General features: G+C 57.5%; 51 protein-coding genes, 1 tRNA gene and 4 pseudogenes (1 of these 56 running past the window's edge). 30 read left to right on the forward strand and 26 right to left on the reverse strand.

Going from position 1 to position 57671, the window contains the following annotated elements:
- Window positions 1–156: 156 nt before the first annotated feature.
- The gene (gene pvdP / locus AACY11_RS21750) at window positions 157–1776 is read right to left on the reverse strand and encodes a pyoverdine maturation tyrosinase PvdP (RefSeq protein WP_339495703.1); all 1620 of its coding nucleotides are present in this window, start codon (window positions 1774–1776) and stop codon (window positions 157–159) included.
- A 186-nt stretch (window positions 1777–1962) separates the two neighbouring features.
- Between pvdP and pvdM the strand changes: the two genes are divergently transcribed.
- The 5 genes from pvdM (at window position 1963) to AACY11_RS21775 (ending at window position 9935) form a co-directional block, all read left to right on the forward strand.
- Window positions 1963–3333, forward strand: coding sequence for a pyoverdine-tailoring dipeptidase-like protein PvdM (gene pvdM, locus AACY11_RS21755; protein ID WP_339495704.1), 1371 nt, complete (start codon window positions 1963–1965; stop codon window positions 3331–3333).
- On the forward strand, window positions 3330–4610 hold the full coding sequence (gene pvdN / locus AACY11_RS21760) for a pyoverdine-tailoring periplasmic protein PvdN (protein ID WP_339495705.1): 1281 nt from the start codon (window positions 3330–3332) through the stop codon (window positions 4608–4610). Before pvdM ends, pvdN begins: the two co-directional genes overlap by 4 nt.
- Before the next feature lie 39 nt (window positions 4611–4649).
- Window positions 4650–5558: a dihydropyoverdine dehydrogenase gene (pvdO, locus tag AACY11_RS21765; RefSeq protein ID WP_339495706.1), complete on the forward strand. Its 909-nt coding sequence runs from the start codon at window positions 4650–4652 to the stop codon at window positions 5556–5558.
- Window positions 5559–5705: 147 nt separating this feature from the next.
- Window positions 5706–7355, forward strand: a complete 1650-nt coding sequence (locus AACY11_RS21770) for a cyclic peptide export ABC transporter (protein ID WP_339433460.1) — start codon at window positions 5706–5708, stop codon at window positions 7353–7355.
- Window positions 7356–7472: 117 nt separating this feature from the next.
- Window positions 7473–9935: a TonB-dependent siderophore receptor gene (locus AACY11_RS21775; protein WP_339433461.1), complete on the forward strand. Its 2463-nt coding sequence runs from the start codon at window positions 7473–7475 to the stop codon at window positions 9933–9935.
- Between the two features lie 568 nt (window positions 9936–10503).
- Here AACY11_RS21775 and AACY11_RS21780 read toward each other — a convergent pair.
- Entirely contained in the window at window positions 10504–11169 is a 666-nt protein-coding gene (locus AACY11_RS21780; RefSeq protein ID WP_339495707.1) for a ribonuclease T2, read from the reverse strand.
- Window positions 11170–11334: 165 nt separating this feature from the next.
- On the opposite strand from AACY11_RS21780, the gene AACY11_RS21785 reads away from it, so the two are divergent.
- Together AACY11_RS21785 and AACY11_RS21790 are read left to right on the forward strand one after the other, a co-directional pair.
- On the forward strand, window positions 11335–11817 hold the full coding sequence (locus AACY11_RS21785) for a hypothetical protein (protein ID WP_339433463.1): 483 nt from the start codon (window positions 11335–11337) through the stop codon (window positions 11815–11817).
- A gap of 76 nt (window positions 11818–11893) precedes the next feature.
- The gene (locus AACY11_RS21790; RefSeq protein ID WP_339433464.1) at window positions 11894–12685 is read left to right on the forward strand and encodes a transporter substrate-binding domain-containing protein; all 792 of its coding nucleotides are present in this window, start codon (window positions 11894–11896) and stop codon (window positions 12683–12685) included.
- 3 nt (window positions 12686–12688) lie between these two features.
- On the opposite strand, the gene AACY11_RS21795 is transcribed toward AACY11_RS21790, so the two are convergent.
- Entirely contained in the window at window positions 12689–12898 is a 210-nt protein-coding gene (locus AACY11_RS21795) for a hypothetical protein (RefSeq protein WP_221733855.1), read from the reverse strand.
- Between the two features lie 133 nt (window positions 12899–13031).
- Between AACY11_RS21795 and pseH the strand changes: the two genes are divergently transcribed.
- A complete protein-coding gene (gene pseH / locus AACY11_RS21800) occupies window positions 13032–13583 on the forward strand; it encodes a UDP-4-amino-4,6-dideoxy-N-acetyl-beta-L-altrosamine N-acetyltransferase (protein WP_339433466.1) in 552 nt (183 codons plus the stop codon).
- 6 nt (window positions 13584–13589) lie between these two features.
- On the opposite strand, the gene rimA is transcribed toward pseH, so the two are convergent.
- The 3 genes and pseudogenes from rimA to AACY11_RS28495 all read right to left on the reverse strand — a co-directional run.
- On the reverse strand, window positions 13590–14369 hold the full coding sequence (gene rimA, locus AACY11_RS21805) for a S6 modification regulatory phosphodiesterase RimA (RefSeq protein WP_339433467.1): 780 nt from the start codon (window positions 14367–14369) through the stop codon (window positions 13590–13592).
- A gap of 145 nt (window positions 14370–14514) precedes the next feature.
- Window positions 14515–15387, reverse strand: coding sequence for a methyl-accepting chemotaxis protein (locus tag AACY11_RS28490; protein ID WP_409339157.1), 873 nt, complete (start codon window positions 15385–15387; stop codon window positions 14515–14517).
- Window positions 15373–16449: pseudogene (locus AACY11_RS28495) on the reverse strand (methyl-accepting chemotaxis protein); the annotation flags it as partial. The gene AACY11_RS28490 and the pseudogene AACY11_RS28495, both read right to left, overlap by 15 nt.
- Window positions 16450–17047: 598 nt before the next feature.
- Between AACY11_RS28495 and AACY11_RS21815 the strand changes: the two are divergent.
- Together AACY11_RS21815 and AACY11_RS21820 are read left to right on the forward strand one after the other, a co-directional pair.
- Window positions 17048–17449: pseudogene (locus tag AACY11_RS21815) on the forward strand (phage tail protein).
- Window positions 17446–17745 carry a hypothetical protein gene (locus AACY11_RS21820; RefSeq protein ID WP_445261962.1) on the forward strand — a complete coding sequence of 100 codons (300 nt, stop codon included), beginning with the start codon at window positions 17446–17448 and terminating at the stop codon, window positions 17743–17745. The pseudogene AACY11_RS21815 and the gene AACY11_RS21820 overlap by 4 nt, the downstream one beginning before the upstream one ends.
- Here AACY11_RS21820 and AACY11_RS21825 read toward each other — a convergent pair.
- Both AACY11_RS21825 and AACY11_RS21830 read right to left on the reverse strand, forming a co-directional pair.
- Window positions 17732–18007, reverse strand: coding sequence for a hypothetical protein (locus tag AACY11_RS21825; RefSeq protein WP_339495709.1), 276 nt, complete (start codon window positions 18005–18007; stop codon window positions 17732–17734). The genes AACY11_RS21820 and AACY11_RS21825 overlap by 14 nt on opposite strands.
- 467 nt (window positions 18008–18474) lie before the next feature.
- A tRNA-Ser gene (locus AACY11_RS21830) sits at window positions 18475–18564 on the reverse strand.
- A gap of 308 nt (window positions 18565–18872) precedes the next feature.
- Here AACY11_RS21830 and AACY11_RS21835 point away from each other — a divergent pair.
- From AACY11_RS21835 to AACY11_RS21845, 3 genes are all read left to right on the forward strand, one after another.
- Entirely contained in the window at window positions 18873–19562 is a 690-nt protein-coding gene (locus AACY11_RS21835) for a crotonase/enoyl-CoA hydratase family protein (protein WP_221733898.1), read from the forward strand.
- A gap of 217 nt (window positions 19563–19779) precedes the next feature.
- Complete coding sequence (locus AACY11_RS21840; RefSeq protein WP_339495710.1) at window positions 19780–20502, forward strand: 1-acylglycerol-3-phosphate O-acyltransferase; 723 nt, start codon at window positions 19780–19782, stop codon at window positions 20500–20502.
- A 135-nt stretch (window positions 20503–20637) separates the two neighbouring features.
- Window positions 20638–21609 (forward strand): magnesium and cobalt transport protein CorA, encoded by a 972-nt coding sequence (locus tag AACY11_RS21845; RefSeq protein WP_339465578.1) that lies wholly within the window; start codon window positions 20638–20640, stop codon window positions 21607–21609.
- 47 nt (window positions 21610–21656) lie between these two features.
- Here AACY11_RS21845 and AACY11_RS21850 read toward each other — a convergent pair whose 3' ends face one another.
- From AACY11_RS21850 to AACY11_RS21860, 3 genes are all read right to left on the reverse strand, one after another.
- The gene (locus AACY11_RS21850; protein ID WP_339495711.1) at window positions 21657–22385 is read right to left on the reverse strand and encodes an amidotransferase; all 729 of its coding nucleotides are present in this window, start codon (window positions 22383–22385) and stop codon (window positions 21657–21659) included.
- A gap of 94 nt (window positions 22386–22479) precedes the next feature.
- The gene (locus tag AACY11_RS21855; protein ID WP_339495712.1) at window positions 22480–24624 is read right to left on the reverse strand and encodes a 3-hydroxyacyl-CoA dehydrogenase NAD-binding domain-containing protein; all 2145 of its coding nucleotides are present in this window, start codon (window positions 24622–24624) and stop codon (window positions 22480–22482) included.
- Window positions 24625–24647: 23 nt separating this feature from the next.
- Window positions 24648–25853 (reverse strand): acetyl-CoA C-acetyltransferase, encoded by a 1206-nt coding sequence (locus tag AACY11_RS21860; protein ID WP_339433875.1) that lies wholly within the window; start codon window positions 25851–25853, stop codon window positions 24648–24650.
- A 640-nt stretch (window positions 25854–26493) separates the two neighbouring features.
- Here AACY11_RS21860 and AACY11_RS21865 point away from each other — a divergent pair.
- Window positions 26494–27261, forward strand: a complete 768-nt coding sequence (locus AACY11_RS21865) for a c-type cytochrome (protein ID WP_339433882.1) — start codon at window positions 26494–26496, stop codon at window positions 27259–27261.
- 122 nt (window positions 27262–27383) lie between these two features.
- On the opposite strand, the gene AACY11_RS21870 is transcribed toward AACY11_RS21865, so the two are convergent.
- The 9 genes from AACY11_RS21870 to AACY11_RS21910 form a co-directional block, all read right to left on the reverse strand.
- Entirely contained in the window at window positions 27384–28193 is an 810-nt protein-coding gene (locus AACY11_RS21870; protein ID WP_339495713.1) for a transglutaminase family protein, read from the reverse strand.
- Entirely contained in the window at window positions 28190–29140 is a 951-nt protein-coding gene (locus AACY11_RS21875) for an alpha-E domain-containing protein (RefSeq protein ID WP_007914063.1), read from the reverse strand. The genes AACY11_RS21870 and AACY11_RS21875 overlap by 4 nt, the downstream gene beginning before the upstream one ends.
- A gap of 12 nt (window positions 29141–29152) precedes the next feature.
- The gene (locus tag AACY11_RS21880; RefSeq protein ID WP_339433874.1) at window positions 29153–30562 is read right to left on the reverse strand and encodes a circularly permuted type 2 ATP-grasp protein; all 1410 of its coding nucleotides are present in this window, start codon (window positions 30560–30562) and stop codon (window positions 29153–29155) included.
- A 465-nt stretch (window positions 30563–31027) separates the two neighbouring features.
- Window positions 31028–31375 (reverse strand): ribonuclease E inhibitor RraB, encoded by a 348-nt coding sequence (locus AACY11_RS21885; protein ID WP_003223226.1) that lies wholly within the window; start codon window positions 31373–31375, stop codon window positions 31028–31030.
- Window positions 31376–31582: 207 nt separating this feature from the next.
- Window positions 31583–31816, reverse strand: coding sequence for a hypothetical protein (locus AACY11_RS21890; protein ID WP_221733906.1), 234 nt, complete (start codon window positions 31814–31816; stop codon window positions 31583–31585).
- Window positions 31817–32093: 277 nt separating this feature from the next.
- Window positions 32094–32285 carry a PLDc N-terminal domain-containing protein gene (locus tag AACY11_RS21895; protein ID WP_221733907.1) on the reverse strand — a complete coding sequence of 64 codons (192 nt, stop codon included), beginning with the start codon at window positions 32283–32285 and terminating at the stop codon, window positions 32094–32096.
- A gap of 71 nt (window positions 32286–32356) precedes the next feature.
- Entirely contained in the window at window positions 32357–32887 is a 531-nt protein-coding gene (locus AACY11_RS21900; protein WP_221733908.1) for a hypothetical protein, read from the reverse strand.
- A gap of 86 nt (window positions 32888–32973) precedes the next feature.
- Window positions 32974–33492 carry an ankyrin repeat domain-containing protein gene (locus AACY11_RS21905; protein ID WP_339465584.1) on the reverse strand — a complete coding sequence of 173 codons (519 nt, stop codon included), beginning with the start codon at window positions 33490–33492 and terminating at the stop codon, window positions 32974–32976.
- A 97-nt stretch (window positions 33493–33589) separates the two neighbouring features.
- Window positions 33590–35428 (reverse strand): long-chain-acyl-CoA synthetase, encoded by a 1839-nt coding sequence (locus AACY11_RS21910; protein ID WP_339495714.1) that lies wholly within the window; start codon window positions 35426–35428, stop codon window positions 33590–33592.
- A 389-nt stretch (window positions 35429–35817) separates the two neighbouring features.
- Here AACY11_RS21910 and AACY11_RS21915 point away from each other — a divergent pair, with 389 nt between their 5' ends.
- Entirely contained in the window at window positions 35818–36096 is a 279-nt protein-coding gene (locus tag AACY11_RS21915; RefSeq protein ID WP_339433871.1) for a DUF3509 domain-containing protein, read from the forward strand.
- Window positions 36097–36182: 86 nt separating this feature from the next.
- On the opposite strand, the gene AACY11_RS21920 is transcribed toward AACY11_RS21915, so the two are convergent.
- The 4 genes and pseudogenes from AACY11_RS21920 to aroC form a co-directional block, all read right to left on the reverse strand.
- Window positions 36183–36728, reverse strand: coding sequence for a 1,2-dihydroxy-3-keto-5-methylthiopentene dioxygenase (locus AACY11_RS21920; protein WP_339433870.1), 546 nt, complete (start codon window positions 36726–36728; stop codon window positions 36183–36185).
- Between the two features lie 163 nt (window positions 36729–36891).
- Window positions 36892–36966: pseudogene (locus AACY11_RS21925) on the reverse strand (methylthioribulose 1-phosphate dehydratase); the annotation flags it as partial.
- Window positions 36963–38108, reverse strand: coding sequence for an MFS transporter (locus AACY11_RS21930; protein WP_339495715.1), 1146 nt, complete (start codon window positions 38106–38108; stop codon window positions 36963–36965). The pseudogene AACY11_RS21925 and the gene AACY11_RS21930, both read right to left, overlap by 4 nt.
- Before the next feature lie 31 nt (window positions 38109–38139).
- Window positions 38140–39231, reverse strand: coding sequence for a chorismate synthase (aroC, locus tag AACY11_RS21935; RefSeq protein WP_339433868.1), 1092 nt, complete (start codon window positions 39229–39231; stop codon window positions 38140–38142).
- Window positions 39232–39361: 130 nt separating this feature from the next.
- On the opposite strand from aroC, the gene AACY11_RS21940 reads away from it, so the two are divergent.
- The gene (locus AACY11_RS21940; RefSeq protein WP_339433867.1) at window positions 39362–40315 is read left to right on the forward strand and encodes an alpha/beta hydrolase; all 954 of its coding nucleotides are present in this window, start codon (window positions 39362–39364) and stop codon (window positions 40313–40315) included.
- A gap of 99 nt (window positions 40316–40414) precedes the next feature.
- Window positions 40415–41206 (forward strand): hypothetical protein, encoded by a 792-nt coding sequence (locus AACY11_RS21945; protein ID WP_339495716.1) that lies wholly within the window; start codon window positions 40415–40417, stop codon window positions 41204–41206.
- A 100-nt stretch (window positions 41207–41306) separates the two neighbouring features.
- Here AACY11_RS21945 and prmB read toward each other — a convergent pair whose 3' ends face one another.
- A complete protein-coding gene (prmB, locus tag AACY11_RS21950) occupies window positions 41307–42215 on the reverse strand; it encodes a 50S ribosomal protein L3 N(5)-glutamine methyltransferase (RefSeq protein ID WP_339433865.1) in 909 nt (302 codons plus the stop codon).
- A gap of 239 nt (window positions 42216–42454) precedes the next feature.
- Here prmB and AACY11_RS21955 point away from each other — a divergent pair, with 239 nt between their 5' ends.
- The 7 genes and pseudogenes from AACY11_RS21955 (at window position 42455) to AACY11_RS21985 (ending at window position 46995) form a co-directional block, all read left to right on the forward strand.
- Window positions 42455–43045: a cysteine hydrolase family protein gene (locus AACY11_RS21955; protein WP_339495717.1), complete on the forward strand. Its 591-nt coding sequence runs from the start codon at window positions 42455–42457 to the stop codon at window positions 43043–43045.
- Window positions 43046–43176: 131 nt separating this feature from the next.
- Complete coding sequence (locus AACY11_RS21960; protein WP_007914024.1) at window positions 43177–43497, forward strand: hypothetical protein; 321 nt, start codon at window positions 43177–43179, stop codon at window positions 43495–43497.
- Window positions 43498–43571: 74 nt separating this feature from the next.
- Window positions 43572–44129 (forward strand): Smr/MutS family protein, encoded by a 558-nt coding sequence (locus AACY11_RS21965; protein ID WP_221733919.1) that lies wholly within the window; start codon window positions 43572–43574, stop codon window positions 44127–44129.
- 264 nt (window positions 44130–44393) lie between these two features.
- Window positions 44394–45587 carry a hypothetical protein gene (locus tag AACY11_RS21970; RefSeq protein ID WP_339495718.1) on the forward strand — a complete coding sequence of 398 codons (1194 nt, stop codon included), beginning with the start codon at window positions 44394–44396 and terminating at the stop codon, window positions 45585–45587.
- Window positions 45588–45719: 132 nt separating this feature from the next.
- Window positions 45720–45887, forward strand: a pseudogene (locus AACY11_RS21975) (site-specific integrase); the annotation flags it as partial.
- Between the two features lie 88 nt (window positions 45888–45975).
- On the forward strand, window positions 45976–46521 hold the full coding sequence (folE, locus tag AACY11_RS21980; protein ID WP_010456659.1) for a GTP cyclohydrolase I FolE: 546 nt from the start codon (window positions 45976–45978) through the stop codon (window positions 46519–46521).
- 102 nt (window positions 46522–46623) lie between these two features.
- Window positions 46624–46995, forward strand: coding sequence for a glutathione S-transferase N-terminal domain-containing protein (locus tag AACY11_RS21985; RefSeq protein WP_339433862.1), 372 nt, complete (start codon window positions 46624–46626; stop codon window positions 46993–46995).
- A gap of 130 nt (window positions 46996–47125) precedes the next feature.
- Here AACY11_RS21985 and AACY11_RS21990 read toward each other — a convergent pair whose 3' ends face one another.
- Window positions 47126–48292, reverse strand: coding sequence for an aminotransferase-like domain-containing protein (locus AACY11_RS21990; protein WP_339466494.1), 1167 nt, complete (start codon window positions 48290–48292; stop codon window positions 47126–47128).
- A gap of 82 nt (window positions 48293–48374) precedes the next feature.
- On the opposite strand from AACY11_RS21990, the gene AACY11_RS21995 reads away from it, so the two are divergent.
- From AACY11_RS21995 to AACY11_RS22020, 6 genes are all read left to right on the forward strand, one after another.
- Window positions 48375–48821, forward strand: a complete 447-nt coding sequence (locus tag AACY11_RS21995; RefSeq protein ID WP_339433860.1) for a MarR family winged helix-turn-helix transcriptional regulator — start codon at window positions 48375–48377, stop codon at window positions 48819–48821.
- A 233-nt stretch (window positions 48822–49054) separates the two neighbouring features.
- Window positions 49055–50404 (forward strand): NCS2 family permease, encoded by a 1350-nt coding sequence (locus AACY11_RS22000; RefSeq protein ID WP_339495719.1) that lies wholly within the window; start codon window positions 49055–49057, stop codon window positions 50402–50404.
- Window positions 50405–50493: 89 nt separating this feature from the next.
- The gene (locus AACY11_RS22005; protein ID WP_339433858.1) at window positions 50494–51123 is read left to right on the forward strand and encodes a LysE family translocator; all 630 of its coding nucleotides are present in this window, start codon (window positions 50494–50496) and stop codon (window positions 51121–51123) included.
- A gap of 136 nt (window positions 51124–51259) precedes the next feature.
- Window positions 51260–54760: a calcium-binding protein gene (locus tag AACY11_RS22010; RefSeq protein WP_339433857.1), complete on the forward strand. Its 3501-nt coding sequence runs from the start codon at window positions 51260–51262 to the stop codon at window positions 54758–54760.
- 413 nt (window positions 54761–55173) lie between these two features.
- A complete protein-coding gene (locus AACY11_RS22015) occupies window positions 55174–56841 on the forward strand; it encodes a hypothetical protein (protein ID WP_339433856.1) in 1668 nt (555 codons plus the stop codon).
- A 235-nt stretch (window positions 56842–57076) separates the two neighbouring features.
- Window positions 57077–57671, forward strand: the start of a protein-coding gene (locus AACY11_RS22020; RefSeq protein WP_339495720.1) for a hypothetical protein. 851 nt of this gene lie beyond the right edge of the window; only the first 595 of its 1446 coding nucleotides appear in the window; it begins with the start codon at window positions 57077–57079; its stop codon lies off the right edge, out of view.

Genomic DNA, 57671 nt, shown 5'->3' on the forward strand with positions numbered 1-57671 from the left:
GATGCATTCTTTATCGGCGCTTGGGTGAAAGGAGGAGGGTGAAATCTCCCACGGTCTGTACTGCGCTAACAGTCAGAATCGAGCCTTGTCCCTCCTCCTCCCTTCAAGTCCTACCATACAAGCGAGCCTGCTCGCGAATTAACCATGACGCAGCCCTCAAGCCGGGCTGGTTTTAGGCTTCAGATTGCGCGCATACCACGGTCGTTGCGGCACGCGACGGAACAGGCCGGCGAGCTTGTCCTCGTCGGTGATGAAGGTGATGCGCAGCGCCAGTTTCATGGTTTCCGGGTCCATCTCGACGGTTTTACCCCTCTGCAATCCCGGCGTGGTGCTGCAACCATGGGTGATCGGCCCCAGCCACGGATCATCGACCTCGACCCAGCGCCCCGGTGCGAACCAGTGCACGCCGTTGACTTGCAGGCGCGTGACTTCACCCGGATGGAAACGCTCGTGGGCGCGGAACCAGTCTTCGATCCGGTCATCGATCCAGCCATGAAAATGCCAAAACACCGGATTGACGTGGGACGAGAACGGATCGCCAAGAAAGTCGTTTTCGGCGTTGTACCAGCGTGCGGCGAAGTCCGCAGGATCGCGGGCAAACGGCACCGGTTGACCATTGGACGGATCGCGCGGCACCGAAGCCCAACGCATGTGCAGCCAGTCATGCAGGCCCAACTCGACTTCCGAGCCAAACTGCCCCAGCGTGAGTGTTGCCAGATACGCCGGATCACGGTACTGCGACTCCCAGACCTGGAAATTGCTTTCGTAAGTTTCGGCGGTCTTGATGTCGCTAACCCATTGACTGAACTCGTCATCGCCTGTGGCCGTCCACGTCGGTGGCAAAGCCGTGCCGTCATGATTATCGAAGTAACGGGCAAAACCGATGCGGTCGCGGATCAACTCCGGCTGCGGCAGCGGGAAGTATTCCCAGGAGGGCAGATCCTGCATCGATCGCGCCGTCCCGAGCATGTGCCGGTGCATGAAGAAAAAGTCCACGCCCGAACCGTTGCGATCCTTGCGCGGGCCACGGGCATCACGCTCCTTGTCACGCGGGCCGGGTTGCCAGCCAATGCCGCGCAACGCCTCGCGCTTGTCTTCGGGAAGCTTGTGCCACTTGTCCCGGGTTGCATGCCACAACTGGTGGAACAGGCGATGTTCAGGAGAGATCAGCCAGGCCAGCAACGTCGCGTTCAACGGTGTGCGCTCGCGCGATTCGGGAAACAGGCGCTTGACCGCCACGAAGCGGTTGTCCTGCGCTGGCAGGCTCAACGCCCGATCAAGTCGCAGCGCTTTGCCGCTGAGGGTGCCACTGCCGGCATTGCCGAAGTCGGCCCAGACTTCATCGAGGATCATTTCCAGCTCATAGCTGATCTGGCCATCAGCGCCGATCAGCCGCCAACTCAACTTCGCGGCATCGGCCCCGGCGAGATCGCCAAGAATTCGGTAACAAGGCCTGTCGCCAGAGCGCAAGCGTTCGGGCGCATCGAGAAAGCCGCACACGCCTCGGCCCTTCTGGCCAATGTCCAGAAACACTTGCAGCCCCTTCAGCGGCAAGCCTTCAAGACCTGCGTCACAGCCTTCGAAACGGATGTCCCAAACCCCGCGCAACGCATTCGCCAAGCGTTGCCCGGCCCTGTCGGCGACGTCGAATGATGCTTCGCCAGGCGTGATCGTCGGGTCCGGCTTCGTCCATTCACGATGCCCAAAATAAACCGCCGGCACGGCAGCGCCCGTCAGCGCCAGGCCCGCCATGAACCATCGTCGAGAAATCTTCATTGCCCTACCTGTGTCAGCCATGAAGCAGGCTTTATCCAAGCTAGAACGTTTGTTGCTGCGGCAAATTTAAGGCGCCGCTTTTGCCAGAGGTTCACGCGCCTAAATTTCCCTGCCGACTACTCGTTCTTCCCAGATAGCAAAGGCCCCCGCGCCTGCACCTCGATGGCGAACCTGACTGAGATGGCAATGACAAAACCACGTTCGAAAAAGGCTCTATTGATCGGCCTGCCACTGGCCCTGGCAATCAGCGCCGGCGCAGGCTTTGCCGTTTGGCAACTCGGGTTCAAGGACGACCTCGGCTACCCGGTCAAAGTCATGAAACAGGCCGATGAGCTGCACGAACGCATGCTCTCCTTCGACAGCCATGTCAGCCTGACGCAAAATTTCGGCACCGACGGCCACGAAGCCGACAAGGACGGTGACGGCCAGTTCGATCTGGCCAAGGCCAACCGTGGACGTCTGTCGGGCGCTGCGCTGACCATCTTCGGCTGGCCGGAAATGTGGAACGGTCCGAATGCGCCTCACAAACCGACGCCCGGCTTCGTCGAAGAGGCGCGCAACCAGCAGGAGATCCGCTTCAAGATCATTTCCGGCATGGTCCGTGACTATCCCAATCAGGTCGCCATCGCCTACACCCCGGACGATTTCCGGCGCCTGCACGGCGAAGGCAAGTTCGTGATTTTCATCAGCATGCTCAACGCCTATCCACTGGGCCACGACCTGGGCCTGCTGGACATGTGGACGGCACGCGGCATGCGCATGTTCGGCTTCAGCTACATCGGCAACAACGACTGGGCCGATTCGTCGCGTCCGCTGCCGTTCCTCAATGACTCGCCGGACGCCCTCGATGGCCTCTCGGATCTGGGCAGGCAAGCGGTCAAGCGCCTGAACGATCTGGGTGTGATCATCGACGTATCGCAGATGTCGACCAAGGCCCTTGAGCAAGTCGCGCAACTGAGCCGCACGCCACTGGTGGCTTCGCATTCGGCGCCGCGAGCGATGGTCGATATTCCGCGCAACCTCAGCGACAAGGAAATGCAGTTGATCAAGAACAGCGGCGGCGTCGTCCAGATCGTCGCGTTCTCGCAGTACCTGCGTCCGCTGACTCTGGAAACCCAGAACAAACTCAACGAAATGCGCAAGGCGTTCGACCTGCCGCCATTGCCGAATCTGGCCATGGCGCTGATGCCCGGCGATCCGATCATTGCCGCGTGGTCCGAGCAGAAGTTCGGCCAGTACGCCGGCCGCCTCTACGGGATCCTCGAACAAGAGCCGAAAGCCAGCCTCAAGGATCTGGGGGACGCCATTGATTACGCGGTGCGCAAGATTGGCATCGATCACGTCGGCATCAGCTCCGACTTCAATGAAGGCGGCGGCGTCAAAGGTTTCGAGAACGTGGCAGAGATCCGCAACGTCACCGCCGAGCTGATCTCGCGCGGTTATTCCGAAGCCGACATCGCCAAGCTCTGGGGAGGCAATTTCCTGCGGGTCTGGGATCAGGTCGAAAAAGCCGCGAAACCTTCGCTGGCCACCGCGCAGGAAACCGCCAAGCCATGAGCAATCGCCGTGACTTTCTGAAGCAGGCGGGAATTCTCGCCGCGGCGTTGCCACTGGGGGCGAGCCTGCCGAGTGTCGCCAGCGCCTCAGCAGCCGCGCCGTTGCCACGCAACAAGTGGGCGCAGTTGCAGCAACTGTTCGATCAGGATCCGGATTACCTGCACTTCTCCAATTTTTTGGTCACCTCGCACCCCAAACCCGTGCGCGACGCCATCGAAATGCACCGCTCCGCCCTCGACAAGAACCCTGGCCTGGCGATGGACTGGGATCTGGGTGTGATCGAACAGCGCGAAGAAAACGTGCGGATCTGGGCGGGTCTTTACCTGCAAGTCAACGCGAAGCAGATCGCGCTGACCGGCAGCACCACCGAAGGCTTGGCGACGATTTACGGCGGCGTACATGTGCGCGCCGATCAGGAAATCCTCACCACCGTCCACGAGCATTACGCGACTCACACCATCCTCGCTTTGCGCACCGAACGCGACGGCACGCGGGTGCGCAAAATCCCTCTGTTCAAAGATGTGCACCGCACCAGCAAAGCTGAAATCCTGGCCGCCATCGACAGCGCCATTCGCCCCGAAACCCGCGTGCTGGGGATGTGCTGGGTGCATTCGGGCAGCGGCCTGAAACTGCCGATCGGCGAGATCGGCGCCCTCGTCGACAAACACAACCGTGGGCGCAGTGACGCTAACCGAATCATTTATGTGGTGGATGGCGTTCACGGTTTTGGCGTGGACGACCTGAGTTTCACGCAGATGAACTGCGATTTTTTTATCGCCGGCACCCACAAATGGATGTTCGGCCCGCGCGGCACCGGCCTCATTTGCAGCCGCTTCGAAGAGGTCAGGTACATCACACCGATCATTCCAACGTTCTCCGAAGCGACAACGTTTTCCACCACCATGACCCCCGGTGGCTATCACGCGTTCGAACACCGTTGGGCGCTGGACGAAGCGTTCAAGTTGCACCTGCAATTGGGCAAGGCAGAGGTCGAGGCGCGCATTCACGCGCTTAACAGCTACCTGAAAAAACGCCTGCAACAACGCCCGTCAATTGAACTCGTCACGCCCTTGAGCCCTGAGCTGTCCGCCGGCTTCACGTTCTTCCGGGTCAAGGACGAGGACAGCGACAAGATCGCTGCGCACCTGATGAGCAATCGTGTGGTGGCCGATGCCGTCAACCGCGATGTCGGCCCGGTCATCCGCACCGCTCCGGGGCTGCTCAACGACGAAGCCCAGATCGACCGACTGCTGGCCGTGCTCGACCAAGCCCTTTGATCCCGCGCGATCCCTTTTTCCTTTTAGCGAGACCCCGCAATGAACAGTGAACTGCGTCGTTTTTCCTTGAAGGCCGTGCCGGCGCTGATGCTCACCGCCCTCGCCATCAGCCTGCTGCCAGGCGCCGCCCAGGCCGCCACGCCACCTGCGCCGGGCAAGGTGTTCAAGGACTGCAAGGACTGCCCGGAAATGGTCGTACTGCCCACCGGCACGTTCACCATGGGCACTCCGGATGACGAAGTCGGCCGCGAACCTGACGAAGGCCCGATGCACCCGGTGACGTTTGCCAACCCGCTGGCGATCAGCCGCTTTCAGATTTTGAAGAGCCAGTGGGACGCCTACCTCACCGACACCAGTTACAACATGCCCGACGGTGACACCCGCCCCGGTCGCGCCTGCAAGGCTGGCGTTCCCGACTATCAGGGCAGCGACCCGAAAAAGCAGTACACCGACAAGCATCCGGCGGTGTGCATGGACTTCCCTGAAGTCGAGGCGTACGTGGCGTGGCTGTCGAAGAAAACCGGCAAGCCATATCGACTGGTCAGCGAATCCCTGCGTGAATACGCCGCCCGCTCCGGCAGCAGCGGCCCCTTCCCCTTCCCGTTCGATGAAGGCAAGGAATACAGCATCGCCAAACACGCCAACACCTACGGCGCCGCCGATGGCTACAACTTCACTGCGCCGGCCGGCAGCTTCCCGGCCAACGCCTTCGGCGTCTACGACATGCACGGCAACATCTATGAATGGACAGCCGATTGCTACAACGAAAACTACGTCGGTGCGCCCAGCGATGGCAGTGCCTGGTCGAGCGGCAAATGCGAAGTGCGCCGCATACGCGGCAACGACTGGGGTGAGGCGCCAGTGTTCTCGCGCTCCGGCAATCGCAACGCGACCTACACCGACACGCGCGGCGACTGGATCGGCTTTCGCGTCGCCCGCGATCTGTAGCGCTATCGCCCGGCTAAATTAGCCGTCCTGCCAGTCGTTTTACAGGTGGGCGCCAACCGACACGGCGCGCCACCGCCCTCTACGTCATCCAGGCGAAGCCCGCGAGTCAATGCCGGCCTTCGCCGCTCTCTCAAGCAGGGAACCTCCATGAGCAATCCAACACGCGGGGTGATCAATGAATTGTTCGCCCTGCTCAAACCCTTTCGGCTGATCGTCACCGGCGCGATCCTGCTCGGCATGGTCGGTGGTCTGAGCGTCACCGCGTTACTGGCAACCATCAACAGCGTGCTGCACAGCGAAGGCGACCTGAGCAACACCATGGTCGCGGTCTTCGCCGGCCTGTGTCTGCTAGCCCTGACCACCTCGATTTTTTCCGACATTGGCACCAACTATGTCGGCCAACACATCATCGCCAAACTGCGCAAGGAACTGGGCGAGAAAGTCCTCTCGGCGCCGATCGAGCAGATCGAGCGCTACCGCAGCCATCGCCTGATTCCGGTGTTGACCCACGACGTCGACACCATCAGCGACTTCGCGTTCGCATTCGCCCCGCTGGCGATTTCGATGACCGTGACCCTCGGGTGCATGGGTTATCTGGCGATGCTGTCGTGGCCGATGTTTCTGCTGACGGTGGTCGCCATTCTGATCGGCACGGTCGTTCAGTACATTGCTCGCGGGCGTGGCATGCAGGGTTTCATGAAGGCCCGCGACTACGAAGACGAACTGCAGAAGCACTACCACGCGCTCGCCGAGGGCGCCAAGGAACTGCGCATCCACCGTCCGCGCCGGCACCGCATGTTTGTCTCGGGCATTGAAGGCACGGCGGACAAGATCTGCGACATTCAGGTGCGATCGGTGAACATATTCGTGATCGCCAAGACGCTCGGTTCGATGCTGTTCTTCGTCGTGATCGGTCTTGCGCTGGGCCTGCAATCGCTGTGGCCGAGCGCCGACAAAGCGGTCATGAGCGGCTTTGTACTGGTGCTGCTGTATATGAAAGGCCCGCTCGAACACATCATTGCCGCGCTGCCGATTGTCAGTCGCGCGCAGATCGCGTTCCGCCGTATCGCCGAGTTGTCCGAGCAGTTTTCCTCACCCGAACCGCACCTGCTGCTCAACGATCAAGGCCATAAAAAGACAACGGTGCAGAGCCTGGAGCTGACCGACGTCTCGTACAGTTTTCCGACCGTACAAGGCACGATCCCATTCCGTCTCGGGCCGGTGAACCTGAAGATCGAACAGGGTGACATCCTCTTCATCGTGGGCGAGAACGGCTGCGGCAAAACCACCCTGATCAAACTGCTGCTGGGCCTGTACGCACCGCAGCAAGGTGAAATCCGCCTCAACGAGCAGATCATCGACGCCACCACCCGTGACGATTACCGTCAACTGTTCACCACGATTTTCGCCGACTACTACCTGTTCGACGACGTGGTGCAGGGCGACACGCACATTCCGCAAGATGCCAACAAATATCTGGAGCGTCTGGAAATCGCGCACAAGGTCAGCGTGCGCGACGGTTCGTTCACGACCACCGACCTCTCGACCGGCCAACGCAAGCGTCTGGCCCTGATCAACGCGTGGCTGGAAGAACGGCCGGTACTGGTGTTCGACGAGTGGGCCGCCGACCAGGACCCGACCTTCCGCCGCATCTTCTATACCGAACTGCTGCCTGACCTCAAGCGTCTGGGCAAAACCATCATCGTCATTTCCCACGACGATCGTTACTTCGATGTCGCCGATCAACTGGTGCGCATGAACGCCGGCAAAGTGGTCACCGAGCTTCAACCCGCCTGATTGTGAAAAATTTGTAAAAAAAGTGCGTTGAGTCTTTCCGGTTTTCGGAAGGCTCAACGTCTTACTTACAGTTAATAGAAATAGTTCTCAGTCAACACTTTGAAGAGTAGAAGAACAATGCCCGCACCGCACGGACTCCACCCGCTCGCCAAGGCTCTGCTGATCCGCCGCTCCTTAGGTTCCACGTTGCCAGCGCTGTGCGCCATGGCTCTGACCCTGCCATTGGCAGGCCAGGCCCAGGCCGCCGCCGTGGCGATCAATATTCCTGCTCAGTCGCTGGGGAGCGCTTTGCAGGAATTCGGCCGCCAGACCAACCTCCAGGTGCTGTACAGCCCGGATGAAGTGAGTGGCCTGCGCAGCACCGCCGTCAACGGCAACCTGGAACCAACGGCCGCGATCGCCCAGTTGCTCAATGGCACCGACATCGCCTACAGCGTGCAGGGCAACAACGTCGCATTGCGCGCCCGCAACGCCAACGGCGCCAGCCTGGATCTGGCACCGACCAACATTTCCGCCTCCGCGGAATCAGCCTGGGGTCCGGTTGCCGGGATCGTCGCCAAGCGCAGCGCCTCGGGTTCGAAAACCGATACGGCGATCAAGGAAATTCCGCAGACCATCAACGTCGTGACTCAAGACGAAATCAAGATGCGCGGTTCGAAGTCGGTGACCGAAGCCCTGCTCTACACACCAGGCATGACCGGCGGCGGTTTTGCAGACCGGGTGAAGATTTTCGACGAGCCAACCTCCCGTGGCTTTTCCCCTACCCCGCTGTACCTCGATGGCCTGCACATGCCTTATGGCGGCGGCAGCACCGGCGGTTCGCTGCAGATCGACCCGTACACCCTGGAGCGCGTCGAAGTGCTCAAGGGCCCTGCGTCGGTGCTTTACGGCCAGAACCAGCCTGGCGGTATCGTCAACATGGTCAGCAAGCGTCCGACCGCCACTGCGCTGCACGAAGTGAAGATCGGTGGCGGCAGCTATGACCGTAAATACGGTGCCTTCGACTTCGGCGGCCCGATTGACGATCAGGGCGAGTTCCTCTATCGCCTGACCGGCGTGTTCAACGACAGCAACTCGGCCATCGACTATGCCAGCCAGAACCGCATGTTGCTGGCGCCAAGCCTGACCTGGCTACCGAACGACCGCACCACCATCACTGTCTTCGGCCAGTACCAGAAAGACCACGACGTACCGGAAGCCCAGGGTTTACCTGCGTTCGGCACGGTCAAGAGCACCTCGAACGGGCGTATCAGCCGCAGCCGGTTCATTGGCGAGCCGGACGTGAACAAGTACCACCGCGAGCAGTTCGTCCTCGGTTACGAAATCGCCCACGAACTCAACGACGTCTGGACCCTGAAACAGAACGCTCGTTACGCCGACGTCAACGACCAGTACGTGGCGCCGCTGCACGGTTATTCGTTCCCGACCAACCCGGTCACCGGCCTTAACGACAATAGCTACCAGAACCGTTACGCGGTGGACTGGTCGCAGCACAACAAGGTTTACGGCATCGATAACATCGCCCAGGCCAAGTTCAAGACTGCCGATATCGACCACACCGTGCTGTTGGGCGTGGACTACTACCACTTCAACTCGCAGTTCCTTGGCCTCTATGACCGCACCGCCCCGGGTATCGACCTGTACAACCCGGTATATGGCAGCCAGATCAATTTCCGCCAGCCGTACAAATGGGACAACACCATCACGCAGACCGGCCTGTACGCTCAGGATCAACTGCGCTGGAACCAGTGGTTCCTGACACTCGGCGGTCGTTATGACTTCGCTGAAACGGATAACAAGCAACCACTGACTCGCGGCCACACCAACCAGAAGGACGAGAAGTTCACCGGTCGTGCCGGCCTTGGTTATGAGTTTGAGAACGGCATCACGCCATACGTGAGCTACGCCGAATCGTTCCTGCCGCAAACCGGTACTGACATGGGCGGCGGCGCATTCGAACCCACCACCGGCAAGCAGTACGAAGTCGGTATCAAGTACGAGCCGACGTCCATCGATGGCTTCATCCAGGTTTCGGCCTACCAGATCGACCAGGACAACATGCTCACCTCGGACCTCAACAATCCGGGTTTCAGCACCCAGAGCGGGACCGTGCGCTCGCGTGGTGTCGAGTTGGAAGGCAAGGTCAATGTCACCCGCAACCTGCGCGTAATGGCTGCGGTGTCACGTAACCAGACCAAGTGGGAGAAAGACAACGACGGTCGTGAAGGTCGCACCCTGGCGATGCGTCCACCACTGACCGCGTCCGCTTGGGTCAACTACGACTTCGACAACTCCACTGCCCTGGCCGGTTTCGGTATGGGTCTGGGTGCACGCTACGTGCGCAGCAGCTACGGTTCGGACTACGAGTCGGACTCGTTCCAGATCCCGTCCTACACCGTGTATGACGCCATGGTCTCCTATGACCTGGAAAAATCGCCGCTGCACATCAAAGGCGTGAAGCTGCAAGCCAACCTGCAGAACCTCACCGACGAGAAGTACGTTGCCGCGTGCAACAGCACCCTCGACTGCTACTACGGCGAAGGCCGTACCATGACCGCCGACGTGACCTACAACTGGTAATACGTTCAGCACTCACTAAAGCGCCGACATCTGTCGGCGTTTTTCTTGCTTGATTGAGCGAGGCGGCCGTTGGGCCGACCATGCTCTTGTAGCCTTTGTGAATATCCGTTTTTTGGGTGTTGCGGCTGGCGGTTCCGCTCTTACAGCGGGTCACTTTTTCCGGACGTACTTCATCTCGCCAAGACTCAGTGTTCCCTCGCTACGGTGGGCTCCAAGTCAAAGGCCAACGCAGATCAAAAGATCGCACCCTTCGGCAGCCTCTACAGGGAATGGGGGCACCCGCCAGAGACTGGTCGGCTGGCAGGCCACCATCGCCAACAGGCTGGCGCCTACAGTTTTAATTTGCGTACACACAACGAGCGTTAGCTCGCGTACAGCGCTTGACCTCAAAGGCCCGTCGGCAGGCTTCGTTCCGGGATTGATCCGGGGGTGGGAGCGCAGCGGCCGTTCGACGAAGTCGAACACATCGAGAGCAGGTGCAGCGAAGGGCTGCCCCCTAAGAAGCCATTACCTTCAAGCAAAAAAGGCGCCCATTCAGGCGCCGTTCCTTGAACAATTGCCGATCACATCACCGCGACGGCGGAACCCGAATATCCCCTGCCCGGCACTGAGTTTTCACACCCTTGCCACAGGCGCCAGGCTGCAGGTCTTTACCCATGCACACGCGTACCTCCGACAATTCCGGGCCGCTGCAAATCACCGCGATGCCATCCGCCGCAATCCCCGGGTTAGCCTTGCGGAACAAGTCGGAAATCTCCTGCGCCTCAAAGTAATAGGACGTACTGAACGGTTGCAGCTCTTGCGGGATTTTCACCGCGCCCACCGCTTTATCCGCCGCATCCAGATAGCCCATCGCGCCGAGACCACTGCACGTGCCATGTTTCGACCATTCGTGATCAAGCAATTTGCGGGTCGGGAACAGCGTCATGCCCTTGCTGCTCTGCGCTGCCGACAGCGTAGCCATCGGCGGGCAGGATTCTGGCCAGCCGCCCTTGGCGTATTGCGGCCACAGACCATGCAGCACGAAACCGTAACCTTTGCCGGAACACTGCACGTCGTCCTTGTGTGTAAGGCAAAACGTCGGCGACCAGGACAACGACAGCAGGTAGTAATCAAACACCCCCGCCACTGATTCCGCCTGCACCTTGCTGGCCTGGGATTGGCGCGCCGAACTCAGGCCGATACTACCGGCCGTCAGCGCAATCACCGCCAAAATTGTAAACAGCTTTTTCATACACCCGCTCCTTGGGACGCTTGCGTCCGTGGTTTTCGATCCTGACCCGACTGGGTCAGCCATGATTTCGACACGCTTGTGTTGCAAGCGCATGACGCAAGGCAACGCTGTACTCCGTTGAAAGGTCTACGATTAATAAGCAGACATCAAACACAGGGATCCGAAATGAGTAAAGCAGACGAACTCGCCGCGAAGCTCAAGCAAACCCGGCACACCCCCGCGGACGACATTACCTGCGCGGAACTGGAGATCGATTGCTGGCCGGCGCAGGTCTATGACCTGTACCACCGCATCGAGGCGTGGTTGCAGCCAGTGACCGAAGTCGGCCTGAAGATTCGACGCAACCCTACCCACGTTTGCGAAAGTTCGCCCGACGGTCAAACCCATGATTACGCCATCGACCAATTGATGATCGAGGCCAACCACCACAGCCTCACGTTTGATCCCATCGCACGCTTTACCGGGGATGGTTGCGGTCGTGTGCAGATTACCCTGCCAGGCAAAGACACTTCCCTGCTGCGCACCGTCGATGAGCACCACGAAAGCCATTGGTGGTTGCAGTCGATGGAAACCGGGCAGCAACTGGATGCGATTGCACTGACGGAAAACAACCTGTTGCAGGTGGTGCAGGAGGGATTAGGCTTGTAAGTGCATCGTACCGATAGGGATCAGCGCCAAGAACGTGGTTAACTTCTCGCTCCGATCCCTTGGAAGCTCGACAGCCATGAGAACAACCACAATCCTGCTCGGTACCCTGCTGGCCCTGCCCCTGACCTTCAGCGCTCAGGCTTCAGAACAATCGTCACATCTGGACACCCTCCAGCAACAAGGCCAACTGCGCGTCTGCACCACCGGCGACTACAAGCCCTACACTTTCAAGCGCGACGACGGCGAATTCGAAGGCATCGACATCAGCATGGCGCGCTCGCTGGCCGAAAGCCTCGGCGTCAAAGTCCAATGGGTGCAGACCACTTGGAAAACCCTGATGCCCGACATGCAGGCCGGTAAGTGCGACATCGGCATGGGCGGGATTTCGGTGACCCTGGAACGGCAGAAAAAGGCCTATTTCAGCAACACCCTTGACGTCGACGGCAAGATCCCGCTGGTGCGTTGCGCCGATCAAGCCAAGTACCAGACCCTCGAACAGATCAACCAGCCCAACGTAAGACTGGTCGAGCCTGCCGGCGGCACCAACGAAGCCTTCGTTCATGCCTTCCTGCCCAAGGCACAACTGGCCCTGCACGACAACGTGACGATCTTTGAGCAACTGCTCGACAACAAGGCCGACGTAATGATCACCGACGCCTCGGAAGCGCGTTATCAGCAGAAGCTCAAACCCGGCTTGTGTGCGGTCAACCCGCACCAATTCATGCAGTACGGGGAAAAAGCCTACCTGCTGCCGCGCGATGACATCAGTTGGAAACTGTACGTCGATCAGTGGCTGCATCTGAGCAAGGTCACTGGCCAATATCAGAAAGTGCTGAGTGAATGGATTGCCGTAACACCTGAGCAGTAATCCTCAGTCGTCATGCAACAGGCCGGAGCTGTATTGGTTGAAGCTGTTAGCCATATTGCTCCCGCCAAACTTCAAGGTGTTGGCATTGCGCCCCTGCGGCGACTGACAGTCGCTGGAGAAACAACTTGTCGTGGTCAACCCTCCCGCCCCCGAACACGCACTCAACACCGACACAGCCGCAATCAACAACACTTTGACGACGTTCAGACTCATGGCACGATTCCCCTCGGGATGGAAAGCAACGATCTTGTGTCAGCATCCTAGGCCCGCGCCGTACCCGGCAACATGAAACTTTCGTGATCGACAGCGCCAGTTCAGAATCACAGCGCCAGACAAGGACATCTGCATGCAATTTCTTCCCTTGACCGAAGCCAGCCCCGACCTCCAGGCCCACGTCCGCCACCTGCGCAATCAGCAAGACGTGCGCAAGTACATGTACACCTCCCACGAAATCACCGAACAGGAACATGCCAACTGGCTGGCCTCCTTGCAGGCCAACCCACGGCAGCAGGTTTTTGTAGTGATCAAGGATCAACAAGCGGCCGGGGTTGTTTCGTTGAATGCGATCAATGCAATGCACAAAACCGCCGATTGGGCGTTTTATCTGGATGTCAGATTGCAGGGTAAAGGACTGGGCAGTGTTGTTGAGTTCTGGATGCTGGATTACGCCTTTGACGTCGCGGGGCTGGAAAAGCTGAATTGCGAAGTGCTGGCGATGAATTCGGCGGTGGTCAAAATGCACCAGAAGTTCGGGTTCGAAGTGGAAGGCGTACGGCGACAGAACGTGGTGAAAGATGGAGTGCGGGTTGACGTCGTGCTATTGGGGATTACCAAGGCTGAGTGGCTACACAAACGCTCGGCGCTGGCCCCCGTTATCGAGCGGATCAGTGCGAGCTGAAGACGCTCAGCGCTTGAGCCACGCCCCCTTTGGAATCTGCGCCAGTGACTTGAAAGCAGGTTTGGCGAACCAGAAACCCTGCATCAGATAAATGCCGCAATCAGCGAGAAAGTCTCTTTCCTGCGCCTCTTCTATGCCCTCGGCGATCACCTCGACGCCCAACTCTCTACACATGTTCACAACGTTACGCACGATGGTCTGGCGAACTCGGTCAAGGTGGATATCCCGGATCAACGCCATATCCAGCTTGATCAAGTCCGGCTGAAAGTCCGCCAATAAGTTAAGACCGGAATAGCCTGCGCCAAAGTCGTCGATCGCCGTCTTGAAACCAAACTCACGGTACTCACGCAAGATGTTCGTCAGATGGCTGTTCTTTTCAACGTGCTCGCCCTCAACCGCCTCGAAGATCAAGCGATCCAGCGGGAACCCGTGAGCGCGCGCCGCTTCAAGCGTGCTGCGAATGCACAATTCCGGACGGTAAACGGCATTCGGCAAAAAGTTGATCGACAGGTACTCGGTCATACCTAACTGAGCCGCCGTGGAAATAGCCCGAACACGACACAGTTGATCGAATCGATAACGATTTTGATCGTCTACCTGCTCCAGAACTGACAACGCCCCCTCACCATTCACGCCGCGAACCAAGGCTTCATGGGCAAAGGTTGTTTGATCGCGCAGATCCACAATGGGCTGAAACGCAAAGGCGAAATCCAGATCCGGCGCGCCTTGGTTTTTGCAGCCCTGGCAGCCTCCGGGTGAGGCGGATGTTTTTGGAAAGTCGGTCATGACGCCCCCTGATAATGGGTTGCAACCGTCCGTGGTGATAAATAAAGAAACAGCGCTTGAGCCGGGTTATCTGCCAACCCAAGCATCACTTTAGCCCAACGGCGCCTGAATATTTGAAGGTGCCGTGGACTGATCGTTCGCATAATCAGGTGCGGAAATGCGCAGTCATTCGCTGCAAGTCCTGCCCCAGCGACGCCAGCTCAATCGTCGCTGCCGCACTCTCTTCGCTGGCAACCGCCGACTGGTCGGCCACATCACGCACGCTGACGATGCTGCGATTAATCTCGTCGGCCACGGCACTTTGCTGCTCGGCAGCGGCCGAGATCTGCAGGCTCATTTCCTGAATCGTACCGATGGACTGATTGATCTCGGTAATCGCCAACTCGGCTTTTTGCGCCAACACCACCGTATCGAGGGTGCGCTCGCGGCTGGAGGCCATCAGCGTAGAGGCCGCTTGCGTGCCTTGTTGCAGGGTAATGATCAGTGCCTCGATTTCCTTGGTCGAGTCCTGTGTGCGCTGGGCCAGCGAGCGTACTTCGTCTGCTACCACGGCGAATCCACGTCCTTGCTCACCCGCCCGCGCTGCTTCGATAGCGGCATTCAACGCCAGCAAATTGGTCTGTTCGGCGACGGCCTTGATCACATCGATCACTTTACCGATCTGCTCACTGTCCTGAGACAGCACGTTCATCGCACCGCCCAACGCTTCAATGGCCACAGCGAGCTCACTGATCTGCACCGTCGCCTGTTTCACCACCGTACTGCCGTGGCGCGCCTGTTGATCGGCCAACGTCGCGGCCGCGGACGCATCGGTGGTGTTGCGCGCGACCTCCTGCACCGTCGAGGCCATTTCGTGCATCGCCGTGGCGACTTGATCGACTTCACTTTTTTGCTGACGAACACCCGCGCTGGTCTGCTCGCTCATCGCCGAAAGTTTTTCCGCCGAGGTCGAAATATGCGTGACACCATTGCCGATGCCTTGCACCAACGTGTTCAGGTTCTGCGCCATGTCTTGCATCGCGTTTTGCAGATCGCCCAACTCATCCTTGCGATTTGATTTGGCCTGTACCGTCAGATCGCCCTTGGCAATTCGTCGAGCCAGATCAACCGTCAATGCCAGCGGCGCAGTGATCTGGCGCGAGATAACCACCGAAGCGAACAACCCGACCAACAGCGCCAACAGGGTCAACACCGCCATCTGAATAAACGCTGAGCGCTGATCTTCAAGCGCCAGGCGCTGCTGGGTATCCATCAGACCGTTCATGATGCTGTCCATCGCCTTGCTTTCCTGATCGACCTGCTGACGCATGCTCTGCTTCTGCGCAAACAGCCCGGCCACTTCCACCAAGACGTCGCGATAACGACGCATCCCGGCGTACGCTTCTTCAACCTGGCTCGACAGGGTCGCCGGCAAACGGGTACGCGCTTCAGTGATATCGCTCAGGAACGTGTCGGTCGTCGCCATAAGCACATTTTTGTTCACCTCATTCGGCACCGCGATGTAGCGACGCAACATCAGGCGAAACAGGGTCATGCCGTTGCGCAAGTCAGCCACCGTACGTAACTCCCGAACGCGCTCGCTATCGGCTGACGCCAGAGCGCTGGTTGTGGTGCTTTCAAGCATCCCGGCAAACGTGTCTGCGTACTTGTCGGACAGCGCACTCAGCGGTTTCAAGGCATCCGTCGTCGACTTGTCGGCATCGATCAGCCGCTTCACCTTTTCATCATAGGCAAGGATAGACGCTTGCAAAGCCTTCAAGGCTTGTTGGTTTTCGGCACGCGTCAACGTTTCCAGTGCCCTGCCCACCAAGCCCTGCAAGACATTGAGCTGAGCGTGATAAGAATCAACGAAAGCAGCGTCAGCCGCAGCTTCGTACTGTTTTTCGGACAATCGCATATTTTGCGTAGCGTCATTCAACGTGCCAATCAGGCGCGTCGTACTCAAGCGATCAACCAGCACGTTGTTGCTGTTATAGCCAATGAAAGCAACGGCCAAAACAGCCAGCAAAAGAATGCCGAAACCGGTTCCCAGCTTGCGGGAAACCTTGATGTCACCCAGGAAATTCGATGCTACTGCCATATTCAGCCTCAAACGCCCTGACGCGAAACGTCAGGCACAAAAAATAGATCTTCGGCAACTGCAGTCACCGTCCAGATATTCGGGGGTCGTCATCCAAGGCGTGTTACGGAACACTCCAGCTGTCCCGGAAATGCAAAATGCGATGCTGTTGATGCATCAAAGAGAAACCCGACGCGAGCATCGGCAGACAAACCAACACGTCGCAAACAGGGTGCCTGCACGCAAGGTTGATCGATTCAGCAAAGGTATCTGGAAGGGATGCTATAAACTTTAGGAAAACTTGTACAACTTTTTATTTTTGTATAATCATTGAACTTTTAGAAGCGCGTGATGACGCATTGCCATCACACAATATGGCACATCGCTACTGGCGCAAAACGATGCTGAAAATGTCGACTACCGCTCCCATGACAGCACCAACAGCGGTAACCAGAACGCCGACGACCTGATCCCAAGCATCGACGAACTGTGCTGGCGTCACTAAGGCCGCACCGCCGGCGTGACCTAAGCAGTACTCGAAGCCAACCCCGAGCAGCCAAGACGTTTTTCACCCGCAAGGTAGAGCGGACATGAATTACCAACATCATCAGGCCAAGCCATGAACAACCCCGACCGACTGTTGATTTTCATCGACAATGGCAAGGTTCGTTACATCGCCGCGCAGACGCTCTCTTTCGAATACAGTTTCGATCTGCAAGTCATCTTCATCGACTTCGCCGGTCATCCCGACAGCGTCATGTTGCACTTGTTTGGTTGGTTGAGCGTCCACCAATCCGAGTTGCTGGAGAACCTCAGCAAAGCCGCGGATGGCATTCAGTTCAAGGCAGACATTCTCGAGCCTGACTTTGCCCCTGATCGAGCGCGTAGTGTTGGGCAAAGACGATTGGGGCAACACCACTATCCGTTATTCAGGGGAACTCCAACGAACTGCCAAATTCCTCATCCGAACTGAATACCTGGCGCTCAGGGCACCGGTAGCGAATGGGGGCTACCGAAATGACCAACCAACGCTGGAGGATTGGGCAGCAGGATTGCTTGGACAGCTTGAACCGGCATCACGCAACAAACTGGCCCGCAATCTCGGTCAAACGTTGCGACGCAGCCAGCGGCAACGAATCATTCAAATACGCGCGGCGGAAAAAGCATAAGCTGCGCGGAAAGGATTGCGCCGAGCGCATGACGACAGAGGTGCGTTATGAACAGCGTGAGGTGCTGGGCTTTACAGATGCCAACCTTGATTTAATCAAAAATGGATTGCTCAGACACCTCATGCAGACTTCCTTTACAAACGTGTAATTACTGGTTCTTTCCGAGCAAGAAAGTATTTAACCTGCAGCCCGGCATCAACATCAATATTTACCCCTAGCGCATAGTCCCCGCTAGAAGTTGTAAAACAATCCGTCACACTACCTGTATAAACCGCGCCCTCATATTCAACTTTGACACGTTGCCCCGTTGATAAACGCTCATCTTCAATCGATAACGATCGCAGAGAACCCTTAGTCTCTTCTCTTGAGATTAAATAGTTGAATTCATTTACGCTAATTATTTTTTCCATAAACTTTTACCTCCAAGATAATTAACATGATCAAGCCGCTAAATAATCACTGAAAGCATGGAGAGTGGCACCTGTCAAACCTGACAGTAGGCAATACTTATTCGGCATCAAAATGCTGCTATGAATAACCAAATTTTTATTGTGTAACGGTTGGTTCTACAAACCGACAAGACTGAAATTCCCCACACATGGCGCCACCATTGGCGCGGATAGTAAGCAGGCTAATCGGCTTTTAGCCGCCGCCACCGGATCAGTCGATTGGCCTCTCTAGGCCGTTTTTAATCTGTGAACGATTCGCCCTCTCGCCATTCTCGGGGCAGTCACCAAGCGGCACCAAGGCACAACAATGAGAGGCCAAAAATAGGCGTCCAGTCCCATATCGTTCCCATATCGCCCTTTTCCAGACGCCAAAAACCACAAACCCCTGACTTTCTCTAGGAAAATCAGGGGTTTGTGTTTACTGAATGTGGCGGTGAAGGAGAGATTCGAACTCTCGATACAGTTTCCTGTATACACACTTTCCAGGCGTGCTCCTTAAGCCACTCGGACACTTCACCGTATCTCTTCAAACATGTTCTGTCTGTCGAGGCGCGCTAATGTAGTCGAAAGCTTTTCCGATGGCAAACTTTTTTTCAGAATTTTCATGCGGTTAAGAGAAGAAGTCGTTTCCACGCTCCGACAGGCCATGGCAAACCGGCCAATCTTCGGTGGGCGCGGCCTTTCTATATAGAAGGCGAAGCGTCAGCCATGTGGCGCGCTACGCTGGGCAAGCCGGGGAACGGTGACTGGCGGGTCAGTCACGGCGCTTTACCTGGCTTGCGTCGGTGAGTAACGTCTGCCCATCTTTCTTACAAGGAATAGCGTCATGAGTGAGTTGATTTCCTACCACCTCGAAGACGGTATCGCGACCCTGACCTTGAGCAACGGCAAGGTCAATGCCATTTCCCCGGACGTGATTGCGGCGTTCAATGCGGCGCTGGATCAGGCTGTGACTGATCGTGCCATCGTGATCATTACCGGTCAGCCGGGCATTCTGTCGGGTGGTTATGACCTGAAGGTGATGACCGCTGGCCCTAAAGAAGCCGTGTCGCTGGTGACCGCAGGTTCGACGTTGGCTCGCCGTCTGCTCTCTCACCCGTTCCCGGTGATCGTCGCTTGCCCGGGTCATGCCGTGGCCAAGGGTGCCTTCATTCTGTTGTCCGCCGACTACCGCATCGGCGTCGATGGCCCATTCAGCATTGGTCTGAACGAAGTGCAGATCGGCATGACCATGCACCACGCCGGTATCGAACTGGCTCGTGATCGACTGCGTCGTTCGGCATTCCACCGTTCGGTGATCAACGGTGAGATGTTTGATCCGAAAAGCGCTGTGGATGCCGGTTTCCTCGACAAGGTGGTTTGCGCCGAGGAGTTGCAAGGTGCCGCACTCGCTGCCGCGCGTCAGTTGAAGAAGATCAACATGACTGCGCACAAAAACACCAAGCTGAAGGTGCGTAAGGCTCTGCTGGAAACCCTGGATAACGCCATCATCCAGGATCAGGAGCATCTGGGTTAATCACCCGGTTCCAGCATTGAAGAAAAGCCCGGCCGTCGTGTCGGGCTTTTTCCTGCAAGCTCCGTTGAAAGCGCCACGGCTGCTCTAGGACGCGTCTGACAAACAAATCTGAAACATGCGCTTAAACATCGCCTATCTCCTGCCTCTATAGCGGCAATTGCCGAAAACAGTGCACATCCGTACACTGCGCCACCTTTTGTGCCGGTGGGGCCTTAAAATGCTGTTCGTGTTTCGTATGTTATTGATGAGCCTGCACTTTATTTTAGCCGGCGTGCTGGGGGTGATCCTCGGGTTGTGCCGCCCATTCAATCCGGACAACAGCCGTTTATGCGCCCGCCTCTACGCCTTGCCGGCGATGTGCATTTTGCGTCTGCGAGTGAAGTCCGATGTCAGCGGCTTGATGAGCAAGCCTGACAGTTGCGTGATCGTCGCCAATCATCAATCCAACTATGATTTGTTCGTGTTCGGCAATGTCGTGCCGCGCCGCACCGTCTGCATCGGCAAGAAGAGCCTGAAGTGGGTGCCGCTGTTCGGGCAATTGTTCTGGCTGGCCGGCAACGTTTTGATTGACCGTGGCAATGCGCACAAAGCGCGCCAGTCAATGCTCACCACCACGCATACCTTGCAGAACGAAGACACGTCGATCTGGGTGTTCCCGGAGGGCACGCGTAACCTCGGTGAAGAACTGTTGCCGTTCAAGAAAGGCGCGTTCCAGATGGCGATTGCCGCGGGCGTACCGATCGTTCCAGTGTGTGTCAGCAGCTACATCAGGCACATGCGTTTGAATCGCTGGCGCAGCGGGAAAGTTCTCATACGCTCGTTGCCGGCAATTCCTACCGCTGGACTGACCATGGACGACATGCCCATGCTCATCAGCCAGTGCCGCGAGCAAATGCGCGAATGCATCGAATCGATGGATCGGCAACTGCAAGCCGCCTGACCAAATAAACCCGCCCCGTGCGGGTTTTCTTTTATGCGGTGAACTGTGCTGATTTCACTGACTCTCAAGCAGCGACACGGCTAAGCTGAAGCCGTGCAATCCCTGTCATCTGCCAAGAAGAAGTGAACCACCACCATGGGTCGAGTTGTTGCTGCTGCGGTGTACAGCGCGGGTAAGAAAGTCACCAGTATTTCCCTTGATGAAGGCGCCGCCTGGGCCGCCAAAACCGGCCACTTTGTCTGGATCGGCCTCGAAGAGCCGAACGCACAGGAATTGTCCAACCTGCAACGCCAGTTCAACCTGCACGAACTGGCCATCGAAGATGCCCTGGAAAAACACAGCCGGCCAAAACTGGAAACCTTTGGCGACGCATTGTTTATCGTGACTTACTCGCCAATCCGCGAACACGGGATTTTGCAATTCATCGAAACCCACATCTTCGCCGGCAAGGGCTACATCATTACCGCGCGCAACGGCCACTCGGCGTCGTACGCCCATGTCCGTCAACGGTGTGAAGCACGCCCACTGTTGCTGGAGCATGGAGAAGACTTCGTCCTCTATGCGCTACTCGACTTTGTGATCGAGAACTACCAGCCCGTAGGCGAGGCGATCCATGCCGAAATTGATGAACTTGAGCGCAATGTGCTGTGCAGTGCGCTGAACGAACACGACATTCAAAGGCTTCATGGATTGCGCCGCGACGTAGTGCGCCTGCGCCGGTACGCGGCGCCGATGGTGGAAATCGGCGAAGAACTGCAACGACTGAGCTTTCCGTTTATCGACAAGAACATGCGCCCGTACTTCCGCGATGTGCAAATCCACGTCACAAGACAGATGGAAGACCTGACTACACTGGCGGAAATCGCCAGCCAGACCATCGAAGTCGGTGTATTGCTTGAAGCGTCAAGACAAAGCGTGGTGCAGCGCAAATTTGCGGCGTGGGCCGCGATTCTGGCGTTCCCGACGGCAGTGGCGGGGATCTACGGGATGAATTTTCAGAACATGCCCGAGTTGAGCTGGCACTACGGTTACTTCGGTGTTCTGGGGTTTATTACGGTGGGATGTGTGAGTTTGTGGGCAAGTTTCAAGAAATCAGGCTGGTTGTAGTGCTGTGGTAAGGGAATGCTCCCTTACCACAGATGCCGCGTCAGATTTTAAACAGCTTTAGCTTCTGGCTCGTGCGCCACAAAGCGCATCATCCACTCCGCGACCGTAGCGCCATGATGCTCCTGCTCAAGGCTGGCCACGCCTTTGCTGTAAATCTGCGTACCCAACGCGTCCTGACGCAGTTCGAGCAGCGCACGCGAATAATCGTGAATGAATTCCGGATGGCCCTGGAAGCACAGCACCTGATCATTGATGTGGTACGCCGCAAACGGGCAGAAGTCGCTGGAAGCGATGACCGTGGCGTTTTCCGGTAGCGCCGTCACCTGATCCTGGTGGCTGATCAGCAGTGTGAGTTCCTCACGCACCGGGTTCATCCACGGCGCCCTGGCCGCGAGTTTGTAGTTGTGGGTACCAACGCCCCAACCCTGAGCCGCGCGTTCGCTCTTGCCACCCAGCAGCAGTGCCAGCAGTTGGTGGCCAAAGCACACACCGAGCAGTTTGTCGCCACGTTCGTAGCGGCTCAGCAGGTATTGCTTGAGGGTTTGAATCCACGGGTCGGTACCGAAGGAATCAGCCTTGCTGCCGGTGACCAGGTACGCATCGAACGTCAGGTCGTCGCTCGGGTATTCGCCCTGCATCACGTTGTAGACGGCGAACTCGGCGGCGATCGGTTGCTGCGAGAACAGGCGCTGAAACATCTGCCCGTAACCCTGATATTGATCGACCAGTTCCGGACGCAGGATGTCGGTTTCCAGAATGCAGATGCGTAGCGACATAAAAAATACCTGACACATGATGGGAATAATGAACACCCAGAGCCTGCCCTGAAACACCCAGACAAGGCAAGCCCCGCAGCCTTCTCCCCATCACTTAAAACAGCTCGCCTTTCGCAGCCTTCTCCAACAACAACGCCGGTGGTGCAAAACGCTCGCCATATTGCTCCGCCAGATACTGCGCACGGGCAACGAAGTCTTTCACCCCGTATTGATTGATGAATTGCAACGCACCACCGGTCCACGCCGCAAAACCAATGCCAAAGATCGAACCAATATTGGCGTCCGCCGTCGAGGTCAGCACACCCTCCTCCACACAGCGCACGGTTTCGATGGCCTGCACGAACAACAGACGGTCACGTACATCCTTCGGCGAGATCTGCCCATCAGCCTTCTCGAAACGGGTCTTGAGTTGCGGCCACAAATGCTTCTGTCCACCGGCCGGATAATCATAAAAACCGCCGCCAGCCGCTTTGCCGGGGCGCTTGTATTCGTTGAGCAGCAAATCAATCACGGCGAAGGCCGGGTGCTCAATCAGCGGTTTCCCTTCAGCTTGCAGGTCTTTGGCCGTTTGTTGGCGGATATGGCTCATCAGGCTGAGGGAAACTTCGTCAGATATCGCCAGAGGCCCGACCGGCATACCGGCCTTGCGCGCTTCAGTCTCGATCATCGCTGCGCTTACGCCTTCACCGAGCATGGCGATGCCTTCATTGGTGAAGGTGCCGAACACGCGCGACGTGAAGAAGCCGCGACTGTCGTTGACCACAATCGGCGTTTTCTTGATTTGCAGTACGAAATCAAAACCACGGGCGAGGGTTTCGTCGCTGGTCTGCGCGCCTCTGATGATTTCCACCAGCGGCATTTTCTCCACAGGGCTGAAGAAGTGCAGGCCGATGAATTTGCTCTGATCGGGGACGGCACTCGCCAGACCGGTGATCGGCAAGGTTGAAGTATTGGAAGCGATCACGGCATCAGCGCCAACAACCTTCTGAGCTGCCGAAGACACCTGCGCTTTGAGTTCGCGATCCTCGAATACCGCTTCGATGATCAGATCACAACCCGCCAGGTCGACATCGGTTTCAGTGGTATGAATCCGCGTCAGCACCGCTTCGCGCTGTTCAGCACTCATTTGCCCGCGGGCGACTTTTTTGTCCAGCAGCGCCGCCGAATGCGCTTTGCCCTTCTCGGCCGCGGTCAGGTTGATGTCCTTGAGCACCACGTCAATGCCCGCCGAGGCGCTGACAAAAGCGATCCCGGCGCCCATCATCCCCGCACCGAGTACGCCGACTTTCTGCGTTTTATACGGCGCAAGCCCCTGCGGCCGCGACCCACCGGCATTGATCTCATTGAGCTGAAACCAGAACGTGCCGATCAGGTTTTTCGAAATCTGCCCCGTGGTCAGCTCGGTGAAATAGCGGGTTTCGATCAGATGCGCGGTATCGAAATCCACCTGAGCGCCTTCAACCGCCGCACACAGAATCTTTTCCGGCGCTGGCAGCGTGCCTTGGGTTTTCGTCCGCAGTATTGACGGCGCAATTGCCAGCATCTGCGCCACTTTCGGGTTCGACGGCGTACCGCCGGGAATCTGGTACCCCTTGACGTCCCAGCGCTGTACCGCCTCCGGATTGGCGACAATCCAGGCGCGTGCCTTGGCCAGCAGTTCATCGCGATTCGCCGCCAGCTCATCAATCAAACCGGTTTGCAACGCTTGCTGCGGACGCACTTTTTTACCCTCCAGCAGATAAGGCAGCGCCTTCTCGATACCAAGCATTCGCACCATGCGCACGACCCCGCCGCCACCCGGCAGCAGGCCGAGGGTGACTTCCGGCAAACCGAGTTGCACCGACGCGTCATCCAAAGCGACGCGATGATGACAAGCCAGGCAGATTTCCCAGCCGCCACCGAGCGCCGCACCGTTGATCGCCGCAACCACCGGTTTGCCCAAGGTTTCCAGAGTGCGCAATTGCCCCTTGAGGGACAGCACCATGTCGTAGAACGCTTTGGCTTCTGGCTTACCGACCTTGATCAGCTCATTGAGGTCGCCACCTGCAAAGAAGGTTTTCTTCGCCGAGGTGATGATGACGCCAGCAATGCGGTCTTTTTCAGTGACAAGCCGGGCGACGCAAGCGGCCATAGCCTCGCGATAGAGGGCGTTCATGGTGTTGGCGCTCTGGCCCGGCATGTCGATGGTCAGCACGACGATCCCGTCCTGGCCTTTTTCGTAACGAATGGCTTCGCTCATAACAAGTTCCTTGAATTCGGGGCTCAGAGTCGTTCGATGATGGTGGCAATGCCCATGCCGCCGCCGACGCACAGCGTCGCCAGGCCATAGCGCAGGCGTCGGGCTTCCAGTTCATCGAGCAAGGTGCCGAGGATCGCGCAACCGGTGGCGCCCAGTGGGTGGCCCATGGCGATGGAGCCGCCGTTGACGTTGACCTTGTCCGGATCGACGGCCATGTCCTTGATGAATTTCAGAACCACCGACGCAAACGCTTCGTTGACCTCGAACAGATCGATTTCCTCTACACGCAATCGCGCTTTGGCCAACGCCTTGCGGGTGGCCGGCGCGGGGCCGGTGAGCATGATGGTCGGATCAGTGCTGGTAACCGCCGTGGCGACAATTCGCGCCCGAGGCTGCAGGCCCAGCGCCCGGCCCTTGGCTTCGGAGCCGATCAGCATCAGCGCCGCGCCGTCGACAATGCCGGAACTGTTGCCGGGTGTGTGTACATGGTTGATCCGTTCGACATGGCTGTAGACCCGTAGCGCCGTGGCGTCGAAGCCCATCAGGCCCATCATTTCGAAACTCGGCTTGAGTTTGCCCAGCCCTTCGAGAGTCGATTCGGCACGAATGAACTCATCGTGATCAAGCAGGATGATGCCGTTCTGATCCTGAACGGGCACCAGCGACTTATTGAACGAACCATCAGCTCTGGCCCGCGCCGCTTTCTGTTGCGAGTGCAACGCGTAGGCATCGACGTCCTGGCGACTGAAGCCTTCGAGGGTGGCGATCAGATCGGCACCAACGCCCTGCGGCGTGAAGTGGCTGTGCAGGTTGGTCTGCGGATCCAGCGCCCAGGCACCGCCATCGCTGCCCATCGGCACACGCGACATCGATTCAACGCCCCCGACCACCACCAGGTCTTCAAAACCCGAGCGCACTTTCATGGCGCCGAGGTTCACCGCTTCCAGCCCCGAAGCGCAGAAGCGGTTGATCTGCACGCCCGCCACGCTCACGTCCCAATCGGCCACCTGCACGGCCGTTTTAGCAATGTCAGCGCCTTGATCACCCATCGGCGTGACGCAGCCGAGTACGACATCATCGACCTGGCGGGTGTCCAGCGAGGTTCGCTCTTGCAAAGCACTCAGCAGGCCGGCCACCAGATTCACCGGTTTGACGCTGTGCAGTGCGCCATCGGCCTTGCCTTTGCCGCGGGGCGTGCGTAACGCATCGAAAATCAAAGCTTGGGTCATGACGTCCTCGAACCTGTGCGGTGAGTGATTTCTTGTGCCTTCACTCTTGACCCGAGCGCCTACGGATTCAATGACCCCAGCGCTCAATACGCTTGACGCACACGCTCAGACGGACGGTCATCAGCCGCCGGGTGAACCGGTTCAGGTCGGCGAGTTGTCTAGCAAGCGGGCGGCAAAGAAGCTGGCAATAAGCCTCATGCCTTTTTAATCGCTACCGACATGAACTACATATGAAATGGGTCTAAGCCAAGCGTGACGCGGGCCCTAATGTAAGACAAGTACGTCATGGTCGTCGGGTTTTGCCGGGGCAGGCGTGCTTCAACAGGATGTGCAGCGCTTGCCGTCATGGATATGCAGGCAAGCATCAGGAAATAACAATAAAGGCGGTCAAGCCATGTTCAAACAACCGAAAGTTCGTCAAGCAGGACTCATTCTTTTCGCCACGACGCTGTTGTTGATTTTGCCGAACCTGACCAGGGTCATCGGTTGAACTCAAGCGTCAGGCGCGGCTTGTCGCCACTAAACATGTGACTGGCCCGCTACCCGGGCCGGCGTGTTTGTGCCAACCTTTGCGCACTCCCACAACAATGATGACGATCATTTGAAAGCGCTTATTGTGTTCTTGGCATTGCTGTTGAGCATGCCTTTGGCTGCGGCACAACTGGATCTGCGGCTTGGCCAAATCAGCCGCACCTGGCAGACCGAGGAGTTGCTCAAACATCCTCAAGTACAAACCCTCACGATCAAAAATGATGTGTCCTACAAGAAGGACATGACCTATCGCGCCGTGCCCATGGCTAGTTTGCTCACGGGGATCAAACCCGACGATCACTTGCAAGCAGTGGCACTCGATGGGTTTGCCGCCGAACTGGCTGCTGCGCCCTTGCTCGGCACCAAAGGCGCGCGCGCATGGCTGGCGATCGAAGATCCGGCCCAACCATGGCCACCTCTGTCCGAGGGCAAGCACAGCGCCGGGCCGTTCTATCTGGTGTGGACCGATCCACAAGCGGGAAATATCAGCCCGGAGCAATGGCCGTTCGAAGTGGCAAGCATCAAGCGCATGGCGCCGGTGGCCGAACGCTTCCCTGCCCTGCTGCCTGACCCTGCGCTGAAAGCCGATGATCCGGTGAATCAGGGTTTTGCGCTGTTTCAGAAAAATTGTCTGGCGTGCCACCGATTGAATGGTGCGGGAGATGCGCAGTTCGGGCCGGATCTGAATATTCCGTTTAACCCGACCGAGTATTTCGGCGCGGACTTCCTCAAACGCTACATTCGTGACCCGCAAAGTTTGCGTCAGTGGCCGCAGGCGAAGATGCCGGGGTTTTCAGTTGAGGTGTTGCCCGACCAGGATTTGCAAATGCTGATCGGGTATCTGCAGCACATGGCTGGGCGCAAGGTTAAGCCCTGAGCCTTGTGTTGTCGGTACTGATCTCTTCGCGAGCAAGCCTGCTCCCGCAGGATCAATGCTGATTCAAAATCAGCGCATAACCTGTGGAAGCTGGGTTGCCAGCGTTTGCGGCATCCCGAATCCTATTGCTGTTGCACGGAGACAACCGGCTCCGGCGTCGGCGACACGAACACCTTCGCATGCATCTGCTCACACCCGCCACCACGGCGCATCCCGCGCACCGGGCAGGCGTCCAGATAATCCAGCCCCACCGCCAGCTTAAGATGTCGCTCAGGGCGCGCCAGTTGATTGGTCACGTCAAAGCTGTACCAGGCGTCATCCAGCCACGCCTCAGCCCAGGCATGGCTGGCCAGATGTTCACAATCCTCGCTGTACAAATAACCCGACACATACCGCGACGGGATTCCCAGGCTACGCGCGCAGGCCAGGAACGCGTGGGCGTGATCCTGACAAACGCCTGAGCGGCCAGCGAACGCCTCGGCGGCGCTGGTATCCACTTCAGTGGAACCCGGCGTGTACGTCATGTGCTGGTTCAAGCCATGCATCAAATCGATCAACGCCGTGCGGTCGCGACGTTGCTTGCAGTTTTTTTCGGCGAACGCACGCAGCGCCTCGTCGGCCTCGGTCAGTCGAGTAAAACGCAGAAACGGTAACGCGGACTGGCTCTCGTGCTCTGCCTCGCGCAACTCATCGATATCCACCTGACCACGGGCGCCGATGATGATCGCTTCGTGCGGCTCGTCCATGGTCAGTACATGCAGGATGTTGCCGAACGGATCGAGTTGCGCACGCACCGGGCGCGGCAGGTCGAGTTGCCAGCTCAATACGTGCTGACGCTCGCTGTCATGGGGTGTCAGCCGCAGGTACTGGATGCTCGCCCGCACCTGATCTTCGTAGTGATAGGTGGTCTCGTGGCTAATGGAAAGTCTCATGCAGCCTCCAGGTAGGAACTGTGAATGGCGTTACCCAACTGGCGCACCAGCGGGATGAATTCGGTCAGCCAGGCGTGCAGGCCTTCCTCGAGGATTTCGTTGATGCCGGTGTAACGCAGGCGTGCGTCCATTTCTGCGGCCAGGCGTTGTGCCGGCCGACCGTTGGCCCCGGGCAACTGCGCGAGAATCTGATCGATCTCTTCGGTGCAGGCACGCAGTGAACGCGGCACATCTGCGCGCAACAGCAGCAACTCGGCAACATGTCGCGCCCCCGGCGCATCGCGATAGATTTCGGTGTAGGCCTCAAACGACGACAAAGCCCTGAGCAAAGCACTCCACTGATAGTAGGCGTGAGCAGTGCCGTCACTGACCGCTTCGGCCTGATCACCCGCCATTTCGTAGCGGGCATCGAGCAGGCGCAAGGTGTTGTCCGCGCGCTCGATAAAGGTCCCCAAGCGAATGAAGCGAAACGCATCGTTGCGCATGATCGTGCCGTAGGACGCCCCACGGAACAGGTGTGAACGCTCCTTGATCCATTCGCAGAAACGGCTCATGCCATAGCGGCTCAGCCCCTGTTCGGCGATCCCGCGAATCTCCAGCCAAGTGGCGTTGATGTTTTCCCACATGTCAGCCGTTATTCGTCCACGTACCGCGTGAGCGCTGGCCCGCGCCGCGCCCAGACAGCTGTAGATGCTCGCCGGATTGGCGGCATCGAGGGCGAAAAAGTGCAGCAATCGTTCGGCATGCAGCGCGCCGTGACGCTCCAGATAATCGTCGAGTGTGCCGGTGATCAACAGCGGCATGGCCAGTTCGTGCAGACCATCGCCGCGGCCGTCTTGCGGCATCAGCGACAGCGAATAACTGATATCGAGCATCCGTGCGAGGTTTTCCGCTCGCTCCAGGTAACGCGACATCCAATACAGATCCGAGGCAGTTCTACTTAACATGGCAAACTTCCTTCAATCCTCGACCACCCAGGTGTCCTTGGTTCCGCCGCCCTGGGAGGAATTCACCACCAGAGAGCCTTCGCGCAGGGCGACACGGGTCAAACCGCCTGGCACAACCCGCGTTTCGCGACCGGACAGGACAAACGGGCGCAGGTCGATGTGGCGTGGCGCAATACCGTTTTCGACAAAGGTCGGACAGGTCGACAGCGACAATGTCGGTTGCGCGATGTACGCGTGGGGCTTGGCTTTGATCCGCTCGCGGAATGCATCGATTTCCGCCGTCGTCGCTGCCGGCCCCACCAGCATCCCGTAACCGCCCGAACCTTGGGTTTCCTTGACCACCAGATCCGCAAGATTGGCCAGCACATGGGAAAGTTCAGACGGATTGCGGCATTGCCAGGTCGGCACGTTCTTCAGGATCGGTTCTTCATCGAGGTAGAAACGGATCATGTCGGTCACGAACGGATACACCGACTTGTCGTCGGCCACACCGGTGCCAATGGCGTTGGCCAGCACTACGTTGCCGGAACGATAGGACGACAGCAGCCCCGGCACACCCAGCATCGAATCCGGATTGAACGCCAGCGGATCAAGGAACGCGTCGTCGAGACGGCGGTAGATCACGTCGACCGCTTTTGGCCCGTCGGTGGTGCGCATGAAGACTTTGTCGTCACGCACGAACAGATCGGCGCCCTCCACCAGCTCCACGCCCATTTCCCGCGCCAGAAAAGCATGCTCGAAGAATGCACTGTTGAAGCGCCCCGGCGTCAACACCACCACACTCGGGTCATCAATCGGGCTTGAGCTTTTCAGGGTGTCGAGCAACAGGTTCGGGTAGTGGTCGATCGGCGCGATGCGCTGCGCGGCGAACAGCTCCGGGAACAATCGCATCATCATCTTGCGGTCTTCGAGCATGTAGCTCACGCCGCTCGGTGTGCGCAGGTTGTCTTCGAGCACGTAATAGGTGCCGTCGCCGTCGCGCACCAGATCGACACCAGAGATGTGCGAATAAATATCGCGGTGCAGATCCAGCCCTTGCATCGCCAACTGATATTGCTCGTTGGCCAGCACCTGCTCGGCGGGAATGATCCCGGCCTTGATGATGCGCTGCTCGTGGTAAAGGTCGGCGAGGAACATGTTCAACGCCTTGACCCGCTGGATGCAGCCGCGCTCGACGATCCGCCATTCGCTGGCGGGGATGCTGCGCGGAATGGTATCGAAAGGAATCAGGCGCTCTGTGCCTTGCTCGTCCCCGTAGAGCGTGAAGGTAATCCCGGCACGATGGAACAGCAGATCGGCCTCGCGTCGCCGTTGGGCCAGCAGCTCGTCAGGCGTGTCGGCCAACCACCGGGCAAACTCCCGGTAATGCGGGCGAATCTGGCCGCCGGCATCGTACATTTCATCAAAATAAGTGCGGATCATGCCGTACTCCTTGTCACCCGGACATACAGGCCTTCGCAAGGCCCGTGCCATCGGCATAAACGCTTTGATTTCAATCAGTTGGATATTCACGCCGCAGGTGCCGCACCATTCCTGTGCAACAAATGCCCCAACCTGATTGCCCCCGCCTCATTGCGACGCAGTGTTGTCGTCTATCACCAGCATAGTCAGAGTTGATTTCACTGCTCGGCATGAGCGGCGGATAATCCGCGCATCCGCTGAAAGAGCTGCCACGCGCAGGTCTTCAGCTCAATTGATCCGGCCTGCCAGTGCAGCCCTTAAAGCCTTGGCCCTGAACGGTTTCATCGATTTATCGGTCTTCCCTTTTCGCCACCCTCTCCGGTGGCTTTTTTTTGCGTGCGTGAAACGTTTTGAAAGCAAAAGAGATCCATAAATGAAAACGGCCAACCCGAGGGTCAGCCGTTGCTCAACAAAAAACACCAGAGATCAGTTCAAACGGTAGCGGTTGCGTACCTCCTGCTTGACGCCCCAGCCCTCGATGATGCCACCCAACGGTTCGACCACGGCGGAGAAGCCCTGCTCGAAATCGCCAATATCGTCATAAGTCGCGTACATCACTTTGCTTAGTTCCAGAGACCAGGCGCCGTCGTCGCGCGCACTGACCTGGGCATTGATGGATTCACCGCGAAACTTGCCTGCCGCCCTGCGCGCCCGCTCCTCGTCCGGGAAAATGGCGTAGAACTCGATGGGATGGAATCGGGAAAAATCGAAACCGCCTTCTTTCATGCGGCGCAGCACGTTGCTGCTGATGTCTTCTTGATAGGCTGTGCTCATGAATCGTCCCCCTCGGATGATGGATAGACTTTCCGTATTCCCGCCCCGGGCCTTGGGCCTAAGTACTTCGGCAAACTGGTTGCACGCGGGAAACAAGCATGTAGCTGACAAGACCAGACCTTAGCGATCCGTTCGCTGATCTCGCTTGCAGAGTAGCCCCAAGATAGAGCTGCTGCCAAGGCCTGGCGTGATAATGATGGAAGAATTTCAGATGGGGGTGATGCTGCGGATTTCGATGCTGTTCTGGGTTTTCAGACTTTTGACACCCGCATCGGCGGTGCGGCCTTCCAGATCGTTCAAATCCAGTGCGGCGGCAACAGGCAGGAGCCGTTGCTTGATCAGTCGAGCGGCCTCATCGTCGCTGGGACATTCGGCGCGCTCGAAGACCTCAACAACAGTTTCACCATGATCGTCCACGAAAGTGATTTTCCACTTTTGCATCGGTGCCTCCTCGATCAAACCCGCAAATGGGCTTACCTCTATCTCGACTTTTGGCCGGATTGATCGTTCAAAAGGATTGCATCGGGCGAACATGAAAAAAAAGACACCCAATACGCAAGCAGGCTTTTTTGGCTAGGGGATTTATTCCCGATCGGCTGAGAAGCAGTCGTAGATCACGGGGTTTTCTGTCAGACCGCACCCACCGGTTCAAGGGACGCTTCGCGCGCCCATCGGCTTAACACAACCTCACAGGTTTTGCGTTGTTCGCGAGAATGGCTCAGATCCGCACATTCCCCCGTGGCCCGGCAATCGCCCAGATGATCAGGCCCAGCACCGGCAGAAGGACGATCAGCAGCACCCAGAGGACTTTCATCCCGGTCTCGGCGCCGCTTTTCAGTACGTTGATGATGGCCCAGATATCGAGGGCAAGAATGATCAGACCGATCAGACCGTTAAACGTCGAACCCATGGTGTCGCTCCAGAATAGTGGCATGCACTTTTAGGATAGACGGTCGCGCGAAGGGTTCCCTTTTATTGCCCTCAGACGTGAACAGCGACCTTCAAGGCCTCCAGCGATGGCGCAGCGGCGATGCCAACTTCGGCGCACAACGCCAGCACCCGTGGCACGTCGTTGCCGTAGACCAGTACGACTTGCAGCTCGTCGTCGAGCAACTGACTGAAGTTCATCAGCGTGTAACCGCCGTTTTCCTTGTTCAGGCTGCTCATCTGCACCTGAATGCGATTGAGCGCAGTCAATGCTTCGGTTTTGGCCAATTGCTTGGGCTTGAGGTTGAAATCGACCCCTGGACCGAACGAGGCAACGATCTGCGCGAACAGATCGACGTAGGTGTCGGCCTGAAACAGTACGGTTTCCGGCAGGCTGCCGACCACCACCCACTCGCCCAACGTGATCGGAAAAGTGTCGTCGTAGTTGATGTCCGGGTTGGCCGTCAGAAAAGCGCCGGCATCGGCGTAGGCCTGTGCGGCTTCGTCGGCCACTTTCAGGATCTCGTCCTCGCCCATGCAGCCGGAGCTGATTTTGCTGATGAGTTCGACGAGTGCGGCTTTCATGAGGGCAGATCCTGTGGCGAAGGTGAATTTCGAGGGCGCGAAGGATAGCGCATTCTCTCCCTCACCACAGTTCAACAGAGCTGATTTCAGCTCAACAGTTTTTCCAGCTGCGCGGTGGTGTCGACCGCACCCATGGTGCGAGCCGCGTCCAGTGCTGTCACGCCGTTGGCGTCCTTGGCTTGCGGATCGGCACCTTTGCTGATCAGGTAATCGACGATTTCAACGCGGTTGAACATTGCCGCCATCATCAACGCGGTACGACCGTCGAACGACGAACCTTCGATCTCGGCGCCCGCTTCCACCAGTGTCTTGACCACGGCCAGATCACCTTTGAACGCTGCGCCGGCAATCGGGCTCTGGCCGTTGCCATTGCGCATCTCCGGGTCAGCCTTGTGTTTAAGCAGCACCTGCACCGCCTCCACATGGCCGTAGTAACTGGCCAACATCAGCAACGTGTCGCCTTTGGCGTTTTTCAGGTTCACCGGCAGGCCGGCGCTGATCAGTCGATCCAGCATCACTGCATCACCGTCGCGCGCCTTGTTGAAAACCTGCTCGGTGAATTCGGCAGCCTCTTCAGGGGTCATCTGGCGGCTTTGGTCGGACATGGGGCAACTCCACTTTCGGTTAATCGCAAAGCCGACAGTTTCCCGAGCGCGGCGATAGCTGTCACCCCCTTTTTCTCAAGAAAGGCTATAGCCAGAATCAATAGCGGTATTTGCCCTGGTGAATGTCGGCCAGCACTTGATCGGTCACCTGCACATACGTCTGCGTGCCAGGCAGCCAGGCGAAGATCGGGTCATCTCCCGTCAGGCCCGGGTCGAAGCCTTCGTTTTTCAACCGCGTTTTCTGGTATTTGAAGGTGCCGGTGGTTTCCATTTTCACTTTCACCCGCAGGAACAGAGGGACGGCGTAGGCCGGCATGCGTTGCCGGGCGAACGTCAGCAGTTCGGCGAAGTCCAGGGTGGCGAGGGATTCGGCAGGTGTGATCGCCGCCATCCCGGCGCGTCCGTTGGTGTTGCGGATTTCCACGCCGTAGGCCACGGCCTCGGAGATGTGCGGATGTTGCAGCAACAGGTTTTCAACTTCGGTGGTGGAGACGTTTTCACCTTTCCAGCGATAGGTGTCGCCGAGGCGATCAACAAACTGGGCATGACCAAAACCGATGTTGCGCAACAGATCACCGGTGTTGAAGAAGCGGTCGCCCTTGGTGAACACATCGTGTACCACGACTTTGGCGGTCTTCTGCGGATCGGTGTAGCCGTCCAGCGGCGCCTTCTCGTCGATTCGCGCCAGCAGCAAACCTTGCTCGCCCTTACCGACCTTGCGCATGAAACCGTCGTCGCTGCGAATCGGCTCGCCGCTGTCATGATCGTAGGCCACCAATTGCCAGGCCATCAGCGAAAACCCGATGGTGTTGTCGAAGTTGAGGATGTTGGTAAAACCGATATTGCCGTCGCTCGCGGCATACAGTTCACAGATATGATCGACCGCGAACCGCGTCTTGAACTCGGCCCACGCGCCTGGACGCAAGCCGTTGCCGATCATCTTGCGCACATCGTGGCGATTGTCATCGACGCTGGCCGGTTGATCGACCAGATAACGGCATAACTCGCCGACGTAACCGATAGTGGTGGCGCGATAGCGGCGCACGTCATTCCAGAACTGACTGGCGCTGAATTTGCGGCGGATGGCGAAACCCGATGCGCCGTTGATCGCCGAGCCCCAGCACACGCAGAGGCCGGTCGCGTGATAGAGCGGCAAGGTGCAATAGAGGACATCGTCGGGGCCCATGTCGAGGGCGATCATGCCGAAGCTGGCCGAACTGCGCATCCAGCGACCGTGCTTGAACACACCAGCCTTGGGCAGGCCAGTCGTGCCAGAGGTGTAGATGTAGAAACACGGATCGTCGAAAAACACCTGCTGGCTGCTCGGGGGATTATCGCTGCGAGCGTCGACACTGGCGCTGATCAGGTTGACGTAACCCTGGGGGGCAATGCCCGGATGGCTGTAAGTGTCGTGGTCCGCCACGAACCAGGTGCGCTCTGGCGTAATCGTCACTTGATCACGTACCGCGGCAAACGCCGGCACCAACTCTTCACCGACCACAATCGCCACCGGTGCCACCAGATTCACACTGTGGATCAGCGTATCGCGGGTCTGCGAGGTATTGAGCAGTGCGCTGACGGCGCCGACCTTGGCCAATGCCAGAATCGTCACCAGTAGTTCCGGACGGTTTTCAATGAACACCGCCACCACATCACCCTTGCCGATCCCCTGCCCGTTCAGATAGTGGGCGATGCGATTGGCCCACTGGTTGACCTGCGAATAGGTCAGCAAGACATCGCTCTGCAATAACGCCAGGCCATCGGGATTACGCAGAGCCGCTTGTTCGAACGTCCAGCCAAGGCCACAGCTTTGGGTCGGATCCTTGACGTTGGCCACCTTCATGCCTTTGACCACTCGCGGAATGGCTTTGGCAATCATCGGCAGTTTGCGGAGCATCATGCCCCAGGTAATCGTGTCGCTTGGCGCGTGACTCATGGAAGCTCCCGTTCGGCCCTGGTTTGCTGGCCGGCATTCTTATTTTTCGGGCAATCGATGGCTGCGACCGACACTTTCAGGCGAAGGTCGAGAGCGAAAGTACGCCAGCGCTTCTCAAGCTGTACACGCGGTTTTTGCAATGTTTTGTATCCGCAGGACCTTGGCCGGCAGCCGCGATCCTGTGGGGGCGATTTGGTTCCGTTTATTCGCAAGCGATCCCGCAAAATGCAGGATGCACGATGGCCGTTCATGCAGATTGCACGACGCGTTTAAATTCACGATTTTATAAACTATTGATTTATAAGTATTTTTAAAAAAAACCATGCTGGCACAATCACTGCAACCTCCTCTGCATGCTTGCCATTCAAGTGCATACGGAGCTGAAAAACATGAGCCTGATCCAAGAAAAATTTACCTCCCTGTTCTCCAACTTCGAAGTCACCACTACGCCACGTCCCGATGGCGGGATCCTGCTGACTCTGCGCAGCAGCGACGGCAAAGTGTTCAAGCGTGCGCTGACGTATCAGCAACTGCATGCCGGCGACCAATTGTCGTGGGCGATCAGTGCAATTCGTCGTGATCTGGCTGAACAGGCCAGCGAACTGCCACAAATCGCAATGCTGCAGAGCCAGCAGCGTTTTGCCCTGCCGACGTATCACTCGCTGTAATTGATTCGACCCTGTAAAACAAAGCAGGCCGTGAAGGATGCGCTTCACGGCCTGTTTTTTTATGGATGACGTTTATCGTCTTCGGCTCAGTCCTCAAGACGCGGGAAGCGGCCGGCGATGTCTTCGCCAGTGAAGGTGGCGACCCAGCCTTCGGGGTTGTTGAACAGACGGATCGCCACGAAGTGCGGATGTTCACCCATGTCGAACCAGTGTTTAGTGCCGGCCGGCACCGAGATCAGGTCGTTTTTTTCGCAGAGTACGGCGTAGACGTAATCGTCGATGTGCAGGGTAAACAGTCCACGACCGGCGACGAAAAAACGGACTTCGTCTTCGCCATGGCAGTGTTCTTCAAGGCACTTGGCGCGCAGTTCGGCTTTCTGCGGGTGATCGCTATTGAGGCTGATCACATCGACCGTGATGTAACCGCGCTCGGTCATCAGTTTGTCGATCTGCTCTTGGTACGCGCTGATGACTTCTTCCTGGCTTGCACCGGGCTGGATCTTCGTGGCGGCTTGCCAGCGGTCGAAACGCACGCCCTGCTCGGCCAGAGTCGCGGCGATGTCTTCAAGATGGGTCAGCACCTTGTTCGGGATGTCGGGGCTTGAGACGTGATAAACGGACAGGCTGCTCATTGGGACAATTCCTCGGTATCGGCCTTGCCGTCCGGTTTTTTTTCAGACCGGTCGGGCACAGCAATTCATCAGGTAAATGGGCGACTTCTGGCGAAGTCAGCCTTGGTGGTTCATGACGCTGCGGGTCTTCAACTCGCATTCAAACAAAATTCAGATACCACTGAGACCAGCCTCGACCATAAAGAAAACACCCGGCGTCGACGATTGGCCGGGCGAGTTGTTCACGCGCAAGGCTCACAGGCTGTCCTCTTGCATGCGTGTGGCAATGATAACGGCAGCCGCGAGCGCCGCGAGACTGGCAATACTAAAGGTCAATGCCGGGCCGAGGGTATTCCAGCTGTAACCGGCATACAGTGCGCCGAGCGCGCCTCCGGTGCCGGCCAGCGCGGCGTACAACGCTTGGCCCTGTCCTTGCTGGCGCGCGCCGAAGCTACGTTGCACGAACGCGATGGCAGCGGCGTGAAAACTGCCGAAGGTCGCCGCGTGCAGCACCTGCGCCAACAACAGCACCCAGAGAAACTCGGCGAACGAACCCAGCAGCACCCAGCGCAGCGCCGCCAGCAGAAAACTTGCCATCAAGACTCGGCGCAGGGAGAAGCGTGAAAGAATCCGGCTCATGGCCATGAACATCAGCACTTCAGCGACCACACCGACGGCCCAGAGCATGCCGATCACGCCGCGACTGTAGCCGAGTCGTTCAAGGTGCAACGTCAAAAACGTGTAATACGGGCCGTGACTCATCTGCATCAGTGCCACACTGGCGTAAAACGCCAGCACGCCAGGACGGCGCAGTTGCTTGAGAAAACCTTCCCCGGTCGGCCGGTTGCCCTGCGCCGGTTGCGCGTTCGGTACCCACAAACTGCTGAGCACGATCCCCGCCATGATCAGCACCAGCGCTGCCGGGTAGATGTCCAGACTAAGCCACTCGAACAGGCGCCCCAACACAACCACGGTGATGATGAAGCCGATTGAGCCCCACAGGCGAATCTGGCTGTAACGGGAGGTCTGCCCCTGCAAATGCGCCAGCGTGATGACTTCGAACTGCGGCAACACCGCGTGCCAGAAGAACGCATGCAACGCCATGACCATCGCCAGCCAGGCGTAGGTTTTGCTGACGAATATCAACGAGAAGGTCAGCAGCGTACACACCGCGCCGAAGCGCACGATGGCCAGGCGTCTGCCGGTGTAATCGCCAAGCCAGCCCCAGATGTTAGGCGCCACGCAGCGCATCAACATCGGGATGGCGACCAGTTCGCCAATGCGCGCGGCGCTGAATCCGAGGTGATCGAAGTACAGCGCCAGAAACGGCGCCGTCGAGCCGAGCAAGGCGAAATAGAACAGATAGAAACTGGACAGCCGCCAGTAAGGGAGCGCCGCCACGGTCAGGCCGCGACGGCTTTGTGGTCTGCCATTAAAGCTGACCCAGCACCGGGGTGCTCACGCGCACATCGGCGTTCTGCCCACGGTGACGCAGCAGGTGGTCCATCAGCACGATGGCCATCATCGCTTCGGCAATCGGTGTGGCGCGGATGCCCACGCAGGGGTCGTGTCGACCTTTGGTGATCACGTCGACCGCGTTGCCTTCGACGTCAATCGAACGGCCCGGGGTGGTGATGCTCGACGTTGGTTTGAGCGCCAGATGGGCAACGATCGGCTGACCGGACGAGATGCCGCCGAGAATGCCACCGGCGTTATTGCTGAGGAAACCTTGCGCAGTCATTTCATCGCGATGCTCGGTGCCACGCTGGGCAACGCAGGCGAAACCGGCGCCGATTTCCACGCCCTTCACCGCGTTGATGCTCATCAGCGCGTGCGCCAGTTCGGCGTCGAGACGGTCGAAAATCGGCTCGCCCAGACCCGGCATGACGCCTTCGGCGACCACGGTGATCTTCGCCCCGACCGAATCCTGATCACGGCGTAATTGATCCATATAGGCTTCCAGCTCCGGGACTTTGTCCGGATCCGGGCAGAAGAACGCGTTTTCTTCAACCGAATCCCAGGTCTTGAACGGGATTTCGATCGGGCCGAGCTGGCTCATATAGCCGCGAATGACAATGCCCTGGGTGGCCAGAAACTTCTTGGCAATTGCACCTGCCGCCACGCGCATGGCGGTTTCGCGGGCCGAGCTACGGCCGCCGCCACGATAATCGCGCTCGCCGTATTTGTGGTGGTAGGTGTAGTCGGCGTGGGCCGGGCGGAACAGGTCCTTGATTGCCGAGTAGTCCTTGGACTTCTGGTCAGTGTTGCGGATCAGCAGACCGATGGAGCAGCCGGTCGTGCGGCCTTCGAACACGCCGGAGAGGATTTCGACTTCATCGGCTTCCTGGCGCTGGGTGGTATGTCGACTGGTGCCGGGCTTGCGGCGGTCGAGGTCGCGCTGCAAGTCTTCGAGGGAAATTTCCAGGCCCGGCGGGCAGCCGTCGACAATGGCGACCAACGCCGGACCATGGCTTTCGCCAGCGGTGGTGACAGTGAACAACTTGCCGTAGGTATTGCCGGACATGCAGGACGCTCCGTGAAATCAAACCCAAATTCGTAATGCGCGCCAGTATACGCAGGCTAACCGACTAGTTCATCCTCGAACCTTAGCGGTGTTGGTGAGTCCAACCGGCACCTTGGCGAATGATGGCGTGATGATGCTGCGAGTTTTGATTTTGAGTCTTACCCTGTTTACGGGCTTTGCCCAAGCGACGGTCCTACAACGCCCGGTAACTTTGGATACGGGGAGCGGCGAGCTTTTCGGTTCGCTGTTGCTGCCAAAATCCGACAACCCTGTACCGGTTGTCCTGATCATTTCCGGCTCGGGGCCTACGGATCGTGACGGAAACAACCCCGACGGCGGGCGCAATGACAGCCTTAAACGGCTGGCCTGGGTGCTGGCGAAACACCACATTGCCAGTGTGCGCTACGACAAGCGCGGCGTGGCCGCCAGCCTTGCGGCCACGCCGGACGAGCGCAACCTGTCGGTGGAGGCCTACGCGGCAGACGCCGTGGCGTGGGGGCAGAAGCTCAAGGCCGACCCGCGTTTTGGCAAGCTCATCCTGCTTGGCCACAGTGAAGGCGCACTGATTGCCAGCCTTGCCGCGCCGAAGCTGGATGCCGCGGCGGTGATTTCCCTGTCTGGCAGCGCGCGGCCGGTCGATCAGGTGATCCGCCAGCAACTGGCGCGCAGCCTGCCACCACCGCTGATGTTGCGCAGCAACGAGTTGCTCGACAACCTCAAGGCCGGCCGCACCGACGACAATGTACCGGGGCCGTTGCAGGTGATTTTCCGGCCAAGCGTGCAGCCGTATCTGATCTCGCTATTCCGACAGGATCCGGCCGCAGCGTTCGCGCAACTGAAGATGCCGGCACTGATCGTTCAGGGCAGCAACGACATTCAGGTCGGTGTCCATGATGCAAAGTTGCTCAAAGCCGCCAAACCGGACGCCGAACTGGCGGTGATCGAAGGCATGAACCACGTCATGCGCATCGTGCCTAACGACGTGAAGCGGCAATTGGCCTCCTACAAAGACCCGAATTTGCCTCTGGCAGCGGAACTCGGCTCGAAAATCATCGAATTTATTGACGGACTTCGCACCCGATAAGCGCTGTTTGCCCTCCAGTCTTGCAAGAAACGGCCGATAAGCCTTTGTCGCCAGCGTACTGGCTGGCGGCAAGCAGGGCTTGGACAGGATCTCGCCGTTATGACTGATACCCAGACTTCACCCGACACCACCGCTGAAAAAGACGCACCGCCAGCGGTCGAGCTGCCGTGGGCGGATGTCCACGTCGAGCACCACAAGATGCTCCGCCTGGCCCCGTTGAAGACCGACCGCCACACCGGTGGCCGGCCATTGCGTTTTGTCGAATTCGGCTATGCCGAGCGCAATAGCAAAGAACACAGCCTGATGCGCATGGCGATCAAGCTGCCGAGCCAGCGTGTTCGCAAAGAGCAAAATCATCTCGACGTGTGGGTCAATCACACCACCAAACGTGTGAGTTTCGGCCCGGACAGCGGCTTGCAGATTGAACCGTTAAACCGTGGCATCGGCCGCTTCATGGCCGCGAATGGCATTACCTGGGCGAAAAAACACTGGCCCGCCTACACCGTCGACGGCATGGACTTGAACAACAAGGACGCGCTGAACGAAGACACTCGACTGCGCCGCGATCATTTTCTGCGGGTGCACGGATTTGATGTGGTCTACGCCGACGCCCAGCATTTGAAGGGCAGCATCAAGGATGCTCAGGTCGGTGATCTGATTGGCGACTGGAACAGCGAAAAGCTGCAGATCGTCGAGATTCTTGAAGCCGCGCAAATGCTTCAGCAGGCCGAACAGAATCTGGCCGAGCAGGAAGTGAAGCTCCAGAAGCAGGAAGAAAAGGTCAGCAAGTTCAAGCGCGAAGACGCCGGGTTGCGCTTCACTATTACCTGTCTGGTGGCGTTTGCGGTGTTTCAGGCGGGGTTGTTGATCTGGATTGCTACGCACCGCTGATAACTTCAAACTGCGGCGCTGCCATTGGCGAACAGGCTCGCTCTCACAGGAACATGCATTCCAAAGGTGGGAGCTAGCCTGCTCGCGAAGCGTTCAGGGGTCAGACGCGAGAAGCGAATAGCGCTTGATGATCGCGGCACTGCTGCGCCGTCAACATGAACACGCCATGCCCACCGCGCTCGAACTCGAGCCAGGCGAAGTCGACTTCCGGGTACAACGCTTCGACGTGAACCTGGCTGTTACCCACTTCGACAATCAGCAACCCCTTCTCGGTCAGGTGATCCGCCGCTTCGGCGAGCATCCGCCGAACCAGGTTCAGACCATCATCACCGCACGCCAGGGCCAGCTCCGGCTCGTGCTGGTATTCGTCCGGCATGTCGGCGAAATCTTGCGCATCGACGTAAGGCGGATTCGACACGATCAGGTCGAAACGCTGACCCGGCAGCCCCTCGAAACCATCGCCCTGCACAGTGTAGACACGCTCATCGACGCCATGGCGCTCGATGTTCTGATTGGCCACTTCCAGCGCTTCGAACGACAGATCCGCCAGCACCACTTCGGCGTTCTGGAACTCATAGGCGCAGGCAATGCCGATGCAACCGGAACCGGTGCACAGATCAAGAATTCGCGCAGGGTCATTGCCAATCCACGGCGCAAAATGGTTTTCGATCAGCTCACCAATCGGCGAACGCGGGATCAATACACGTTCGTCGACGATAAACGACATGCCGCAGAACCACGCCTCACCCAACAGGTAAGCGGTCGGGATACGCTCTTCGATGCGACGCTTGAGCAGGCGTTGCAGATTGACCAGTTCGTCATCTTCCAGTGCGCAATCGAGATAGCTGTCGGCGATTTCCCACGGCAGATGCAATGCCCCCAGCACCAGTTGCCGGGCTTCGTCCCAGGCATTGTCGGTGCCATGGCCGAAAAACAGATCCTCCCCATGGAAGCGGCTGACGGCCCAACGGATGTGGTCGCGCAGGGTACGAAGTCGGGAAGTGATCACGGGGCAGAACTCCAGAAAAAACGACTGGCGATTCTAACAGCCAAAACGCGCCACGACGACGCAGGAAAAATCCCGCCACAGCGGTAGGGGTTTTCTGTTTTTTGCATCAGCTATTGAACAGAACGTGTAACTTGACAAGGCTGCAAGCCAGCAACGACGGTGCCTACGATGGTAGCGATTCACAGAACCGCTCAGCCAGAGGACAATGTCGCAAAAGCCCCACCCCAAGGAGCCCCAGAATGTCCGTTCCAAAAACGATGTTTCAACTCAGCGGTCGCGGTTACGCAGCGGCCACACTGAGCCATGCCACCGTGGTCATCATCGATGCCCAGAAAGAATATCTCAGTGGCCCACTGGCCCTGAGCGGCATGGATGCGGCCGTCGCGAACATCAAACAAGTGATCGCTGCGGCCCGTGCAGCCGGTCGGCCGATCGTGCATGTGCGTCATCTCGGCACCGTCGGTGGCCTGTTCGACCCACAGGGCGAACGCGGCGAATTCATCCCCGGCCTCGAACCGCAGTGCGATGAAACCATCATCGGCAAACTGCTGCCGAGCGCCTTCCATGGCACCGAACTGCTCGACCGCTTGCAAAACCTTGGCTCGCTGGACCTGATCGTCTGCGGTTTCATGAGCCACTCCAGCGTCAGCACCACCGTGCGTGCGGCGAAAAACCTGGGTTTTCGCTGCACCCTCGTTGAAGATGCTTGCGCCACCCGTGACCTGCCGTTCAAAGGCCGGGTACTCAGCGCCGAAGTGGTACAAGAAGCGGAAATGGCGATCATGGCCGACAACTTTGCCACCCTCGCCAAAACACAAGATCTCATCTGATCGCGCCCTGATGAGCGGCCCACACCGCCGCTCATCCACAAAAGCCTCTCATTTGACGCAAATGCCATAGCCTCAGGAACAACCCGGTCAACTCCCGGTCGAAGGGCCGATACCCATTGAGGAAGGTCGGAATGAAGTTATCCGATGGATTTGACGCACGCCGCTTGCGGCCCAAAGGCCAAAGCAACTGGCGTTTTCGATTCGGCGCGGCGATTGCAGCCATTCTGGCGACATTCGGCGTGCTGCTGGCAATGGCCGGGGCCGCCAGCCTGCTGGGGCGCCCGCCAGCGCTCGGCGACTTGAACGCCACGCCAATGGGCTCCGCGATCATTCTGGCAGTCGGTTTGCTGTTTCTGTATTTCGGTGTCGCCCTGTGGCGTCGCTGCCGCCGTCGTGCACGGCAATCGCGGGAATTGAACATGTCCCCGCACCTGATGAAAAAACACGACTGACTCGATGGCCTGGCTTTTTGCCGGGCCGTTTTGTTTCGACTTGGGTAAACTGGCCGCCCTTCGCGGAGGCTGACATGCAAGACGACGATTTTTCCCTGTTCAAAAGTGCGATCCAAGGCGTCAAGCCGATCAAGCACGACCGCGCCGACACCGGCAAACCCAAAGCTGACCGCGCGCAGATCGCCAAATTGCGCCAGTCCGCTACCGTGCGCACCGACACCACCACCGTTGATGGCCTGTCCGATCAGTTCGTGATTGACGTCGGCCCGGAAGACGAGTTGATGTGGGCCCGCGACGGGGTACAGGAAAGTCAGATGCGCAAGCTCAAGGTCGGGCAGATTCCGTTCGAGGGCAGCCTCGACCTGCACGGCATGAACGTGGAAAAGGCCCGGGAAACCCTCTGGGCGTTTCTTGCCGAAGCGACCAAATTCGAAATCCGCTGCGTTCGCGTCACCCACGGCAAGGCCGTGCGCCTGGACGGCAAGCGGCCGATGATCAAAAGCCACGTCAACACCTGGCTGCGCCAGCACGCACAAGTGCTTGGTTTCTGCTCGTGCCAGGCCAGACACGGCGGGGCCGGCGCGGTTTATGTGATGCTTAAACGCACCATGATGGAAGGTCGCGACGAATAAAACCGTTACACCGGCTCATCGAAAGGGACATCGCTCCAGCCAGATCAGTAAACCATCTGATCATTCGCTCCCTCGCTGACGCCAATCAAACACCCTGTTTCGCTTGGCATTTTTTAAGTCGTCACCTAGCCAGGCAAGGATAAGAACAACGCCTGGCATGACCGCCCTGAAAACGCCTTGAGCTACCCTTCATTCGATCGACATCACTGGAAATGACGACGATCAGGCTCCAAGTGAGCACTTGATCATTCTGGAGCAACGTTAGTGATCAGCAATGCCGGCCTTATTCTTGTTTCAATCCTGGTCGCCTGTGTTTTCTTCCACCCTCGCGTACTCAGAATGCGACTGTGGCGTGCCACGGTCACTCCTCTGGCCTCGATTATTGGATCTGGGTTTCTGGTCGTAGGTCCAATTCTGGCAAACACGTTTGGTAGCGCGGCCTGGCTCGCCATGGCGGCGCTTTGCTCTTTGGGTTACCTCTACGGGGCGGTGATGCGCCATAACATTCGTTATGTGCAACCCGGTTTGAAGTCGTTGCCTCCAACGTCTGTTTTCATTGAGCGAGCTTCTGATTTCGCATTGTCACTCGCCTATTTCGTATCTGTCGCTTACTACCTGAATCTGTTCGCTGCCTTCGGCATGCGAATCGTGGAGGTAGAAAGCCGACTGGCGGTGCAAATTGTCGCTTCAATCGCGATTGCCACTATTGGCGTGATTGGACTATCTGGCGGGCTCAGGGCGCTTGAGCGTATCGAGGTCTACGCCGTCGGCCTCAAGCTCTGCGTCATTCTCGGAATTTTCGCTGCGCTGATTTTGTTCGCAACCACCGGCCATACAATCTCTTCGCCTGTTGAGCCACAGGAAGGACTCGGAAAACTCCAGGTTCTATTGGGACTGATCGTACTGGTCCAAGGCTTTGAAACATCCCGTTATTTGGGCGCCGAATACGACACACAAACCCGGCTGCGGACAATGCGCTATGCCCAGTGGGTATCAACATTTATCTACGTCGGGTTCGTTTTTCTCCTGACGCATTTATTTCACGGCAGCCCCTCCGCCGAAGGCGGGGAAACGGCGATTATCGACATGCTTGCCCCTGTCGGTGCCGCCGTCACCCCACTATTGATCGCGGCCGCCCTTGCGTCCCAATCATCGGCAGCCGTTGCCGATATGAATGGCGCTAGCGGACTGCTGGCTGAAGCGACGCACAAGCGCCTGTCTGTGAATGTGGGCAGCCTCGTGACTGCGCTTGTGGCAATCGGCATCACTTGGAGTGCTGGTATTTACGAAATCATCACGTATGCATCAAAGGCGTTTGTGATTTTCTACGCGTTGCAATCGCTACAGGCGCTGCTGTCGTCACTGGACCGTAAAGAACCTGGCAAAGCGGCGCTATTTGCCGTGGGGTTGCTGATCGCCATCGGTATAGTCCTGTTTGGAAAACCGGTCGCAAGCTAGGAAAACCGTTTGACGGCGATTCGTCGAACTACCGGCCCCGTTGTGCGATTTGATGCCGATCGGTTCCGTCACTTTGAATTTGCCTGACAGTCCCGGGGGCTCGGCAAAGGCTTCAGGTTCACACCGGCCGATTTGAGGATTCGCGCCCGCCGGCAATACAACTGCCGACACACTTACGCTACCATGTGCCTCATGGCGGGTATGAACCCTGCGTTTATTGCCACTCAGCTCGGTCATAGCGTTCAGTAGTTGCTATCGACCTGCGCCCGATGGATCAACTCCAGCACCGACTGGGGTTAACTCGGACAGCTCGAAATCAGCTTGATTGGTACAAAATTGGTACAGACAGAAACAGTACCCCTCTGAAACCCTTATGGAATCAGCCTCTGTGACACTGGAACAGAACTACACCGCGATTCTCGGCCAACTGGGCGAGGACGTCTCCCGCGAGGGCCTGCTCGACACGCCAAAGCGTGCCGCCAAAGCCATGCAGTACCTCTGCCGCGGTTATGAACAGACGCTCGAAGAGGTCACCAACGGTGCCCTGTTCAGCTCCGATAACAGCGAAATGGTGCTGGTCAAGGACATCGAGTTGTACTCGTTGTGCGAACACCACCTGCTGCCGTTCATCGGCAAGGCGCATGTTGCTTATATCCCGAGCGGCAAAGTGCTGGGCTTGTCGAAGGTCGCACGGATCGTCGACATGTACGCCCGCCGCCTGCAGATTCAGGAAAACCTCAGCCGCCAGATCGCCGATGCGGTGCAGCAAGTCACCGGCGCGCTGGGCGTTGCCGTGGTGATCGAGGCCAAGCACATGTGCATGATGATGCGCGGTGTCGAGAAGCAGAATTCGTCAATGATCACTTCGGTGATGCTCGGCGAGTTCCGTGAAAACGCAGCCACCCGCAGCGAATTCCTCAGCTTGATCAAGTAATTGGCAACAGTAAAAAACCGGCGTTGATCGCCGGTTTTTTTTCGCCCGTGAAAAATCGGGTAAGCTGCGCGCCTTCTTCAATATCTCTGTGAGGCTTGTAACGTGTTCGTTAAAGCACTTCGTGTTGGCCTCGGCCAACTGATCATTTTCATCGATTTCATCACCCGCCCTGGCAAGAAAAACCGCCCCGCCGCCGCTCAGGCACAGGTGGAAGCGGCTGCGAAGGACCTGACGTTGTATCAGTTCCACGCCTGCCCGTTTTGCGTGAAGACCCGTCGCACTTTGCGTCGCCTCAATGTGCCGGTGGCGCTCAAGGATGCGAAAAACAACGAGCAGGATCGCCAGACACTGCTGGAACAGGGTGGCCGAATCAAGGTGCCGTGCCTGCGGATTGAAGAGAATGGCCAGACGACCTGGATGTATGAGTCCAAGGTGATCATTGATTATCTGGATAAGCGGTTTGCTGCGGCCTGAAGTTTTTGTGCCGTTCTGACTGACGCCTTCGCGAGCAAGCCCGCACATCGTTCAATGTATTTCCCCTTTGGGGTCGGGGTTGCTCGCGAAAAAGACCGCCCAGTCAGCACAAAAATCCAGACAAAAATGTTCAGGCCGCCCTGTCTCGTTGCGCCTGACGCACCACCGCCGCCAATCGCTTGAGCCCTTCATCCAGCCGTGCCGCGTCAATGTGGCTGAAGTTAAGACGCAAATGTCCGAGATTTTTATCGGGATCGGGAAAGAACGGCTCCCCTGGCATGAACGCCACATCATTGGCCAACGCCTCGTTAAGCAACGTGCGCGTGTCCAGCGGCTGTTTCAGCGTCAACCAGAAAAACAGCCCACCCTGCGGCGTGTTCCAGTCCGCCAGATCCGAAAAGTGCGTTTCCAGCGCTGACTGAAAGGCATCGCGCCGTTCTCGGTAAAAACCGCGCAACTCACTCAAGTGCTGCTGGTATTGCTCAGTGCCGATCCATTGCAGTGCTTGCCACTGACCGATGCGATTGGTGTGCAGATCCGCCGATTGCTTGAGCTTGAGCAGAGGCGCAAACAGATCCGGGCTGGCGATCAGGTAGCCGACACGCAAACCGGGTAGCAAGGTTTTCGAGACCGTGCCGGTGTAAATCCAACTGGAATTGCGCAGCCGTGCGGCAATCGGCTTGGCGCTGGCGCCGTCGAACGTCAGTTCGCGGTAGGGTTCGTCTTCGATCAATGTCACACCGAATTCATCGAGCAATGCGGCGACGGCTGCACGCTTGGCCTCGCTGTAGCGCACGGCGGATGGGTTCTGGAACGTCGGGATCAAGTAGATGAACGCCGGACGGTGTTGCTCCAGACGACTGCGCAATTGCGCCAGGTTCGGGCCATCGGACTCCTGCGGCACGGTCAGGCATTCGGCGCCAAACAATTGGAATATCTGCAAAGCGGCCAGATAAGTCGGTGCTTCCAGAAGAATCTCGGTGCCCTTGTCGATGTACAGCTTGGCCGCCAAATCAAGAGTCTGCTGGGAGCCACTGACCACCAGCACCTGACTCGCCTCACACGCCAAGCCTAGCGCCCTCGCCTCTGCGGCCAGGGCTTCGCGCAGCGCCGGCTCACCCTCGCTCATACCGTATTGGCCGAGGGACAGCGGCATGTCACCCCATTCGACTTTCGGCAACATGGCCTCGGCAGGCAGGCCGCCGGCGAATGACATCACTTCCGGACGCTGAGCGGCGGCGAGGATTTCACGGATCAAAGAACTTTTAAGGCGCGAGACACGTTCGGAAAAAGCCATGGAAGTCACCGGTAGCGAGGCATGTGAAAAATGAGTCAAACTTATTGACTGAAATTACGATAACCCGAGCGAGTACGTCAACATGATTGACCTTAAAAACCCAACCAGTCAGCAACAGGCCATGGAAGCGTTCTTCTTCGGTTATCAGGCCTTCACCGCCAAGGCTGATGAAATGCTTGAGCGCCGCGGGTTGTCTCGGGTGCATCAACGGATTGTGTTTTTCATCGCTCGTTATCCAAATTTGAGCGTCAAGGAGTTGCTGGCCTTGCTTGGGGTGAGCAAGCAGGCGCTGAACATGCCGCTGCGCCAGTTGCAGGAAATGCATCTGGTCGACAGCGTGGCATCGCAGGCTGACAAGCGTAAGCGCCTGCTGGAATTGACGGCCGAAGGGAGGAAGTTCGAACAGTCGTTGCGCCGTGAGCAGGTGAAGTTGCTGGAGCGGGTGTTCGCCGAGGCTGGGGAGACAGCGGTGAATGGGTGGTTGGCGGTGAATCTGGCCTTGGGTGAGAGTCAGGCACATCTCCATTGAATCGTCTGGCTTGCTCGCGAAGGGCACGCAGTGGCGATATATCGCTATCGTCGGACCGTTCGTAAACAAAATCAAAAACAATATTTGCTTTATTTGTACACAAAAGCATAATCCACAGCGTGCGAGTTCCTGACCTTATGGTCAACAAATTCGCGTATGCCTCAAAGGGCCGCTGCCACCCCTCATGGGGCCGGCCCTGGAAATAACAATAAAACTCTTGAGGAGTACTCGCTGTGGAAAGCCGCAAATCCGAAGCATCGACGCTGGATCTCTCGCCGCCGTTACGCAATGGCCTGCTGGAGCGCCTGTTTAAACTCAGCTTGCATGGCACCACGGTGAAGACCGAGTTGATTGCCGGTCTGACAACCTTCATCACGATGGCTTACATCATCTTCGTCAACCCGAACATCATGGCCGATGCCGGGATTGACCATGGTGCGGCATTCGTCGCCACCTGTATCGCCGCTGCGCTGGGCTGCCTGTTGATGGGCCTTTACGCCAACTGGCCGGTGGGTCTGGCGCCGGGCATGGGCCTGAACGCTTTCTTCACCTACACCGTGGTCGGCACCATGGGCTACAACTGGGAAACGGCGCTGGGCGCAGTGTTCGTCTCAGGCGTGCTGTTCATGATCCTGACCTTCTCGCGGATTCGCGAATGGCTGCTCAACAGTATTCCTGTGAGCCTGCGCTTTGCGATGGGCGCAGGGGTCGGTCTTTTCCTTGGCCTGATCGGCCTGAAAACCGCAGGCATCGTCGTCGACAGCCCGGCCACGCTGATCAAACTCGGTTCCCTGCGTGAACCGGGCCCGCTGCTCGCCGCCATCTGCTTCCTGATGATCGCCATCCTCAGCTACCACAAAGTTTTTGGCGCGATCCTCATCAGCATCATCACCGTGACGCTGGCCGGTTGGGGCCTGGGCATCGTGCATTACGAGGGCATCATGTCGACGCCGCCGAGCCTGGCGCCGACCTTTATGGCGATGAACGTTGCCGGCGTGTTTAACGTCAGCATGATCAGTGTGGTGCTGGCCTTCCTCTTTGTGCACATGTTCGACACCGCCGGTACCCTGATGGGCGTTGCCCAGCGTGCCAATCTGGTCGGCGCTGACGGACGCATCGAAAACCTCTCCCGCGCCATGAAAGCCGACAGTGCTTCCAGCGTTTTCGGTGCCGTGGTCGGTGTACCGCCTGTCACCAGCTATGTAGAAAGTGCTGCCGGCGTGGCCGCTGGCGGTCGGACTGGTCTTACCGCCGTCACCGTAGGTGTGCTATTTATAGCGGCAATGTTTTTCGCACCACTGGCTGGCATGATTCCCGCTTACGCCACCGCCGGTGCACTGATCTACGTTGCGATGCTGATGATGGGCGGCATGGCCCACATCGAATGGGACGAAGCCACTGACGCGATTCCTGCCATCGTCACCGCGATCATGATGCCGCTGACCTTCTCGGTCGCCGACGGGATTGCGCTGGGCTTCATCACTTATGTGGCGCTGAAGGCCGGTACCGGCAAGTGCAAGGAAATTTCCGTCAGCCTGTGGGTGCTCTGCGCGATCTTCATCGCCAAGTTCATCTTCTTGTAAGCGTTAAGCGGTTCTGGCTTCAAAACAGCCTCACCCTGGCGGGTGGGGCTTTTGCACATTCTTGAGTACAACAAAAAAGGAGGAAAGTGATGAGTCTGGAAACCTGGCTGCTGTTCAGCGGCGCTGCACTGGTGGTGATCCTGATTCCGGGGCCACTGTCGTTGCTGATGATCAGCAACAGCCTGAATTACGGTTTGCGGCGCTCTTACCCGGCGTTTCTCGGCGGCGTGATTGCTTCGATCTGTTTGCTCAGCGCATCCGCGCTTGGCCTGGGGGCCCTGCTACTGGCTTCGGAACAGTTGTTCAGCGCGCTGAAAATCATCGGCGCATTTTACCTGTTCTATCTTGCCTGGCAGAGCTGGCAGCAGTCGCGCCAGCCTTCGACAGGCGCCGAAGTGCCACAAGCGACGGCTGTCCCACGTTTTCGTGCACTGTTCGGGCGCGCGTTCGTGCTGGGCGCGAGCAATCCGAAAGACATTCTGTTCTTCGCCGCGTTTCTGCCACAGTTCCTCAGCGCCGAACAGCCTTTCCTGCCGCAGTTACTGGTGATGATTGCAACCTGGACCTTGCTGGACCTGCTGTGCAAACTGGCCTACGGACTGGGCGCCCATGGTGCTGCGCGCTATCTGCGCAGCGGCAAGGGACAAAGTTGGTTCAACCGGATCAGCGCCGGTTTGTTCGGTAGTGCAGGAGCCGTATCGTTACTCAGCAGCCACTGAGATATTTAAAGGGCATTTCAATTTGCCGCGTCGGGCGAAATACAACGCAACAACCCATGGATGTACAACTCTAAAAAACAAAACCTAATATAACCGCGCTATTCGACAAATAATTGGGCAGAACAAGGATGTTCAAATGGCCACTTTTACACCGGATTCGTTCCAGCAAACTGACTCCGTAGTAATCACCGATATAGGCTTCCATGCCAATGAGCGCACAGCTTCGACCATCGATTTTGATGGCGAAATCGCCACCGCGAACAAACGCCAAACACAACAGCTGAAAATCGTCGACGATCTGTTCGGTCCACTTCATATCGGCTCTATTTCAATTACACGAGTTTCCCTGGACGTTTTGGGCGCAACGACGGGCGGACAACACCTGAATGGTCAGAACACTTTCTTTCGAACGCCCAAGCGCTCCTTCATCAACTCGTTACAGTTCAGCTCGCCCGATATAGAAACCCGAATGAAATCAACTACGGTCACGGAGGGCTACCTGTTGTCGTCGCTGCTGTTCGAAATTGCCAGCCGACGTCCATTAGACGCCCCGCCGATGCTTGGAAACAATCCCACGAGCGATGTTGATCAGGGTACATACCACAGCACACTTGCGAAACTTCTAGGCTCCGCGCAAAAACTCGATTTGCGTCATGCCTACCTGTCCAAGAGCAGCCCTCGCTGGGTGTCAATGATCAAGAGCGACTGCCTGCTCGGCTCAAGTGTCGGGATTCAAGCCTTTGGAATATTCATGGGTTTGCGCGGGGTGGTCGATGCGGTCAGAAACAGTGACACCGCGCAAGCCGTAATCAATAGCGCGGGCATCACCTCTGAAGTGGGCTCCATAACTGTAGACATGGCCGTGACTAAAATGGCCACGCAAATGATCAAGGTTGGCCAATTTGCCTACAAGGACTTCGCCAAAACCCGATTCGCCGTGAGATTGGGTCGTTCCGGTGGGTTGATCGGGGGAGCGCTGACGCTGCCTTTCGATTTACATGCCGCGGTCACATCCTTGACCGCTGCAGACAATGCAACCGGGAAAGAAGCGCTGGATCATTACATCAGTGCCGGTTTGAGCCTAACGAGTGCCGCCATGACCCTGATACTCGGCAGCGCAGCGATGGCAGGCTTTTCTTTTGCAGGTCCGGTCGGACTCGCGGCGGGAGCGATTCTGGCCATTGGCGCTCAGGCTTACGCTGCCGTAAGACTGGTGGACGATATTGACGATTACATCGAACTCACCACCAATGAGCGCTGGCGCACAGGCTGGTTCTCGTTCTGTTTCATGGATCCTGACGCCGATGTGCAGGATCGCTACAGCATTGCCAAAACCAGGGTCGAGCACTCCAGGAAAATGAAGGACGCGGCAAAGAAACTGCTGGATGGCGAGCTGAAGGACACCACCGAAGCCATCGTTCATGGTGCTTTTGAGGTCAACCTCAAGCCGACTCGGATATGGGCACGTAACTGGTGGACTAAACAAGACCGGTGGCAAACCGTCAATCTTCCACAAATAACAGGAGTCGATGACACCATTGACGCCCGCGAAGGTGTTAGCGGTGCCACTCCGGGCGCGCAACTGGGCTCCGCGGCAGAGCACAAAGCGGTCCTGTGGTTCATCAGTGACGGTAAAGACTCAATCCGAGGGGTTGAAAAAAAACCAAACGCCTTTTTTTACAAGACCGGAAGAAAAGAGCTGACAGGGGGGGACAAAGACGATCGATTCGTCTTCGAAGGCGCTGCCGATCGACTCAAGAATGTTTCCAGGGATGACCATTATTCGACATTGAAGGGCGGAGCAGGCAACGACACTTTGTCCCTTGGCGGCCTTTATAACCTTAGTGCTGCGGAGCAACCCGGGTATGACATCGACCTGGTGGCGGGGAGGCTCCAGGTAATCACCCCTGATCCATCGGCCGAAGGCGGAAAAAAACGTACGCTCCACAGCGTTCTGGAAAGTATCGAGAATGTTGAAACCGTCGCGCATGCCACAAGCACCGTCACCGGTACAGCACAACGCAACATCATCAAGTCCCGTGGCATCGACACCATCAGAGCTGGTGCAGGAAACGACCAGATTCATTTGATTCACAAAGGTGCAACGGCATCGGGTGAATCCGGAGCAGACGAGTATTTCATTGCCCATGAAGCGGGCTGCATTTGCATCATCGAAGACGGTAAGCAAGAAAGCGTCATTGTCTTGAATTGGCGAATGGATCTGATTGAAAGCTGGATCATCGAGAAGAGCGCGCTGGTCATCACTTCGAAATTCGATTTCCACGACAGGCCCAGAAGCAAGGTCATCATCCGTGACATCTACAAACGGCTCGGTGACGATTATCAATTAAAGAACAACAAACTCACCTTCATTACCGAGGACGGCTTTTATCTGGTACCTGAGCTTCCTGAATCAATCAAAAGCGAAAGACCCATCGACGTCGAGGTGGTCATCACCCGCAAAGGACGACCGCAAAGTCCGGTCATTCTTTACACATCCGATTGCATAATCCGGCACAACAACGATGCCAGCTATTACATTCCAAGAACTCAACAACACACCCGGTTTTACGCAGTAAAGCGTACCAACGCTGTCACCAGAATTTTTCTGGACTTCGCGAGTGATGAACTGACTAAATCAGAAGCACACTTCCTGGCGAGAATATCGGCAAAAAAACATGATCTGTTAATGGGTTGCGATCTGGTCTATTACTTTGGGAAAAAGACATTAACAATCAAGTTGTTCGCGCAGGCAAGGGGTGGAAACGATCCAATGAATAGCGTGAAAACGCTAAGAACCATGGCGCTCTACCCCGATCATCAATATGTTTTTGCATTCAGTGACGGCGTCGCTTTCAATGCTCATCTCACACTGAAAACTGACGTGCCTCCCGTGGCTGCAAACTATAAGGTGTACGCATTCACGAAGTGGAAAACCCGGATCCCTCTTCCAGAGCAATACCGCGCAGGTCTGTACCTGTTTGAACTTCCCGTGAACGAAGCCTATCAACTGAGCGCCAGATCCGCCTGCGCCACGCTGACGTCTTATCCTGAACAAACCGCGATCGAAAGTCTGCTAGGTGACGGGGCGACATATCTGATCCATCTCGCGGCAGACCTAATAATCAGAATCGCTACGCCAGGCGCACTGGCAAAGGCCAACAACAGATTGCGCTTTTCGTCCACGTGGGAGTTCGATGCCAGCGCACTGGGCAATGTCGAAATAAAACTGGAGAAAAATCAACTGCAGATTGGAACGTGTACGGTCTATCTACCAGACTACGACAGTGAAGATCTTGTCGATCAAGTGCGTGTCGTCACTGCGAAAGGCATTGTCAAAACTGTCGACCTCTCCTTCGACACAATTTATTTCGATGGCCTCGATGCCAGATTTTTCGAAGCCCCCGACGACTGGGCCACAGCGTTGCCCGAAGAATTCATCGCCATTGCCGACAAGGACATCAGGGTCAGACATATCAGTGTGATCGACAATCGAGCCGGAATACTCAGCTATAGCTTTGCCAGACGCCGTTGGCTGCTGGACAGCGAAGTTGTTGATTACGCGAAACTGCAGGTCTTGAATCGCTGCACCCATCAGACACCGGGTCTATCAACGCCAGGTTTCGCCATAAATTAGCCTGCCCCATCAACACACAAAAATCGATTTAAAACCGACAACTTATTGCGCACTCAGCGGTTGAAGCGCTCAGGCATTACCGCGCGTTGATCGGCTGCGCCTGAACGCCACGAAAAGGCAGTTTCTCCCGCTTTCAAAAAATCCAATGGATGGAATAAACCTATATGATCAAGCCAACAAAAAAAGCGCCTGTTACTACAACTGGATCCGGTACTACGAGTACAACAAGTACAACAAGTACAACAAGTACAACAAGTACAACGACCCGATCTGTGGACTATCTCTCAGATAACCGCGGTACAACACACCTTCCGGACGTATACCTGCCTGGCATCGATTCAACGTCCGCACAGCACTTTCCGAATATCTCTCAAGACGCCACCTCTCGTGTAGCCAACGTCACAGTGAGCAGGATGCCCGGTGCCGAACTTGATAGCTACATCACCGCTCGCAGCCAGATTGCCTGGCCTCAAAGCCGATTCAACGAGTTGGTGCCGCTTGCAGACAACACAGGATTGTTCACTGGGCCGGATCTGCGAACCTACGCCCAGATCGGAACAGAGGGCCAGTTCGTTGTAGAACAGAATCGGCAAGGACAATATTACGTTCCACTCTCCTTTGCACCGGGCGTTCCAGGCCCGATTCTGACGAAAAATCAAGGCCAGGCCAGTTGGCGCATCGAACAACCGGGCTGGCAACTTACTCGGACTTCGGGCGCTGAAGCCGTAAAACCGCAAACACCGTCCTACCTTTCACCAGAAAACGCAGCAAAGCTGAGCAAAGCTGAACTCTCAGCGAACGGAATCCGCTACAACAAGCTCAAACAGACCTATGTCGATACGGCAGAAGGAACCGTCATGGTGCGTCAAAACGCCGATGGCGAATATCAGCAAGCCTTTGCCACGACAAGTGACTCACCCGCCATTTTTTTTGAACACATTCCCGGGACAAAACTCTGGCGCCGAAAAGCGCAGAGCACGACAACAGACGAAAGCTTCGCACCAGACCCTCTACGCGCCGTCGCCGAATTTGACGAACCCTCGCCCGGCCCGAGCAAGCGACCGCGACTCAATGAGCCCGAGGACTCTACACCGCCGGCGAACGACAACAGTGCCTCATCGGTCCAGACACCCTACTTCTGGTTACCATGGGGCGATCTGAACCCACCATCATCCGCAGATTCCATCCAGCTCGGCTGGCTCCATTATCCCATCGTGCCCATCGGCTCTGCCCCCAACAGCCTGCCCAAAGTGTACTTTCTACAGCACCCCGAATTTGTTCCGACACATTTCGATGCTTTTGAGCAGATGCTGCAAACAAATCCCGAACGCCAACCGGTGGCAACGTTTCGTATCGGTACCGAGCCGGGGGAAATCCGTCCCGGTAAACGTTTTTTTGAAAAGCCCCTGTCGCAATCCGTAGCCGATACATTTCCGGACTTCTCTGATTTCACTTCGCGGGCCGTCGCCAGGAAACTGTTTGAACTCTCCGATAACTCGCCCACCATCACAGGCACCGGACTGATCAACATTCAGGCTGTCTTGCACCAGTGGAACCAAAAACCGTTTCCCACCGCACCCGCTTACGCAGATCCGATGAACATGCTGCCCGTGGTGACATCCGTTGATATCGGAAACAAAAGGATCCTTCCGCTGCGCCCCCAGGGTGATGGAGATTTACAACGGCTGACCTTCGATCCAACACACTTTCCGGTCGAATGGCGTCACTACCTGACCTATCCAAGCGACCTCAATCTCAGACGCCTCGTCGGCGCATTGCTGGTTCGCAGCGGCTACGACATCTTTCCCCTGACATATGAACACCGCAGTCCTACGTTGGTATTCAGACGCACAAATCATCAAGAGGTCTTTTATCTCAAACTGGGAACGGTCGGAGATCCAGGTCTATCGCATACCCCGGGCAACGAACTCGCTGATCCGAATTTGCCACAAAGAATCGGCAGTGCCGCCTTGCTCGCTCTTCAGACCGCCGAGGCCCAAAACAAAGTGGTCTGGCTGGTAGGCGGGGTGGCGAAGGTTGCGTCGAATCCGGTAGCGGTGGTCATTATTAGAGAGCGCTGACTGTCGTTCTCCCCTCGCCCGCCAACGGCGAGGGGAGCGTCATATCGGCCCTCTACAAACCGGTAATGCCTTGCATCATTGTTTTTGGATCAAGACATATATACCGCACGCGCTGACGCCATTTTACTGAACATCGCTCCCTTGAAGACTCGCCGCAGGCAACCTCGCAGTTGCGCTTCTATTGCCCGGCGCGTCCTTTCGGATAAATGAATCCACAATTCATCGGAGCAACGCAATGTTAAAGCCATCCAAGAAAACGCCAGGCTCGCCTTCACCGCAGACGTCTACGACAACACCAAGAAGCCCGTCGCCGCTTACAGGTACCCACAGCGACCCCACCTTATCCGTCTCAGGCGCTGTAGGTGGGGATCCGATATCGACTGCCCACTCATCCATCGCCTCGCCAGGGACATCCATCCCGCGCGCCAGTGTCATCATCAATCGCCTGCCAGATCCACAGCCCTCGCGGCACACTGCAACCGTGGCGCGAATCCAGGACACACCACCCCCCCATCAGGTTCCGGTTGTCGATACATCGCTTGGCGACAGGCCAAAGCATCCGGTATTCATCGATGACAAATCGGCCGCCCAACTGAAAAGAAATCCAGCCACATCGGAAGGCATCCGCTACGACAAGTTCAAAAAGGCGTATGTCGAAATGGAAGGAGGAATCGTCATGGTGCGCAAAGACAAGGGCGGTTACCGCCAGACCCACGCAGGGGAATCGAGCCCGTCCGGTGAATGGGTTGAACAAATTCCCGATACAACCCTCTGGCGCCAAATTGAACCTGTCAACACCCCCTCGAAACGCCCTCTCCCTGAGATTGATC

This window comes from Pseudomonas sp. RA_105y_Pfl2_P56 (assembly GCF_963970845.1).
Taxonomy (GTDB): domain Bacteria; phylum Pseudomonadota; class Gammaproteobacteria; order Pseudomonadales; family Pseudomonadaceae; genus Aquipseudomonas; species Aquipseudomonas baetica_A.

What these genes read in the sequence shown, in the direction of transcription:
- AACY11_RS21885 (WP_003223226.1), bottom strand. Translation starts at nt 31,375, where the DNA reads ATGAGCACAGCCTATCAAGAAGACATCAGCAGCAACGTGCTGCGCCGC.
- AACY11_RS21845 (WP_339465578.1), top strand. Translation starts at nt 20,638, where the DNA reads ATGGGTCGAGTTGTTGCTGCTGCGGTGTACAGCGCGGGTAAGAAAGTC.
- AACY11_RS21995 (WP_339433860.1), top strand. Translation starts at nt 48,375, where the DNA reads ATGATTGACCTTAAAAACCCAACCAGTCAGCAACAGGCCATGGAAGCG.
- pseH (WP_339433466.1), top strand. Translation starts at nt 13,032, where the DNA reads ATGCAATTTCTTCCCTTGACCGAAGCCAGCCCCGACCTCCAGGCCCAC.
- AACY11_RS21920 (WP_339433870.1), bottom strand. Translation starts at nt 36,728, where the DNA reads ATGAGCAGCCTGTCCGTTTATCACGTCTCAAGCCCCGACATCCCGAAC.
- AACY11_RS22015 (WP_339433856.1), top strand. Translation starts at nt 55,174, where the DNA reads ATGCCCGGTGCCGAACTTGATAGCTACATCACCGCTCGCAGCCAGATT.
- AACY11_RS21840 (WP_339495710.1), top strand. Translation starts at nt 19,780, where the DNA reads ATGCTGTTCGTGTTTCGTATGTTATTGATGAGCCTGCACTTTATTTTA.
- AACY11_RS21915 (WP_339433871.1), top strand. Translation starts at nt 35,818, where the DNA reads ATGAGCCTGATCCAAGAAAAATTTACCTCCCTGTTCTCCAACTTCGAA.
- pvdO (WP_339495706.1), top strand. Translation starts at nt 4,650, where the DNA reads ATGAACAGTGAACTGCGTCGTTTTTCCTTGAAGGCCGTGCCGGCGCTG.
- AACY11_RS21940 (WP_339433867.1), top strand. Translation starts at nt 39,362, where the DNA reads ATGATGCTGCGAGTTTTGATTTTGAGTCTTACCCTGTTTACGGGCTTT.
- AACY11_RS21825 (WP_339495709.1), bottom strand. Translation starts at nt 18,007, where the DNA reads ATGGAAAAAATAATTAGCGTAAATGAATTCAACTATTTAATCTCAAGA.
- AACY11_RS21775 (WP_339433461.1), top strand. Translation starts at nt 7,473, where the DNA reads ATGCCCGCACCGCACGGACTCCACCCGCTCGCCAAGGCTCTGCTGATC.
- pvdN (WP_339495705.1), top strand. Translation starts at nt 3,330, where the DNA reads ATGAGCAATCGCCGTGACTTTCTGAAGCAGGCGGGAATTCTCGCCGCG.
- AACY11_RS21850 (WP_339495711.1), bottom strand. Translation starts at nt 22,385, where the DNA reads ATGTCGCTACGCATCTGCATTCTGGAAACCGACATCCTGCGTCCGGAA.
- AACY11_RS21955 (WP_339495717.1), top strand. Translation starts at nt 42,455, where the DNA reads ATGTCCGTTCCAAAAACGATGTTTCAACTCAGCGGTCGCGGTTACGCA.
- rimA (WP_339433467.1), bottom strand. Translation starts at nt 14,369, where the DNA reads ATGACCGACTTTCCAAAAACATCCGCCTCACCCGGAGGCTGCCAGGGC.
- AACY11_RS21860 (WP_339433875.1), bottom strand. Translation starts at nt 25,853, where the DNA reads ATGACCCAAGCTTTGATTTTCGATGCGTTACGCACGCCCCGCGGCAAA.
- AACY11_RS21780 (WP_339495707.1), bottom strand. Translation starts at nt 11,169, where the DNA reads ATGAAAAAGCTGTTTACAATTTTGGCGGTGATTGCGCTGACGGCCGGT.
- AACY11_RS21990 (WP_339466494.1), bottom strand. Translation starts at nt 48,292, where the DNA reads ATGGCTTTTTCCGAACGTGTCTCGCGCCTTAAAAGTTCTTTGATCCGT.
- AACY11_RS21795 (WP_221733855.1), bottom strand. Translation starts at nt 12,898, where the DNA reads ATGAGTCTGAACGTCGTCAAAGTGTTGTTGATTGCGGCTGTGTCGGTG.
- AACY11_RS21865 (WP_339433882.1), top strand. Translation starts at nt 26,494, where the DNA reads ATGCCTTTGGCTGCGGCACAACTGGATCTGCGGCTTGGCCAAATCAGC.
- AACY11_RS21910 (WP_339495714.1), bottom strand. Translation starts at nt 35,428, where the DNA reads ATGAGTCACGCGCCAAGCGACACGATTACCTGGGGCATGATGCTCCGC.
- AACY11_RS21905 (WP_339465584.1), bottom strand. Translation starts at nt 33,492, where the DNA reads ATGTCCGACCAAAGCCGCCAGATGACCCCTGAAGAGGCTGCCGAATTC.
- AACY11_RS21900 (WP_221733908.1), bottom strand. Translation starts at nt 32,887, where the DNA reads ATGAAAGCCGCACTCGTCGAACTCATCAGCAAAATCAGCTCCGGCTGC.
- pvdP (WP_339495703.1), bottom strand. Translation starts at nt 1,776, where the DNA reads ATGAAGATTTCTCGACGATGGTTCATGGCGGGCCTGGCGCTGACGGGC.
- AACY11_RS21790 (WP_339433464.1), top strand. Translation starts at nt 11,894, where the DNA reads ATGAGAACAACCACAATCCTGCTCGGTACCCTGCTGGCCCTGCCCCTG.
- AACY11_RS21855 (WP_339495712.1), bottom strand. Translation starts at nt 24,624, where the DNA reads ATGAGCGAAGCCATTCGTTACGAAAAAGGCCAGGACGGGATCGTCGTG.
- AACY11_RS28490 (WP_409339157.1), bottom strand. Translation starts at nt 15,387, where the DNA reads ATGCAAGACATGGCGCAGAACCTGAACACGTTGGTGCAAGGCATCGGC.
- aroC (WP_339433868.1), bottom strand. Translation starts at nt 39,231, where the DNA reads ATGTCCGGCAATACCTACGGCAAGTTGTTCACTGTCACCACCGCTGGC.
- AACY11_RS21875 (WP_007914063.1), bottom strand. Translation starts at nt 29,140, where the DNA reads ATGTTAAGTAGAACTGCCTCGGATCTGTATTGGATGTCGCGTTACCTG.
- AACY11_RS21770 (WP_339433460.1), top strand. Translation starts at nt 5,706, where the DNA reads ATGAGCAATCCAACACGCGGGGTGATCAATGAATTGTTCGCCCTGCTC.
- AACY11_RS21890 (WP_221733906.1), bottom strand. Translation starts at nt 31,816, where the DNA reads ATGCAAAAGTGGAAAATCACTTTCGTGGACGATCATGGTGAAACTGTT.
- AACY11_RS21895 (WP_221733907.1), bottom strand. Translation starts at nt 32,285, where the DNA reads ATGGGTTCGACGTTTAACGGTCTGATCGGTCTGATCATTCTTGCCCTC.
- AACY11_RS22010 (WP_339433857.1), top strand. Translation starts at nt 51,260, where the DNA reads ATGGCCACTTTTACACCGGATTCGTTCCAGCAAACTGACTCCGTAGTA.
- AACY11_RS21945 (WP_339495716.1), top strand. Translation starts at nt 40,415, where the DNA reads ATGACTGATACCCAGACTTCACCCGACACCACCGCTGAAAAAGACGCA.
- pvdM (WP_339495704.1), top strand. Translation starts at nt 1,963, where the DNA reads ATGACAAAACCACGTTCGAAAAAGGCTCTATTGATCGGCCTGCCACTG.
- AACY11_RS21960 (WP_007914024.1), top strand. Translation starts at nt 43,177, where the DNA reads ATGAAGTTATCCGATGGATTTGACGCACGCCGCTTGCGGCCCAAAGGC.
- AACY11_RS21965 (WP_221733919.1), top strand. Translation starts at nt 43,572, where the DNA reads ATGCAAGACGACGATTTTTCCCTGTTCAAAAGTGCGATCCAAGGCGTC.
- AACY11_RS21785 (WP_339433463.1), top strand. Translation starts at nt 11,335, where the DNA reads ATGAGTAAAGCAGACGAACTCGCCGCGAAGCTCAAGCAAACCCGGCAC.
- AACY11_RS22005 (WP_339433858.1), top strand. Translation starts at nt 50,494, where the DNA reads ATGAGTCTGGAAACCTGGCTGCTGTTCAGCGGCGCTGCACTGGTGGTG.
- AACY11_RS21870 (WP_339495713.1), bottom strand. Translation starts at nt 28,193, where the DNA reads ATGAGACTTTCCATTAGCCACGAGACCACCTATCACTACGAAGATCAG.
- AACY11_RS21880 (WP_339433874.1), bottom strand. Translation starts at nt 30,562, where the DNA reads ATGATCCGCACTTATTTTGATGAAATGTACGATGCCGGCGGCCAGATT.
- AACY11_RS21820 (WP_445261962.1), top strand. Translation starts at nt 17,446, where the DNA reads ATGACCAACCAACGCTGGAGGATTGGGCAGCAGGATTGCTTGGACAGC.
- AACY11_RS21835 (WP_221733898.1), top strand. Translation starts at nt 18,873, where the DNA reads ATGAGTGAGTTGATTTCCTACCACCTCGAAGACGGTATCGCGACCCTG.